Origin of the sequence: Pseudomonas sp. AU11447 (assembly GCF_001672555.2) — a bacterium.
Taxonomy (GTDB): domain Bacteria; phylum Pseudomonadota; class Gammaproteobacteria; order Pseudomonadales; family Pseudomonadaceae; genus Pseudomonas; species Pseudomonas nitroreducens.
The window spans coordinates 512,954-570,624 of the sequence record NZ_LZDG02000017.1 but is presented as its reverse complement, the minus strand read 5'-3'; the positions used below and the strand labels follow the sequence as shown (position 1 = coordinate 570,624).

The window sequence follows — 57,671 nt, the reverse complement described above, 5'->3', positions numbered from 1 at the left end:
GAGGATCATCGCCTCCAGCCGCTCGACGATGTCGTCCGACAAACGGCGCTGCTTGACCTGACCAAAACTCATCTTCGTGAACTCCCTCGCTCCATCACTCTGGGCCGCGCTCCAGGCCGCTATCTGCGCAGTGCGCGGCAGCCTACCCAGCGCGGACTTGCGCAACAAGAGCATCGCGCCTTTCCGAACGCCCTCGACAAAAGTCGCAGAGCAGCAAATTGACACGCCGCCAGCAGGGCTTTTACCCTGAGCGCTCAGCCTTGTAAATTGGTAATACCAATTTACCGCAAGCTGCATTACACGACAACATAAAGCCGCGATCAGTCGACCGTCTGCCCACGCGCCACAAGCGCACCGGAATCGCCCGACCGGCAACCAGGCCCTCCACCCAAAAACAATTAGGGAGCCAACACAGATGCAAACCTGGCAGCAGATCTATACCCCGCTCGGCAGCCTCGGCCTGTCCGCGCTGGTCGCCGTCATCCCGATCGTGTTCTTCTTCCTCGCCCTCGCCGTGTTCCGCCTCAAGGGCCACGTCGCCGGCAGCATCACCCTCGCCCTTTCCGTTATCATCGCCATTGCCGCCTTCGGCATGCCCGCCGACATGGCCATCGCCGCTGCCGGCTATGGCTTCGCCTACGGCCTGTGGCCGATCGCCTGGATCATCGTCGCGGCGGTGTTCCTCTACAAACTCACGGTCAAGAGCGGCCAGTTCGAAGTGATCCGCAGCTCGGTGCTGTCGATCACCGGCGACCAGCGCCTGCAGGTGCTGCTGATCGGCTTCTCCTTCGGCGCCTTCCTTGAAGGTGCGGCGGGCTTCGGCGCACCGGTGGCAATCACTGCCGCCTTGCTCGTCGGCCTGGGCTTCAACCCGCTGTACGCCGCCGGCCTGTGCCTGATCGCCAACACCGCGCCGGTGGCCTTTGGCGCCCTGGGCATCCCGATCATCGTGGCCGGCCAGGTCACCGGTATCGACGCCTTCAAGATCGGCGCCATGACCGGCCGCCAACTGCCATTCCTGTCGATCCTCGTACCGTTCTGGCTGGTGTTCATGATGGACGGCTTCAAGGGTGTGAAGGAAACCTGGCCGGCCGCACTGGTCGCCGGCGGCAGCTTCGCCATCACCCAGTACTTCACCTCCAACTTCATCGGCCCGGAGCTGCCGGACATCACCTCCGCACTGGTCAGCCTGATTTCCCTGACCCTGTTCCTCAAGGTCTGGCAGCCGGCCAGCGAGCGTGCAGTGGTCGCTACCGCAGGTGGCGCGGCGGTAATGGGTAGCGGCAACGGCGCTCGCAGTACCGAACCGTCGCCCTACAGCTTCGGCGAAATCCTCAAAGCCTGGTCGCCCTTCCTGGTACTGACCGTACTGGTCACCATCTGGACCCTGAAGCCGTTCAAGGCGTTGTTCGCGCCGGGCGGCGCGCTGTATAGCCTGGTGTTCAACTTCTCCATCCCGCACCTGGACCAGCTGGTGGTGAAAACCGCTCCCATCGTCGCTAACCCGACGCCGATTGCCGCCGTGTTCAAGCTGGACCCGATCTCCGCTACCGGTACCGCGATCTTCCTCTCCGCCGTGATCTCGATGCTTGTTCTGCGGATCACTGCGAAAACTGGTCTGACCACCTTCAAGGAAACCCTGCTTGAGCTGAAGTGGCCGATTCTCTCCATCGGCATGGTGCTGGCCTTCGCCTTCGTCACCAACTACTCGGGCATGTCCACCACCCTGGCGCTGGTCCTGGCCGGMACCGGCGCAGCSTTCCCGTTCTTCTCGCCTTTCCTCGGCTGGCTGGGCGTGTTCCTCACCGGTTCGGATACCTCCTCCAACGCGCTGTTCAGCTCGCTGCAAGCCACCACCGCGCACCAGATCGGCGTCAACGACACCCTCCTGGTCGCGGCCAATACCAGCGGTGGCGTGACCGGCAAGATGATCTCGCCGCAGTCCATCGCCGTGGCCTGCGCCGCCACCGGCATGGTCGGCAAGGAGTCCGACCTGTTCCGCTTCACCCTCAAGCACAGCCTGATGTTCGCCGCCATGGTGGGTCTGATCACCCTCGCGCAGGCCTACATCTTCACCGGCATGCTCGTGCATTAAGGGAGTCATCGCCGCACCGCCATTCACAGACAGAAGGGCGGTGCGGCCGGCCCAGGCGCCACGCGATAACTGCAACAAGCCCGGCAAAGCGTCTAGCTTGTTCAGGGTTCCTGCCGTCACCGTGACGCCTTAATCGACAGACCTTCACCGATGGGACGCCCATGATCATTTCTGCCTCTACCGACTACCGCGCCGCCGCCCAGCGCAAGCTGCCACCGTTCCTCTTCCACTACGCCGACGGTGGCGCCTACGCCGAGCGCACCCTGCGCAACAACGTCGACGACCTGGCCGGCATCGCCCTGCGCCAGCGCGTGCTGAAGAACATGTCCGAGCTGAGCCTGGAAACGACGCTGTTCGGCGAGAACCTGAGCATGCCCATGGCCCTGGCCCCCGTCGGACTGACCGGCATGTACGCCCGCCGCGGCGAAGTGCAGGCTGCCCGCGCGGCCGCCGCGAAAGGCATCCCCTTCACCCTGTCCACGGTGTCGGTCTGCCCCATCGAAGAAGTTGCGCCGGCCATCGACCGGCCGATGTGGTTCCAACTCTATGTGCTGAAAGACCGCGGCTTCATGCGCAACGCCCTGGAACGCGCCAAGGCGGCCGGCGTGAAGACCCTCGTATTCACCGTCGACATGCCCGTACCCGGCGCCCGCTACCGCGACGCCCACGCCGGCATGAGCGGCCCCAATGCGCCGCTGCGCCGCGTCTGGCAGGCCATGACCCACCCGCAGTGGGCGCTGGATGTCGGCCTGCTGGGCAAGCCCCACGACCTGGGCAACATCTCCAAGTACCGCGGCAACCCTACCGGCCTTGCCGACTACATCGGCTGGCTGGGCGCCAACTTCGACCCGTCCATTTCCTGGAAGGACCTGGAGTGGATCCGCGAATTCTGGGACGGCCCGATGATCATCAAAGGCATCCTCGACCCGGAAGACGCCAGGGACGCAGTGAAATTCGGCGCCGACGGCATCGTCGTCTCCAACCACGGCGGCCGCCAGCTCGACGGTGTACTCTCCAGCGCCCGCGCCCTGCCAGCCATCGCCGATGCGGTGAAGGGTGACCTGAAGATCCTCGCCGACTCCGGCATCCGCAACGGCCTGGACGTGGTGCGCATGATCGCCCTGGGCGCCGACACGGTGCTCATCGGCCGCGCCTTCGTGTACGCCCTGGCCACCCACGGCGAGGCCGGTGTGAAGAACCTGCTGGACCTGTTCGAGAAGGAGATGCGCGTCGCCATGGTGCTAACCGGCACCAAGTCCATCGGCGAAATCAGCCGCGATTCGCTGGTGCGCGAATTCGGGCAGTAAACGCTCTGCTTTTGTAGGAGCGAGCTTGCTCGCGAACCGGGGCCCGCATGGAGCTGCGCAGGTTCGCGAGCAAGAACTAGGCGTCCCCCTCGCGCCTACAGGAAGAACGCGCTCCGGCGCGTTCGATAGAAGAACACCGATGGGCCGTCCAGCGGCCCACGCTCACCGATGATGAATGGAGCTGCCATGAGCCTCCCCGCCGCCTTCCTCGATACGGTAGAACACCTGATTCCCCGCGAACGCCGTTTCGACGACCCGCTCTCGACCCTGGCCTTCGGCACCGACGCCAGCTTCTATCGGCTGATCCCCAAGCTGGTGATCCGCGTCGAGAGCGAGGATGAAGTCGCCACGCTGCTCAAATCCGCCCACGCCCACCAGGTCGCGGTGACCTTCCGCGCTGCCGGAACCAGCCTCTCAGGCCAGGCCGTGAGCGACTCGGTACTGCTGGTGCTGGGTGACAACTGGAATGGCCGCGACATTCGCGAAGGCGGTACGCAGATCCGCCTGCAGCCCGGCGTCATCGGTGCCCAGGCCAACGCCTGGCTGGCGCCTTTCGGCCGCAAGATCGGCCCGGACCCGGCCTCGATCAATGCCTGCAAGATCGGCGGTATCGTCGCCAACAATGCCAGCGGCATGTGCTGCGGCACCGCGCAGAATAGCTACCACACCCTGGCCGGCATGCGCCTGCTGCTGGCCGATGGCACCCTGCTGGACAGCGAGTTGCCCGGGAGCATCGCCGCCTTCCGCGAAAGCCACGGCACACTGCTCGAGCAGCTCGCCGAACTGGGCCGACAGACCCGCGCCAACACCGAGTTGGCCGCGAAAATCCGCCACAAGTACCGCCTGAAGAACACCACCGGGCTGTCACTCAATGCGCTGGTCGATTACGACGAGCCGCTGGATATCCTCACCCACCTGATGGTCGGCTCCGAGGGCACCCTGGGCTTCATCAGCGCGGTGACCTACGACACCGTGCCGGACCATCCGCACAAGGCCAGCGCGCTGATCGTCTTCCCCGACGTGGAAACCTGCTGCAAGGCCGTGACCGTGCTCAAGCAGCAACCGGTCTCCGCCGTGGAGCTGCTGGACCGCCGCAGCCTGCGCTCGGTGGAGAACATGCAGGGCATGCCGGTGTGGGTGAAGAGCCTCTCCGAAGGCGCCTGCGCGCTGCTCATCGAATCCCGCGCAGCGACCCAATCGCTGCTGCACGAACAACTTGCGCAGATCAGCGCCTCCATCGCCGATTACCCGGTGGAGAAGCAGGTCGATTTCAGCGAAGACCCGGTGGTCTACAACCAGCTCTGGCGCATCCGCAAGGACACCTTCCCGGCCGTCGGTGCGGTGCGCGAGACCGGCACCACGGTGATCATCGAGGACGTCACCTTCCCCGTCGAACAGCTCGCCGAGGGCGTGAACCGCCTGATCGCCCTGTTCGACAAACACGGCTACGACGAAGCCATCCTGTTCGGCCACGCGCTGGAGGGGAACCTGCACTTCGTCTTCACCCAGGGCTTCGAGTCCCCCGAACAGATCGCCCGCTATTCGGCCTTCATGGACGACGTCGCGCACCTGGTCGCCGTGGAGTACGGCGGTTCGCTCAAGGCCGAACACGGTACTGGGCGCAACATGGCGCCCTTCGTCGAGCTGGAATGGGGCCATGACGCCTACCAGTTGATGTGGCAACTCAAGCGCCTGCTCGACCCGACCGGCATCCTCAACCCTGGCGTCGTGCTGACCGACGACCCGCAGTTGCACCTGAAGAACCTCAAGCCGCTGCCCGCCGCCGACGAGATCGTCGACAAGTGCATCGAATGCGGCTTCTGCGAGCCGGTCTGCCCGTCCAAGGGGCTGACCCTGAGCCCGCGCCAGCGCATCGTCATGTGGCGTGATATCCAGGCCAAGCGTCGTGCCGGCATCGACACCACCGAACTGGAGCGCGACTACCAGTACCAGGGCATCGACACCTGCGCCGCCACCGGCCTGTGCGCCCAGCGCTGCCCGGTGAACATCAACACCGGCGAGCTGATCAGGAAGTTGCGCAGCGAGGAAGCACACCACGCCGGCACCGCCACCTGGCTGGCGCGCAACTTCTCAACCGCCATGAAGGGCGCGAAGTTCATGCTCCACGCGGCCAACGGTGCGCGCATGATTCTGGGCGCGCCACGCCTGGCTCGCCTCAGCGCCTCCCTCAGCCACGCCAGCAAGGGCCGTGTGCCGCAGTGGACGCCAGCAATGCCGCAGCCGGTGCGCCTCGCAGCAGCGCCGCGCACACTCGATGACAGCCGCCCACGCGTGGTCTACCTGACCGCCTGCGTGTCCCGCGCCATGGGCCCGGCAGCGGCGGACGAGGAGCAGATGCCACTGATCGACAAGACCTGCCAGTTGCTGGAGAAAGCCGGCTATCAGGTGGTCTTCCCGGACAACGCCGACAACCTCTGCTGCGGCCAGCCTTTCGCCTCCAAGGGCTACCAGCAGCAGGCTGATGCCAAGCGCGACGAACTGCTCGCCGAACTGCTGCGCGCCAGCCGTGGCGGCCTCGATCCGATCTACTGCGACACCAGCCCCTGCACCCTGCGCCTGGTGCAGGACCTGGCGGACGACCGACTGAAAATCTACGACCCGGTGAAGTTCATCCGCACGCACCTGGTGGAGCGCCTGGACTTCCAGCCGCAGGACAAGCCGGTGGCCGTGCATGTCACCTGCAGCACCCAGCACCTGGGCGAAAGCCAGGCGCTGATCGACCTGGTGAAACGCTGCACCCGCGAAGTGGTGATTCCCGAGGGCATCCACTGCTGCGGTTTCGCCGGCGACAAGGGCTTCACCACGCCCGAGCTCAACGCCCACTCGCTGCGCACGCTCAAGGACGCAGTGCAGTACTGCGAGGAAGGCGTCTCCACCAGCCGCACCTGCGAGATCGGCCTGTCCGCCCACGGCGGCATCGACTATCGCGGCGTGGTCTATCTGGTGGACCGCGTGACCCGCGCAAGAGCCTAGGCACTGACCATACCGGGAGCCTGGAGCTTTTCGTAGGAGCGAGCTTGCTCGCGAACCGCCTGACGCCGACGCGGCCGACGGCTTTTCGCGAGCAAGCTCGCTCCTGCAGGTTCGCCCCTTAACTTCACGTTAAGCGAGCGCTGCCACCCTTTGCCGCAAAACCGCCGCGGCGGCTATCCTGCTCGAGACGGCGGCGGAGCTGCACGAAAAAGGGGGCGACCATGAGAATCCTGTTGGCAGAAGACGACCAGTTGCTGGGCGATGGCATTCGCGCGGGGCTGGGACTGGAAGGCGACACCGTGGACTGGGTAAACGACGGTGTAGCCGCCGAGCAGGCGCTGGAAACCGACGAGTTCGACCTGCTGGTACTCGACCTCGGCCTGCCACGCAAGGACGGCCTGGAAGTGCTGCGCAGCCTGCGCCGGCGTGGCAATCTGACCCCCGTCCTGATCCTTACCGCCCGCGACAAGGTGGCTGATCGCGTCGCAGGCCTGGACGCTGGCGCCGACGACTACCTGACCAAACCCTTCGACCTCGACGAGCTGCTCGCCCGCGTCCGCGCCCTCACCCGCCGCCATACCGGGCGCGCCGCGCCGCTGCTGCAGCATGGAGAACTGGCTCTGGACCCGGCCACCCATCAGGTCAGCCTGGCGGGTGCACCGGTGGACCTGGCTCCGCGCGAATACGCACTGCTACGCCTGCTGCTGGAGCAACGCGGCAAGGTGCTGTCCCGTGCTCGTCTGGTGGAAGCCCTCTATGGCTGGGACGGCGATCTGGAGAGCAACGCCATCGAAGTTCACATCCACCACCTGCGGCGCAAGCTGGGCAACAGCCTGATCCGCACCGTGCGCGGCATCGGCTACGGCATCGATCGCCCCGAAAGCGCCACGCAACCTTGAGCGCTACCGTGCGCCGCGCCGGCTCCATCAGCCGCCGCCTGCTACTGATGCTGATCGGTGGCGTCTCGCTGCTCTGGCTGGTGGCCGGCCTGTTTACCTACCACCTGACGCGCGAGCAGGTGAACCGTCTCTACGATCAGGACATGATCGACTTCGGCCAGGCCGCCCTGAGCCTGGTAGACATAGCCGACGCCATCGACCCGCAATCCAGCGACGCCATGGAAATCCTCGCGCGCAGCCGCAAAGCCATCGAAGGGCTGCCGCTGATACGCCGCGAAGCCACGCTCGGTTATGCCATCTGGTACCGCGGCCAACCCCTGCTGGCCATCCACAAACCACCCAAGGGCATCGAGGCCCAGCCCCCAGGGTTCTCTGACCTGCCCAGCGGCGGGGTTAACTGGCGCGTGCTGCAGATGACCACCTCAGGTACCGATGAAGTTCGCATCTGGGTTTTCGAAGACCTGCACTACCGCCACAAGACCCTGCACCTGCTGCTATTCAGTGCCCTCTTCCCGCTACTGCTGGCTCTGCCTCTGTTTGCTGTCCTGGTGTGGTTCGGCGTACGCCAGGGCCTTGCGCCACTGCGCAGCCTGATCGAGCAGGTGCACCAGCGTAGCGCCCACAGCCTGCATCCGCTGGCCCTGAGCCGCGCACCGGTGGAAGTCCACAGCCTCGTCAACGAACTGAACCTGCTGCTGGAGCGCCTGAACTCGGCGATGGAGGCCGAACGCCGGCTGACCAGCGATGCCGCCCACGAAATCCGCACACCATTGGCAAGCCTGCGCACCCACGCCCAGGTAGCGCTGCGCTCTTCCGACCCGGCGGCCCACGCCCATGGCCTTCAGCAGGTCAGCCGCAGTGTCGAGCGGATCAGCGCGCTGATGGAACAGATTCTCCTGCTGGCGCGACTCGACGCCGAAGAGCTCCACGAAATATTCGCCCCGGTAGACCTGCGCCTACTGGCCGAAGACACCATCGCCGATCTCGCGCCGCAGGCCATCGACAAGCAGATCGAACTGACCCTCGATAGTCAGAGTGCAACCCTGAAAGGCGTCGCCGCATGGCTGGGGCTGATGCTCACCAACCTCGTCGGCAACGCCCTGCGCTACACCCCTGAAGGCGGCCACGTTGCCGTCACTCTGGAGACCAGCGATCACCAGGTGACCCTGTGGGTGCGCGACAACGGCCCCGGCGTCGCGCCAGCCGAACAGGCGGCGATCTTCACCCGCTTCTACCGCAGCCCGAACGTTGCCAGCAGCCACGGCAGCGGGCTGGGGCTGCCCATCGTCAAGCGCATCGTGGAAATCCACCACGGGCGTATTTCCCTGCACGAAGGCCTGGAAGGTGCGGGCTTGGGCGTCTGCGTCGAACTCCCGACCAACGTCGGCCAATAAACCTGAACGCAACGAAAAAAACGGCAGTCCACCCTGTACGGTCCGCTCGGACGGTCCGCTACCACCGGTCACATTTGACAGGAGTACTGCCATGAAACGTGCCGCCCTGCTCATTACCGCCGCCCTGCTGGCATCGCCGGCCTTTGCCGCCGATCTGTGCAGCGACAATATCCAGAAGCTCGATGACGCGGTGAAAACCACCACCAACAACACACAGGCCCAGGAACAGGCCATGCGCTTGCAGGAACAAGCTGCCAAGGCGCAAGCCGCCGGCAACACCAAGGAGTGCATCGCGCACACCGAAAAAGCGCTGCAGCTGCTGAAGAAAAACAGCGGCGATGGCGGAGCCAACGGGTGATGCCCGGCATGGCGACCGGCTATCCAGCCGGTCGCCGTTCATAAGGCTCGCGAAGCCTCTGGCATTCGCAGCCCCGCAGTTGATTCCGCGCCCCCCTCACACGCCTAAGATGTAGCGATTCCCGACCACAAGAATCACAACCGGAATCGCCATGCCTGTGTCCCGCCTGCTCATCGCCAACCGTGGCGAGATCGCCATTCGTATCGCCCGCGCCGCTGCAGAACTGGGCATCCACAGCCTGGCGATCTACGCCGAAGACGACGTCGCCTCACTGCACACGCGCCAGGCCGACGAAGCTGCGGCCTTGAAAGGGCGTGGCGCCAGTGCCTACCTCGATCAGCAGCAGGTCGTTGATATCGCCTTGGCGCACGGCTGCGACGCCGTGCACCCGGGCTACGGCTTCCTTTCCGAGAACGCCGAATTCGCCCGCCGCTGCAAAGCCGCCGGCCTGACCTTCGTCGGCCCCGCGGCCGAGGTACTGGATGTATTCGGTGACAAGGCCCGCGCCCGCGACCTGGCTCGTGACCATGGTGTTGCGCTGGCCGCCGGCAGCAATCGCGCCACCTCGCAGGAGGACGCCGAGCGCTTCTTCCGCGAGCTGCCCGCCGGCGCCGGAATGATGATCAAGGCCCTGGCCGGCGGCGGTGGACGCGGCATGCGCGCCGTAAGCCGCGCCGAGGACATCGCCGACGCCTACGCCCGCTGCCAGGCCGAGGCCCGCGCGGCGTTCGGCGATGATCGCCTCTACGTCGAGCGGCTGATCCAGCGCGCCCGGCATATCGAGGTGCAAGTCGTCGGCGATGGCCGCTCCGTCAGCCATCTCGGGGAACGCGACTGCACGCTGCAACGGCGCCACCAGAAGCTGCTGGAAATCGCCCCCAGCCCCAACCTCCACCCACGCCTGCGCGGCGCCATCCTCGCCGCCGCCGTGCGCCTGGCCGAGGCGGTGAACTACCGAGGCCTGGGCACCTTCGAGTTCCTGCTGGACGAGGACAGCGGCGACTTCGTGTTCATGGAAGCCAACCCGCGCCTTCAGGTGGAACATACCGTTACCGAGGCGGTGACCGGCATCGACCTGGTGCAGGCGCAACTGCGCATCGCCGCCGGAGCCAGCCTCGCTGACCTGAACCTGACCCAGACCGAAATACCCGCACCGCGCGGCTACGCCCTGCAACTGCGGATCAACCTGGAAAGCCTCGCCAGCGACGGCACACCGCATCTAGCCTGCGGCACCCTTAGCGCCTACGAGCCACCCAGCGGCCCCGGCCTGCGCGTGGACGGCTACGGCTACGCCGGTTACCGCAACAGCGCCGGCTACGACTCGCTGCTGGCCAAGCTGATCGTCCACGGCAACGGTGGTTATCCACACCTGGTACAGCGCGCCTACCGCGCACTCTGCGAGTTCCGCCTGGAAGGGGTGGCGAGCAACATCCCGCTGTTGCTCAACCTGCTGCGCCAGCCGGCGGTGGCGGACAACCAGGTCACCACGCGCTACATCGAAGAACACCTGCCGGCGCTGCTCGGTGCGCAGGACCACGCCCACCCGCACCGCTTCTTCAGCCACGCCAGCGCTGCGCCGCAAGCCCAGCGCACCGCCGAATCCCCCACCGGCTGCGTTCCGCTGGCGACGCCCAGTGCAGGTGTTCTCGTCAGCCTGAACGTGGCGCCCGGCGACGCCGTCGCCCAGGGCCAGACCATTGCAGTGGTCGAAGCGATGAAGATGGAGTTCGAGGTGAAGGCCAGCGCCAGCGGCATCGTCCACAGCCTGGCTGCCACCCCCGGCGACAGCCTCGGCGAAGGCGACGCGCTGCTGTTCGTCGAACCGGCCGACGTCCAAGCGCAGGACAACCAGAGCGAGGCCGCCATTGACCTGGACACCATCCGCACCGACCTCGCCGAAGTCCTCGAGCGCCACGCCATCGGCCTCGACGAACGTCGGCCGGACGCCGTCGCCAAGCGCCACCGGATCGGCAAGCGCACGACTCGCGAAAACCTCGCCGACCTGCTGGATGACGGCAGCTTCATCGAGTACGGCGCATTGGCCATCGCGGCACAGCGGCGGCGGCGCAGCGTCGAGGAACTGATCACCAGCAGCCCCGCCGACGGCCTGGTCAGCGGCCTGGGCAGCATCAACGCCACGCAGTTCGGCGACGAGAAAGCCCGCTGCCTGGTGCTGGCCTACGACTACACCGTGTTCGCCGGCACCCAGGGCGTAATGAACCACAAGAAGACCGACCGCATGCTGCACCTCGCCGAGCAGTGGCGCATCCCGCTGGTGCTCTACGCCGAAGGTGGCGGCGGGCGCCCGGGTGATACCGACTTCGTCGGCGTGGCCGGGCTGGACAACATGAGCTTCGTCGGCCTCGCGCGGCTCTCCGGGCTGGTGCCGCTGGTGGGCGTGGTCTCCGGCCGCTGCTTCGCCGGCAACGCCGCGCTGCTCGGTTGCTGCGACGTGATCATCGCCACCCGCGATACCAGCCTGGGCATGGCCGGCCCGGCGATGATCGAAGGTGGCGGCCTGGGCAGGTTCGCCCCCGAGGAAGTCGGCCCCAGCGACGTGCAGAGCGCCAACGGCGTGATCGACGTGCTGGTGGAAGACGAAGCCGAAGCCACCCGCATCGCCCGCCAGTACCTTGCCTACTTCCAGGGCGACACCGCCGACTGGCAGTGCGCCGACCAGCGCCTGCTGCGCCATGCGGTGCCGGAAAATCGTCTGCGCGTCTACGACATCCGCCAGGTCATCGAACAACTGGCGGACAGCGGTTCGGTGCTGGAGCTGCGCCGTGGCTTTGCCGCCGGCATGATCACCGCACTGGTGCGCATCGAAGGCAAGCCCTTCGGCCTGATCGCCAACAACCCCATGCACCTGGGTGGCGCCATCGATGCCGAAGCCGGCGACAAGGCCGCGCGCTTCATGCAGCTGTGCGACGCCTTCGACCTGCCGATCATCTCGCTGTGCGACACCCCCGGATTCATGGTCGGCCCGGAGGCGGAAAAGACCGGCACCGTGCGCCATGTCTCGCGCATGTTCGTTACCGCCGCCAGCCTTACGGTGCCCTTCTTCACCGTCGTGCTGCGCAAGGGCTACGGCCTCGGCGCGCAAGCCATGGCCGCCGGCAGCTTCCACGCGGCGCTGTTCACCGTGGCCTGGCCCAGCGGCGAATTCGGTGCCATGGGCCTGGAAGGCGCGATCCGCCTCGGCTACGCCAAGGAGCTGGCCGCCGTGGAAGATGCGCAGGAGCGCCAGGCGCTGTTCGATAAGCTGGTCGCCGCGGCCTACCGCAACGGCAAGGGCCTGAATATGGCGAGCTACCTGGAGATCGACGACGTCATCGACCCTGCCGACACTCGTCGCTGGCTGCTCCGCGGGCTGGCTTCGACGCCACGTCCGGCGCAGCGCCAGGGGAAAAAGCGTCCACTGATCGATACCTGGTAAACCATGGGTTGAGCTGCGCGGCCGATCCGCTAAAATGCGCGGCGTCATTGGGGAGTAGCCGACTGTTCCGCGAACGGGGGCGACGTCAACACACTTGGCCCGCAGGCCATGGCGTCGTCAGCAGCTTTGCCTGGCAAGACCTTTGACCACGTGATCTCCGCAACGGCCGGGGAGATGCGTGGTCATGGGTACTACACCGGCCGGGAGCTTCACCGTGATGCACCACCCCATTCCTCGCTCCACCTGTCTGGAGCTGCACGCATGCTGACCTTCATCCTTGAACTGCTCGGCATGCTGCTGGTGATCCTGGTCGCCGCCGAACTCTTCACCAACGCACTGGAACACTTTGGCGAACGCCTGGGTATCTCCGAAGGCGTCACCGGCTCGCTGTTCGCCGCCGTTGGCACGGCGCTGCCGGAAACCCTGATCCCGCTGCTCGCCCTGTTCGCCGGCACCAGCAACATCACGCTCAACGAGGAAGTCGGCGTCGGCGCCATCCTCGGCGCACCGCTGATGCTCTCTACCCTCTCCACCTGCCTGATGGCCTGCTTCGCCTGGCGCGCCCGCGGCCTGCTCGGGCGCATCCGCCCGGAACGCAGCGGCCTGCAGCGTGACCTGAACTTCTTCCTGGTCGCCTTCAGCTTCGCCACCATCGCCATGTTCGTACCGGCGGAATTGCGCTCCGTGCGCATCGCCCTCAGCGTGCTACTGGTACTCACCTACGTCGCCTACATCACCCTGACCCTGCGCGCCTCGCGGAGCCTGGTGGACGACGGCCACGGCACCGAAGCCGACCACCACATGTACCTGTCGCGCATCGGCCTGCCAACCAACCTCGCCACCATCCTGCTCCAGCTGTTGCTGGGTCTGGCGCTGCTGGTGCTGGGCGCGAAAGGCTTCATCCATGGGGTGGAAGGCCTGTCGCACCTGCTGGGCCTCTCCGCGCTGCTGCTGTCGCTGCTGATCATTCCCATCGCCACGGAGCTGCCGGAGAAGATCAACAGCATCCTCTGGGTCCGCCGCGGCCGCGACACCCTGGCCTTCGGCAACATCAGTGGCGCCATGGTCTTCCAGGGCACCCTGCTGCCTGCCATCGGCATCCTGCTCACGCCCTGGCAGCCGCGCATCGAGGTCCTCACCGGCGTGCTGATCACGCTGGGCGCCGCGTTCTGGCTGCGACTCAACGCCCAGCGCAGCAGTGGATTGCCGGTCTGGGTGCTGCTGCTCAATGGCGTGCTGTATGCCGCCTATCTGGGTGTCACCCTGTCGCGCTGACGCGCGCGGCTCATTGCCTACACTGACAGTCCGGGCTGCCGCTTCGGCGGCAGCCGCACGACTAGCGATACGCCGAAGGAGTGAGCATGAAAATCCTGGTAGTCCTGACCTCCCACGACCAGCTCGGCAACACCGGCAAGAAAACCGGGTTCTGGCTCGAGGAGTTCGCCGCGCCCTACTATGTCTTCAAGGATGCCGGCGCCAGCCTGACGCTGGCCTCGCCCAAGGGCGGCCAGCCACCGCTGGACCCCAAGAGCGACGAGGAAGACGCACAGACCCCGGCCACCCTGCGCTTCCGCCAGGACAGCCAAGCCCAGGCTGCGCTGGCCAGCACCGTGAAGCTCAGCGAGGTGAAGGCCGACGACTTCGATGCCGTCTTCTACCCCGGCGGCCACGGCCCCCTCTGGGACCTGGCCGAGGACCGCGCCTCGGTGGCCCTGATCGAAGCCTTCCACTCCAGCGGCAAGACCGTCTCCGCCGTCTGCCACGCCCCAGCCGTGTTCCGCCATCCACGTGGGCTGGACGGCCAACCACTGGTACAGGGCCGCCACGTCACGGGCTTTTCCAACAGCGAAGAGGAAGCCGTCGGCCTCACCGACGTCGTGCCCTTCCTCGTCCAGGACATGCTCAAGGCCAACGGCGCCCGCTACAGCAAGGGCCCGGACTGGCAGAGCCACGTCGAAGTCGACCGCGGCCTGATCACCGGTCAGAACCCTGCATCGTCCGAGGCCGTGGCCGAAGCCGTCCTGAAATTCCTGGCCTGACAAGCCTTTACACCGCCCCGGTGGCTATCGGGGCGGCTTTCCCGTAGAATGAATCCCGACCTTGACAGGTTTTGGGGCCGATTAGGATTCGACGCCGGTAACAAAACTCTAGGGGCATGCCGAGTAGGTGACAGTTCTCGTAAATCAGCTGCCACAACTTTATAGTTGCCAACGACGACAACTACGCCCTAGCAGCCTAAGTGCCGCTAGCAGACCCTAGGGGATGCCTGTAAACCCGAAGATTAGGTCTGTCATATAGAACAGGATCGCCGCCAAGTTCGCTGTAGACGTAACGGCTAAAACTCATACAGCTCGCTCCAAGCGCCCTGCCACTCGGGCCGCGAGGAGTTAACCTAGTAGAGATGGCTAAGCATGTAGAACCGACAGCGGAGAACTGGCGGACGGGGGTTCAAATCCCCCCGGCTCCACCAAATAACCATCTAAAGACGTCCTCGGACGTCTTTTTTTGTGCCTGAAATCCAGTAAATACGGGGCCTTCAGCGTCATCACGATCCGACAGCATCCAGCAGGATCTACGAAATTCGGTATTCCAAGTGGTATTCCAAGCCATCCACTGGTAATTTTTGGAATACCGAAACCGTTCCTGGAATACCCCATGTGCGCCCAAGCTACTCGCCTCTCGGACCTCAAGGTCAAAGCCGCCAAGCCCCAGGAGAAGGACTACGTCCTGAGCGATGGTGACGGCCTTCAAATGCGAGTGAGATGTAATGGCTCTAAGCTCTGGAACTTCAACTACCGGCATCCGGTGACGAAGAACCGGATCAACATGGGCTTCGGAACCTTCCCCGAAGTTTCATTGGCACAGGCACGCAAGCGCACCGTTGAGGCACGTGAACTTCTCGCCCATGGCATCGACCCCAAAGAGAAACGGGACGCCATGCAGCAGGCCAAGAAAGCGGCAACCGAGCACACATTCCAGAATGTAGCGACGTCCTGGTATGAGCTGAAAAAGGATGCGGTGACACAGGCCTACGCCGAGGACATCTGGCGCTCCCTCACACTGCACATCTTCCCGGACTTGGGCAGCACGCCGATTTCCGCCATCAACGCCCCCAAGGTCATCAACCTGCTCCGACCACTCGAAACCAAAGGCAGCCTTGAGACCGTTAAACGGCTGACGCAACGGCTCAACGAGATCATGACCTACGGGGTCAACTCGGGACTGATTCACGCTAACCCGCTCAGCGGTATTCGCTCTGTCTTCAAGAAACCGAAAAAGAAAAACATGGCGGCACTACCCCCTGATGAGCTGAAGGAGCTCATGGTGGCGATCGCCAATGCCAGCATCAAAAGGACGACCCGCTGCCTGATCGAATGGCAACTCCACACCATGACCCGGCCAGCAGAGGCAGCGACCACCCGCTGGGCGGACATCGACATCGAGAAGAAGATCTGGACGATTCCCGCTGAGCGCATGAAGAAACGCCGTACTCATATCGTCCCGCTCACAGAGCAGGCTCTCGCGCTACTGGAAGCAATCAAGCCCTACAGCGGACACAGGGAGTACGTATTCCCCGCAGACCGGAACCCTCGCACCCACTGCAACAGCCAGACCGCCAACATGGCGCTGAAGCGGATGGGTTTCGAAGGACGCTTAGTCAGCCATGGCATGCGTTCAATGGCCAGCACCATCCTCAACGAACACGGCTGGGATCCTGAACTGATTGAGGTAGCGCTTGCCCACGTCGACAAGGACGAGGTTCGCAGTGCCTACAACCGGGCGGACTACATCGAACGCAGGCGCCCGATGATGACCTGGTGGAGCGAACACATCCAGGAGGCTGCTACTGGCAATCTGTCTGTGTCGGCCATCAAAGAAAATCGGAGCCAAAAAGTCGTTTCAATCCGATAGGCAAAGATGCCATGACTAGCCAAGGACTCCTGACCTCCTGACGCAAGCAGCAAGCACCTATACAGGTCTCACCAGGTGCAGAGATGACCTCCGCGCCCATTAGATGCACAAACTGTGCACCCAATACACAAATCTGTGTTGGTATCCCCCACATCTGCGTATAAGATACATAGATGCGTCGAATTACAATCAGCGATCTATGCGAGTTAACTGGATATTCTCGCGACCAACTGCGCGGGCTGCTAGCCCAATTGCCCCGTTTCGCGGATAGGCATGGTGAGGCCCGAGTAGCACGGGTGTACTCAAGCACAGATGTAGTACTGGTGGTTTTGCTCTGCCGACTAGAGACGGCCTACGGCCTCAAGAGAAGCGTCGTCTCTGCTCTATGCGAACCGATTGCCATGGCCCTAACGATAGCTAGCAAGGAATGCAAGCACGCAAGCTTGGTCATGCATATCCAGGATGCAACATGCGAGTACGCCGACACGCCCCCCCTGATCGGGGATGGTCTAGTTGTCGCCTTACCCCCAATTTTTATGGCTATCGAATCTTATCTACTGCCCACGCCATTGCTATCACGAGACGTAGCATTAACAGCCCCAGACACACCCTGTAACTCCGTCAGCACAAAGACAACAGAATCATCTCTACGGGATTGCACGCATCACGAGCGCAAGCGGAGACGGTCGAATCATGCGTAACCGTATAGGCTGGTGGGATGCTTGGCTGCAATCAGAATCTTCTGCGCAGGTCAGCGGGCTAGTACGAGTGCATGGCTATCAAGCTGATGGACGACCGCCCGAGGAAGTCTCCGTAATGGAGAAGGCAGCCGAGTATGGTGCCGACGCAGTGTTCTTTGAGCTTGAGCAGTACGGCCGGAGAGCCTCGGCACAGGCATTTATTTATGGCTCCGACACACTCACAGATGATCAAGAGTTCGCCGAACGCCACCGCAAGCTCTGGAGCTGGGGAGGCGTGCCCTTGGTTTATCGACGCACGCCTGGACTGCTGCAGCTATTCCGTTGCGCGCATCGTCCTGACTTTCTCGCCAAAGACGGGAGCCTTAAGTGCAACCCCATAAAACAGCTAAACCTAGCAGCACAGATTGAGCTTGACCCCTGGTGGGATGAGGAGCGCATTCGCAATGGTACGCTTTGGACCGATCCACGCACCTGCGAGTTGCTGTTATCGAACCGAAAGGCGGCACACAAAAGCCTTTTCGATGCTTTTAAGCGCCTGAGCAATTACCTCGACGAAGAGAAAATATTACCTAAGCGTTTACGCCGCCGGTTGCTAATCCTGTCGCTGCTGATCGCCTACCTAGAACAGCGAGGCGTGTTCAGTGAGGGGTTTTTCTCGGCTTTCGTACCTGGGGCTCAACGATTTTTCGAGGTGCTGCGTAACGGCCCGGCATTGGTCCAGTTACTCGCAGCCCTAGAGGATCGCTTTAACGGTAACGTGTTTGCGCTGGAAGCATCGGAAGTCGACAAACTTCTGAACACCCAGCAATTGGAGCGCTTTGCTTGCATGATCGAAGCGCGTGAAAACCAATCGGGCCAGTTGTCATTGTGGGAACTGTATTCGTTCCGCGACCTTCCAGTCGAACTGATCAGCCAAATTTATCAGCTCTTTGTTGAGAATGCGGACAGCTCTGTTTACACCCCACCATTCCTCGTGCGCTTTTTGGTAGAAGAGGCGCTTAGCTGGGACACGCTGGATCACATTACCTCAAATCACCAAGTAATTCTGGACCCGTCCTGCGGATCGGGTGTTTTTCTTGTAGAGGCATACAAACGCCTAGTACTGCATTGGCGCCTACGCCACCAGTGGCAACGCCCGGACAAACAGGTTTTGCAAAGTTTATTGGCCTTTGTGCATGGGGTCGATCTAGAGGAGGATGCCGTCGAGCTAGCCGGCTTTAGTCTGTGCTTGGCCATGTGCGATGCCCTGCAACCGAAAGATATTCGCTGCAGCATCAAGCTCTTCCCGAACCTCCGCCAACAGACCCTGCACCATGGTTGCTTTTTTGAAGCCAAAGAGGCCGACTTACTACCCAAGAGAGTCGGTGCGATTCTAGGTAATCCGCCATTTGCGTCCACGCTACAAACAACGGCCACCCAGCGAGCCTATGCGCGGTATCAGAACGAACACGGAAAGAAGCTTCCAGATAAGCAGGTCGGCTATCTATTCCTGCATGAAGCCAGCGAAATCATGGAGGATGGCGCCACAATCTCCATGCTGCAGCAGTACAACTTTCTGTATAACCAGAATGCTCTCGCGTTTCGACACAGCTATTTAAAGCGATATTGGGTTCGCGAGATCCTTGATTTCGTTTCAGTTCGTGGCCTTTTTCAAAAAGGTGCCGCCGACACAAAGATCATCGTTGTCGTAGCACAAAAGAGGCCTCAACCCGCGAATGCCAAGCTACTGCACGCAACATTCCGCCGTACGGGCCGCATGGATGCTGAGCAAGGGCTAGACCTAGATTACTATGACCTGCACTTCGTACCGTATAGCGTCGCCCTGAAAGACGACCGCCTCTGGCGTGCCAACCTTCTGGGTGGCGGACGCGCTCTGTCGCTTGTTAACCGACTGGCACAATCACGCACACTGCGCGAATACGCTGAGCAAAACGACTGGGAAGTTGGCGAAGGCTTCATAGTGGGCCAAAGTGTCCAACGTAAGCATGCCCCTCATCTAACAGGGCATCCTTACCTTCCATCTAACGCATTGACCACAAGCGGCATCGACGAATCCCAGATCAAACCACTAGAAGATGAGCTCTTTCGGTCAGCGTACACTGAGCGACGATTCACCCCACCCATGCTCCTAATACGGGAGCAGATGCACCTCGCGCACGCCATATGGGACAAGCACTACCTGACGTATAGCCAGCGCATGGTTGGATTTTGCGCCCCGCACAAGGATCTCCCTAAGCTCAAGTCTATTGATCGCTGGTTGACCGCAGAAAAACGTACGCTGTGTGCCTATCTGGCATTGACCAGCCCCGGTCTATTTGCCCAGAAAGCAACCGCCTTACAAGCCGACGACATCTACTCGATTCCGTATCCAGTAGAGGAGACCTTCGACCTGAGCGAGAACGAACGCACCGTCGTCGACGATATCGTGGATTACCAATCGGACCTAATCCGGCTGGGAGAGTCATCAGCAGCGATGCACCAAGTTTGTGATGAAGACCTGCAAGCATATGCGGACGTGCTATCCAGACAAGTCAATGCATTGTACGGGTCTCAAAATTTCGGCTTGCGCGGTCAATACACTTGGTCAGGCGCAGTGTGCCAGGCGTATGCCTTTGGCGATACGCAAGTCGAATGGTCGGGAGCAGAGGAGTTGCGTGAGCGCATCGCAACATTACTGCACACAGAATCGCACCAGAACCTGACAATTACACGTATCTGTCGCCTATACGACCGCAGCTTCTTGTTCATTCTGAAGCCGGACCGGTTGCGCTACTGGATGCGCTCAGTCGGACTACGTGACGCCGATGATGTCTTGGCAGATCTTCGGGCTCAGGGCTATTAGAGAGGCGCGATGCTGGCGGACCGTCCCACTTCTACTGCATTAGGCGAACTAGGCTCAGGAGTTCTTTCCGAGGGCCGCTCTCGGGCTGCCATTTTGGATTTCATTTTGGACCAGCTTCCTCGCTGGCGAGATCGGCCTGACCGGCCGGCACGTACTGGCGAGACAGCGCTCACGTCGCAACTGTGCGCCCACCTTAATAGCGCAACACGCAAAACACCTGGCTGGGATTGTCTGCAATTTCGGGTGGAGGAGGCTGATGAGACGCTAGCCTCACGCAAGATCGACTTGGTGGCTGCCGCAGCTGGCGATGCATTGATCGTACAGGGCAGGAGCTATAGCGATTTCGAGACGATTCTACCGATTGAATGTAAGCGGCTGCCCATTCCTGCTGGAGGGGATCGTGATGAGCGCGAATACGTTGTAACGCGGGTTGGAGTAGGGGGCGGCATCCAGCGCTACAAAGAGGGCAAACACGGTGCAGCACATGTACGTGCAGCCATAATCGCCTACGTACAAGAACATGATTTCGATCACTGGTTTACCCTGATAGGAAACTGGATTCGAGACCTGCACATCGCAGGCAGTCCTGGCTGGTCACCAGCCGATACACTGCTCATTCAGAAACAAGACGATATAACCGGAATTGCAGTGCACGAGTCGGTCCACAACCGAACGAATCTGCCCGAGATCTACCTGCGCCATCTATGGGTGAAAATGACGCATTAGCAGGGGCACATGGACGACATACAGCGTCCCCAACCAAAGCATCTCATCGACAACCATGCCCCTCACTCAACTGCCCAGCAGGTTGTTCGCATGTAGCTGTGATGGGGTGTCTAGTATCGTGTTTGGTGCATCTTGACGCACGCAGCAATTGAACACCCGGCCAATCGATTCGAAATAATCGCAGCCCTACATAACAGCAGTGACATCCCCACCAATGAGGTTCGCCCCATGTCATTGCAGTGCCCTCGCTGTCATTCCCCCAAAGTCGCGTCCTTCCACCACGCCATGAAAGTCGGCGCCGCCATCGGCACCGTGGGCGGTGTTGCGCGTGGCGTCAGCGCTGCCCTGGCGGGTGGTCAGGCTGGCGCAGCTATCGGCGCGTTCGCCGGCCCTGTCGGCATCACCCTCGGCTCCGTGTCGGGCGCCATCCTTGGCGGCCTGGCCGGCGGCGTAGGTGGTTGCGCACTCGGTGCTCAGCTGGGTGAGTCGCTCGACCGCCACGTCCTGGCCCACAACCTCTGCCTGCTCTGCGGTCATCGCTTCAACCTGCCGGCCTGATCCGGCGCCCACGCTATCCTCATCTCAATCGTCCGGTAGGTGCTGCGCCGTGCGCGGCGCTTTATGCCGGCGCGCACCCAAAGGAATCGTTCACATGGCACATCTCGTCGAGACCATGGCCTACGCTGGCGCTACACCGTGGCACGGCCTGGGCAATCAACTCACTCAGAAACAACCCATCGAAGTCTGGCAACGCGAAGCCGGGATGGACTGGCAGATCCTGGAGAGCCCCGTGCACTTCAAATCGGATGCCGTCGGCCACCTGGGCGCGATCCATTCCTTCCCCGAACAGAAGGTGCTGTTCCGCTCGGACACCAAGGCACCGCTGTCGGTGGTCTCCCAGCGCTATCACACCGTGCAGCCGCGCGAAGTTCTGGAGTTCTACCGGGATCTGACCGAGGTCTCCGGCTACGAGCTGGAAACCGCCGGCGTACTCAAGGGCGGTCGCAAGTTCTGGGCGCTGGCACGTACCGGGCAAGGCGCTGCGCTCAAGGGCAACGACCAGGTCAACGGCTACCTGCTGCTGGCCACGTCCTGTGACGGTACCCTGGCCACCACAGCAACGCCGACCACTGTGCGGGTGGTGTGCAACAACACTCTGACCATCGCCCTGGACGGCACCAGCCGCGCGATCAAAGTGCCGCATAACACCCGCTTCGATCCCAAAGTGGTGAAGAAGCAACTCGGCATCGCCGTCTCCCAATGGGACGATTTTATGTACCGCATGCGCGCGCTGGCCGAGCGCAAGGTGCAGTGGCATGAGGCTTTGGGATTCTTCATGTCTGTGCTCTGCGAAACCAGCCCAACCGGTGCAATGCCGGAGGTATTACCGAACGAGCGCGCCCTGCGCAAAGTCCAGGAGCTATACGAAGGTCGTGGTCGCGGTAGCCTGCTGGACTCGGCACGCGGCACCGCCTGGGGCCTGCTCAACGCCGTGACCGAGTACGTCGACCACGAGCGTCGTGCGCGCAGCAACGAGTACCGCATGGACTCGGCCTGGTTCGGCCAGGGAGCGCAGATCAAACAACGCGCCCTGGATACCGCGCTGCAGCTCGTCGCTTAACCCTCACTCACACCAACCCTCGCGCCCGGTCAGCCTTGTGCTGGTCGGGCGTTTTTATGTCGGCAGGTGAACAGCATGAAAGCAACATCATTGAACGGCAGCACCAGCAAGAAACGCCCTGCCCTGCGTCTGATCAGCACCAAGGAGCTGCCGCGCGAGGACTGGCTGCAGATCCGCAAGCAAGGCATCGGCAGTTCGGATGCCGCCGCTGCGGTCGGCCTGAATCCCTACAAATCACAGCTGGAGCTGTGGCTGGAGAAGACCGGTCGCGATGCCGGCATGCCCAAGGCCGATCCCCAGGATGAGGAAAGCCCGATGTACTGGGGCAACGTTCTGGAACCCATCGTGGCCTGGCACTACAGCAAGCGCACCAAGAACAAGGTGCGGCGCATCAATGCCGTGCTGCAACACCCGGATCTCGAGCTGCCCTGGATGCTGGCCAACATCGACCGCGAGGTGATCGGAGCCGACGACGTGCAGATCCTCGAATGCAAGACCGCCGGCATAAACGGGGCACGTCTCTGGAAGGAAGGCATCCCCGAGTATGTCGAGCTTCAGGTGATGCACCAGCTCGCCGTCACTGGCAAGCAGGCTGCGGATGTCGCCGTGCTGCTCGGCGGCCAGACGTTGGAGATCCACCGCATCGAGCGTGACGAGCAGATGATCACGCGCCTGATCGAGCTGGAGCGCAAGTTCTGGCAGTACGTGGAAACTGACACGCCACCGCCGGCCGATGGTACGGCGTCCGCGGAGGCAGCTCTGCGTTGCCTCTACCCGGAGGACAACGGCCAAGTCGTCGACTTCAGTAACCACGCCGGACTGACCGCCGCCTATATCGAACTGAAGGCCCTGCGGCAGTCGATGGCCGACAAGGAAAAGCGCGAGGCCGAGCTCAAGCAGATGCTGCAGCAGGCCATGGGCGATGCCAGCCGGGCGGAGTTTTCCAGCGGCTACGTTTCCTGGCGCAAGGCCAAGGACAGCGTCGGTCTCGATGTCGTGCAACTGCTCCAGGACAAGCCGTACCTGCAGGCCAAGTACCCGCTGCTGAAGCCCGGTGCGCGGCGTTTCCTGGTCGGCTGATTTCCTCCTCCATCCCCCCTTCCCCCTTGGCCAGTCCATGCAGTTCGCGCTGCGTGGCTGGCTTTTTTTCATTTTCAGGAGAACCACCATGCTCAAAGGTCTCGCACTCACCCCGCCGGTGCTCGGACGCATCTCCATCGGCAAGGTCGTCGAGAAGAACGGCAAGCGCCTGCCGGAGAAGGATGACCAGTTCACCATTACCTCCCAAGTGCAAGGCAAGGACGGCTGGCTGCTGCATCCGCTCAATGACGAGCTGCGTCAGGGCAAGGACGACAAGCTGCGCAGCATCCCGGTACGTCTGCTGTTCAACGAACCGGAGCTGAACTTCCGCGCCGACTACACCCTGTTCGACCGGCAGTCCGGGCGGCCGCTGTGCGTGGGTAATGGCGAGACCTGCAAGCGCGTCACGCAGGACGGTATGCAATCACTACCCTGTCCTTCACCGGATGCATGTCCGCTGGCCAAGGGTGGTGCCTGCAAACCTTACGGTCGGCTGAACGTGGTCATTGGCGATGACGATCCGTTGGGGAGTTTCGTGTTCCGCACCACCGGTTTCAACAGCATCCGCACCCTGGCAGCTCGCCTGCATTACTTCCAGGCCATCTCGGGCAACCGCCTGGCGTGTCTGCCGCTGGAACTGCGCCTGCGCGGGAAGTCCACCCGGCAAAGCCATGGGACGCCGATCTTCTACGTCGACCTCACGGTACGCGGCGGTATGGACATGACGGAGGCACTGCAGGCCACCAATGAGCTCGATGCGCAGAGGCAAGCAGCAGGCTTCGATCAGACCACCTTGGATGAAGCGGCGCGACGCGGCTTCGGCAATGGCGCCTTCGAGGACAGCGAGGAAGACGCTGGCGCCATCGCCGAGGAGTTCTACCCCGTCGAGGAAAGCCCCTCTTCAGCCAGCAGCACACCCCAACGCTCTGCGAAAGCCAGCCTGGCCGAGAAGCTGGCAGCACGAGCCCAGCGTGGCATCCCACCGACAGATAACCCTCAAGGAGCCCAGCATGCGCTTGCACAAGCTGAAGGCCAGTGACGCCACAGGCACCTACCTAGTGGAGTCACCAGTCACCGAAACCGACATCCTGCTGATGGCCCGGCAGTTGGCGAATCTGCGTCTGCGCCGGGGGCGAGCACTGACCTCACCGAAGGCGGTATTCAGTCACCTGCAGGCGCTGCTGGGCGATTACGAGCATGAGGTTTTTGCACTACTCCACCTCGATAGCCGTCACCGGGTAATCGCCTTCCAGGAAATGTTCAGGGGCACGCTCGACGGTGCCAGCGTTTATCCACGCGAGGTCGTCAAGGCAGCCCTGGAGCACAACGCCGCAGCAATGGTTCTGGTGCACAACCATCCCTCTGGGGATCCAGAACCCAGCCAGGCAGACCGCAACCTAACCCACAAGCTGAAGGAGGCACTGAGTCTGATCGGGGTGCGAACGCTGGATCACATCATCGTGGGTCGTGAAGGCAGCGTGTCGCTGGCGGAACAGGGCTACCTGTGAGGAGAACACGACGATGAAGCTACTACGGATCTTTGCCGCCGTGTTCATGTTCGCCGGCATCCTCGCGGGCTGCCTGGCCCTTCTGCTGCTGGTGCTTCTGATGGTGCGCTTTCCGCCCCTGCTGATCGCCGTGCTGCTGGCGTGCTGGATTTTCTGCCGCCTCGTGAACGCATTGGCACCCGGAACAGCCGCGGCAGATTCCGCCACTGCACCACCGAAATAATCACTACCCCTGAGCCGCCAGGCATGCACTGGCCGCCTCAACTCAATAGGGAGCATGACGATGAACAGACAGTGTTTGATCTGCGACTCAAGCGCCGTGCTGACACGGGACGCAGCCAAAGGGCTGACCCTGCTGGCCGGGTTGCTCAATGGCGCAATCAAGGGCGCTCAGCGCCCACATGAGGGGAGCGGCCAGGCCGCTCTTCTCAACGGTCTGGCAGCAGTCGTACCCGCTTGCCCGGAGGCACGAAAGGCGGCAGAGGATGTCGCGCGGTTTCACTTCGCCGGCTTCGACTGCCTGTGCCTGCGCTGCGGCGCCTTGTTCGACGAGACGGCAGAAAGTCAGGAGGGCCTTAGTCCCGGCTGAGGCGCGCCACCAGACGCTCCACAAACTCCAGCACCAGCGCACGATCGTCCGAGTTCAGCATGGACAGCAGCCCCTGCAGTCGACGCGCCTGATCCTCTGGGCGCGAGCTTCCCTCGGTCAGCAGGTCGGCGGTCTCACAGCCGAAGACAGCCGCCAGTTCAATCAGACGTTCGACATTGGGCATGACGACCCCACGCTCGATGCGTGAAACGGCCTCACTACCAATCCCCAAGCGCTCCGCGACCTGTTCCTGACTCAGCTTGCAACGCACTCGCTGACGAGCAATCGCTTGGCCCACGACTTCCGCCAACTGCTTTGAATCGCTTTTCGACATGCCACCCCTCCAGATCAACTCGGATGGTTGGGCATCAACCTGTTGACATGAAGGACTTCACAAACCGAGACTCAACCCAAAAGGTCGATATTCAACTTTTCCTCCAACTCCAAGCAGGGAGCACAGAACAGATGCACGTCATCACCGGACTGAACGAAGCGCAGATCGAAAGTCTCGTGCGCAGCAAAGCGTCCTTCGAGATCAACGGCCTCAGAGGCAATTTCACGGAAGGCATCAAATTAGTCGAAACCAAGATCGAAAGCGCGGGAATGAAATGCCGTGTCATCAGCGATTTGAAAGGTGCAGCTATGCGCGGTGGAGCACTTGGGGCGGCGGCCACTGTGATGTCAGCACCAGCGACACTCACCCTGGCTGCACTGACCATTGCAGCAGGTGTCGGCCACGCTCTCGCCACCTACAACCCCGATTACGAAATCATCAAGGACTACGTGAACAAGCGGCTCAAGGTCCTCTACAAGAAATAGCCCTTCAATCCAGAGCTACCAACAGCGAAGAGTTTCGTTTCACAGCAGGCGAGCCCTGCTGCGCCAATGGTCGTTCAACAGCCGGATCCTTTCGCTCTCGCAAGAAATCACAGACTGGAGTTACCTCATGAAACGGATACTCAGCATCCTGCTACTAGCCTTCTGCGTCAACGTCAGCGCCGCTGTCGACTACACGTGGACGAGTCTCGCCATTCCCGACGAGACATCCACTAGCGGTCTCCCAGAAGCAATTCCATGCATTACCCAGAAAGCCCCTGACGGAAAGCCGCTGCTACGGTGCACGTGGCTAGAAATGTCCCGCGACGTGCTCATCTGGGATGCTCAGCGCCAGCAGGATGTGCGTTATCGCAACCAAGTGAGCGGTACGTGCCTGCGCGGTAAGTGCCGGACTAGCAATGCCATCGTGGGCGAGTGGAACCAGGATGGGTTCTTCCTACTCTCCATCTGGTATCGCATCGGTATCAGTTCCGACGGTAAGGCGGTCGCCTATCGCATCGATACCTCGCGCCAGGTGTCCTACGCCGAGGCAGGTACGCTCCTGTACCAGTTCTATCTGGATATTGGCGTCCCTGATGATCATCTGGTGCCGACGTTCGATGGGCGCTATGAAGGCGGCTATGTAGCGTGGCAGGCACAGAGAGGAGGAGTTCAAGCTGGGGCCTCGCCATCGTCTGGCCCCTCAGATCAATCTGAATGGCCGGAAGTTACATCCGCCTGGTGCAATCCGCGCATGGATGACGAGTGCTACATCAATAACCAGAGGGTACCCGTGGCAGACCTTGGTAAGTGGTTGCCTGCCGTTGCTGAATCGAACATCGATCAGATCGGCGGGTACTGCGAGACCATCCTCTGTTTTGATAAGGACAATCAGCCTGCCGGTTACCTACTGCAGTAACGGACCTGAGTTCCACTGGATCAATCAACACCACTGAACCACCGCTGCTATCTCACTCACCGGCATTGGCCGCACTACCAACAGAGGGAGCCCCAAGCCCCCTCTTTTTTTGCCCTCAAATGGCGCAATGGCGTGGTGTTCTGAAGGCGATGCCGGCTAGGACACTCAACAGCCGATTACAGACTCTGCATCACTCGACACTTGGGAAACGCCGAACAGCCCCAGAATTGTTGCCCTGCTTTCGGGCCGGACTTCACAGTGCGGATCAGCAGGACGCTGCCACATTTCGGGCATTTCCGCTCTGCTGTTGGATCACTCCGACGCTTGAGGTTGTGCACGTGCTCGCGGTGGGTGGCGAGAGTGGGGGCGCGGCGGCCAGTTTGCAGGGCCTGCACCATGGTTTCGACTTCAGTCTGGCTGAATATCGGCTGCTGAAACGACTTGATGTAGCGGATAAAACCAATTCCCTGGGTCACGTTGGCCGGCACCTCGGTTTTGAACGTGCTGCCGCCGACAAAGGTAATCACCGAGTGCAGGTACTCAGGGCTGACGCCCAGAGTGGCTTCAAGCGCTTTGAGATGCTTGTAGTTCTGCCGCAGCGGATTCTGGAATTTGAAAGTGCGTTTGTAGAGCTTCTGCGTCCACTGCGCCTGCTTCTCGCTGCCGAAGATCCAGCCGCTCATGTTCTTCGTTTCTAGCACGAAGATGCCGTAGGGCGAGAGGAATACGTGGTCGATTTGGGTGGTGCCGTCTGGAGTGTTCAGGGTGACGTTGTGCAGGCCACGGTAGATTTGCTTGTCCAGTTGCCAGTGAGCGAACAGGCGTACCAGGAGCTCGCCAATATGGCCCTTGGCCCAGGGCGACTTGAGTAGGCCAATCAGCAGCATCAGCGGGATTAGCCAACTGACGGTACTCCAGACCTGGGCGATGATGGGGGTGAAGTCCATTTCTTAACCTTCGGCGATCCTGAATCTGCCGGATCTTACCCAAACAAACCTCAACAGAGGATAAGGCGCGCGGTTTATTGGCCTCGCGCCCTGTAGCACAGCTATCCCTGCGTGATGAGTCGAGCTGATTGCGGGTCGTACGCCACGCCAGTGATTGAGCCATCACGAATACGCTCCACTGCTTCGTCAATCACGTGCAGCGGCACCAGGAACCACTCCCTGGGCTTGACCGGGTTGCCAAAGCGGTCGGGGATGGTCAGCTCTATTTGGGCAGGGCTGAACAGCCGGTGGAATAAGTTTTCCATCCGTGCGCGATTGATGTTGTGCAGCTTGTAGGTCGCCACAACCTCAACTTCCGCCAGTAGGTAGGTGGCGTCCTTGTCAGCACCGGCGATGCGCGTTTCCACCTTGCCGCCCGTGACGCCGATTTTGTGGATCAGATCGCGATGCTCGGCCACGAAGGGATGCGTTGAGTGGCTGCGAAGCACGTAAATGGTGCCACTCTCGATGTCGTCGGGATCCAGCGTTTCGCCAAACAATGGGCCTGCATCCGCATCGGTAATACGACGGCCGGCATCATCCTTGTACAGTGCACGCTGCAAGGATCTTCGCAGTAGATTGCTCTCTGTGCCGTTGGAGTAGATCACCCTCAGCCGAGCATCGCTCTCACCATTCGGAGCCTTAATGGGCTCACCGACTTCAGCCACATAAACCGTCTGTCCGCCAAGGATAAAGAACTGTCCTTCCTCGATGCTGGCATCCCGGATGAAGGTGCGAGTCACACGGCTGCCTGACTGCAGCTCACGCTGTACCAGCTCAAAAAGCGGCTGGAAGCGCTCGAAGTCCTCGCAACGATCGCGCTGGGCAATCTCCTCTGCCTCACGCTTCTCAGCATTGCTGCGAACGTGGCGAAGATTCTGGATGTCAGCACCATCATCGTCCCCAGCCAACTCCGCCAACAGCTCATCGTCCGTCATGGAGTAGTCACCTTGCGGCTCCCGTACCTCGATGGCATTCAGCAGGCCCTGATGGTCCATTGGTTGCAGCAGCACGCGGCATTCTTCCTGTTCGCGCAGGCGATCCAGACGCACGGCATACAGGCGCTCGAAGATATCCTTATCGTCGCCGTGGCGCGGCGCGCGGCCGTGCAGCTCAACGAAGCGTTGGATATCCTCGAAGCCGGCGATGATGCGCTCCTCGCGAGGAGTGCGACCGACCTTCTTGTCTGAAGTGGCGAAATCGGAAAGCTCCGCTTCCAGCTCATCCAGATCGAATTCGTTAGCCATATCGGCCCTCTTTCTTGAAACGCATAAAGGCTGCAGCGCCTTCCGCCATGCTCCGCTCCCAAGGGTCTTGAGCGGTCAGGGAAGGCACCCGGCCATGATCCTTCTTGAATTTTACTGCCCGCACGGCAAGATCTTTGGCTTCTTCAGGCGTCAGTCGAGTGCGCTTGGCACCAATCACCGCCGCAACCTGCTTGAGGCTTTCCTCGCTCATGGTCTTGGCCAGGATCGCGTATGCCTCGCTGAACGGATTGATCCGGTCGATCAAGTCGATATCCAGCTCCCGCACATCCATTGCAAACTTGCGCACGCCATCAATCAGAGCCGTGCTGGGGGTGCCATTCCCCCCATTAAGCGTACTTTGCGGATCATCACCTAATACCAGCTGCTTGGCTTGCTGGGTCAGGTTCAGGGCAGCAATGGCGTGTTGGCGAACGGCCTCCTGATCCTCGGCATCCAGTTCGGGATACTTGTCGCGGATGATCTTGCCCATACGCAGCTGGGTCAGCTCCTCGGGCACCAACTCATCATCGAACAGGCCGCGCTCGATGTTGGTTTTGTCCTGTACGAAGCTGGCAATGACCTCGTTCAGGTCTTCCTGGCAGATGCGATTGGCTTCAGGGCTCTTGGGTTCAGCCAGGCCCTTGATTTCGATCTGTAGATGGCCGGTTTCGTGGTTGAAGCCAACATTGCACTTGTCCGGCTGATAGCCTGCGTCTCCGTAGTCAAAGCCTTCCTGAGGCCCACTGGTGGGGGTCTTCGGCTTGAACTCGAAGCGCGGTGCCAGAACCTGTTCCATCAAGAGGCTGGCGGCAATTGCCTTGAGTGTGTCGTTCACGGCCTCGGCCACCACCTTCTCGCTGGCATCTGGCTCGGCGATCAGGTTGGTGAAGCGCGCCCGTGCCTTACCGGGAGCATCGCGGGTTGCTCGGCCGATGATCTGCACAATCTCTGTCAGGCTGGAGCGGTAGCCCACTGTGAGTGCATGCTCACACCAGATCCAGTCGAAGCCCTCTTTGGCCATGCCCAGAGCGATGATGATGTCGACATGGTCGCGGTTGTTCTTCTGGGTCGGGTCTTTCAAGGCTGCCGCGACTTTGTCGCGCTTGGCCGGGTCATCATCCACCAGGTCGGCAATACGGAGTAAGCGTCCATTGGCGGTCTTCACAAGTTGGAAGCCTGTCACCGGGTCGGTGCCTTGCCACTCACCGAGCTCTTCGATGATGTGCTCGACCTCCCGGATCTTGTCTTTGGTGCTCTCGCGGGAGTTCACGTTCGGGATGTGGAGGATGGTTTTTTCGCTATGGTCGAGCACCTTCAGGATGTCGTCGGAGTATGCGCCCGAGTAGAAGTAGTAACCAATGTCTAGCTTCTTCAGGTGCTCGTAGCCGTTGAGCTGTTCGTAGTAGGTGTAAGTCACGGTATCGAAGCGAGCTTCATCGGTCGGCGCCAGTACGGCCTCGGCATCACCTCGGAAATAGGAGCCGGTCATGGCGACGATGTGCACCTTGTCGCGAGCGATGAATTGGCCCAGGTGAGTGCCCAGTTTATTGTCCGGATTGGCGGAAACGTGGTGGAACTCATCCACGGCGATCAGCCGGTCATCGAAGGCCGCCACACCAAATTTATCCACTGCGAAACGGAACGTGGCATGGGTACAGACCAGTACCTGGTCGCTGCTTTCCAGGAATGCGCCCACCGCATTGACCTTGCCGCCATCGTCAGTGCCTGGTGCATCACACAGATTCCAGCGAGGCTCTACATGCCAGTCGGCCCAGAAGCCATAGCGGCTAAGGGGTTCGTCGTGGAAGCTCGATCCAATGGACTTTTCCGGCACCACGATAATGGCTTGCTTGATGCCCTGATGGGCCAGTTTGTCCAGGGCGATAAACATCAAGGCTCGGCTTTTACCGGACGCGGGGGGCGATTTAATCAGCAGGTACTGTTCGCCGCGTCGCTCATAGGCACGCTCCTGCATAGGGCGCATGCCCAGCTCATTGGCCTTGGTGGATCGTCCGCTCTGGGCATAGGAAACGGAAACGGAGGGAACGGTTTGAGTCATGTCTACGCTACCAGTCAGGGCTTCATGCCCATGTGTTTGATAAGGATAAGGTCACTCATTACTTGGCCTTCCGTGGTTTCTGGCTGGCCGTCATCTTGGTATACAGCTCGAACAGCTTCTCCAGGCGTTCGGTATCGTTCTTGAAGCAACGACCTATATAGATGCGCTCCAGCATTTCGTCGTTGCGCTCGTGTGCTGCACGCAGATTGTCCGGCATGGTCTCCGGGTCGTAGAGATCTGCAATCGTGGCCGGGAAGTGAGCTTCGCGTGCCAGAAGAATGTCTTCGGCGCAGCGGGTGAGGTCGGCTTTGTTTTTCTCGGTCAGAGGCGGCACGGGGAATGTGTTCCAGCCTAGGGTATTAGAATAGGAAAAGCGCATCTCAAGACGGACACAAACGCTGGCTATCCAAACCCAATGTAAGCGCGAAGCGATAAGCGACATATTCCACAAAGGTGCATCATAAAGGGCAAAGTTTCGGTCACCTACGACGTAATTTGACGTGAGGTAGTCGACTGGCAAGTAAGGTCTATTTTCTGACGATACCCTCGGCACCACGATGGCTGTTTTTTTCGTTCTGCCAGCAATTTGGACAAAGCGATGTGGCTGTTTTGAAAACTGTCTAGTTGATTCGGCGTTCGACTGATTTCGGTTCTCCGCGACCAATCGCAGCCTCTGCGCTATAAATTCGCTTTTAACTGCCGCTTCAACTTCAGCATCTTCAATCCACAGGCAATAGCGCTGCCGCCCATTAATCAGTTCATCCGAACCAACGAAGTGCTTAATAAAATGCTGAGCAATCGAGTCTTCCTTGGCGATCTTTTCTGCTAAATCACTATCCAAGAACAAGTGCCCGCCATCGCGTGGCATATTTCCGAAGAGCATAATCGATTGCTCGCCGATTGGTAGGTTGGCTTTCTGCACATACGCCAAACTGTCCGGTACTAGATAGGGGCCGATTGCGGAGCACTGTTTGACTAAGTCGTCTTGGTAAATCGTCTTTGAAGCAGGCGATTTTTTGCTCAGACCGACGATAACAACCGTGACACCAGCATTGTTGCTGGCCAAGTTAGCCCACTTGAATGAGGTGTGAGCAAAGCGAATCTCACAACCACGCTCAAATGCTACCGGCCACACCTCTGTCGCTTGCTGTCCTTGGCAAACGCTGTTGGTCGCTACAAAGGCAGCTACAGCGGATGGTTCTTGATCGGCATAGTCCAGGAAGCGGGCGAACCAACCCGTTACATAATCGGTGGTCTTGGCTAACTTGGGATGCTTACGCCAGGCTTTTGCTAAGTCAGCCTTTTGTTCCTCGCTTTGCCATTTGCTCCCACGATAAGGCGGATTACCACAGAGATACGTTTCTCCACCTTCATTCTCGAAATCAATCTGGGCTTGATCCAATGGGCTGCCAAATAGGTCGTCAGCATGTAGCTTGACGCTGGTTCCGGTGGGAGGGCACACACTGAGCCAGTCCAGTTGTAGAGCATTCCCGCAGGTGATCCAGTTCTGATTGCTCAATGGCAAGAACTCTAGAAGAGCTTCCTTCTGCCCTCGGTACAGCACATCGCACTGATACTCAGCAATGATCAAGGCCAGGCGTGCGATTTCTGCCGAGAAGTCCCGCAGTTCGATACCTCGAAAATTAGTCAGAGGAATGTCGCTTTTTCGTCCCGGCTCGCCACGGCGCTCATTGAGTGCGTTTTCAATCTCACGCAGTTGTTTGTAGGCGATGACCAGGAAGTTGCCTGAACCGCAGGCCGGGTCGAATACACGAATGCGCGCCAAGCGCTTACGTAGGTTGAGCAGCGTGCGCGGGTTGTCGCCAGCCTCTTTCAGCTTGGCGCGTAGCTCATCGAGAAACAGCGGGTTCAATACCTTGAGGATATTAGGCACGCTGGTGTAGTGCATACCCAGGGCACCGCGTTCTTCATCGTCGGCCACGGCCTGGATCATGGAGCCGAAAATGTCGGGATTGATCTGCTTCCAATCCAACGCGCCAATATGCAGCAGGTAGCTGCGGGCAATCCTGGAAAAGCGCGGCACGTCTGGCTCACCAGAGAACAGTCCGCCGTTGACGTAGGGGAAAGTGTCAGCCCAGCGCGGCAGGTTTGCCGAAGCCCGTTGAGCAATCGGGGTATTCATGGCGCGGAATATCTCGCCCATCACCTCATGCAGGTTGGCAGCATCCCGGCCACTCATTTGCGCGAGAGTGTCGGTAAACAAGCCAGTTCCGTTGAAGATGTCGGTGTCTTCTGCGAAGAAGCAGAAGATCAGCCGTGCCATGAAGTGGTTCATTTCATGGCGGCGCTCGGCGGTGCCCCAGGTCGGGTTGTCCTTGAGCAGCTCCACATAGAGCCGGTTCAGACGGCTGGTGGCGCGGATATCGAAGGAGTTCTCGCGGATCTGCTTGACCGTGGAAATGCCCGCCAACTGCAGGAAGAAGCCAAAGTGATCAGGGAAGTCCGGATAGGCGCAGGCGACGGTTTCGCCGCTTTCTAGCTCCTCGGCCTCCAGTGTCTCGCCATCAGTAGCGAGCACGTACTTGACCTTGGCCCGAGCTGTGGCCGGGCTAGCTTTGAGGGCAGCCAGCGTCTCAGTGACCTTGCCGGCCCCACACACCGCCAGGTGGATATTGCTGGTTTGCAGCACGCCACCCAGATCGGACTTGTTGGTTACCCCCGAGCGCAGGCGCTTGAGAGTGGTTTCCTTGTTGCCGAAGGCCTGCAGGAAGGCATAGGGAAACTCAACCTGATCAAACGGCTGACTTGCCAGGTCGGTGATGGCTTGTTCGATTTCTACGGCGTTCATGAGATGAGGCTATCCGGGTCGCTACTGCGAAAAAGCGGCAAAGGCAGGCGCAGAGGCCTGCCGTCCATGCAAATTGAAGGGATGATAAATGAAGGAGCAGAGCGCAGGTGAAAGAGATCCACGCGCTCGTCGGACACGAGCATTGCCGCTAATCAAACAGCAGCCGACTACCCCTTGCTGGTGTCGAATCCGCGCAGGCGACTCCCGTAGGACTTCGTAGCAGCCTTGCACAGGTAGCTTGCACGGCGGAACAACTCCGGCAGTTCATCCAGCTTGCCGTCGGGGACGTTCTGGTAGATTCGATACGTGGCATTGTCCGTGATATGTACCAGCCCATCGACCTGATCGACCGAAAGCTGCAAGGCACTGGCCCAAGCTTCCTGCAGACGCGCAACGAGATTTCGCCTCGTAGATTGCACCCTACCCGGCCTGTGATAGGCATCGCGATTGAGCAGGAATACCAGATGGTAGTGCGGCCTTCCCCCCATCCCAACCTCCCTTGCCCAGGCATAGCGCACCCTGCAATCCCGAGCATCCTTCTTTTCTTCACGTAGCTGACTGCGGTGGTATTCGATCTTGGCGCTGAATGACGCAATAAACCTGCTGATGACCTTGTTGGCGTCAGCGTATTCAGAGGGATCGATATCCCTCGGCAGGTTTAGGTCCACCCTGAATGCCATGACCCTCGGATACTGAGTGAGCGCCCGCTGGATAACCCGCAGGAGACGAGATAGATACTCCTCAACGAATGGCCCCTTGTCGATCATCAGGGGTAGGCCACGGTACGTCGGCTGGCGATACAGATGGAGGTTGGTGTTGCCGGGATGACGAAGCAGGTGGTGACTGGCTGTATCGAGCTGGTGAAGCATGGTTATGACTCCTGGTTGAGGTTCATACACATGTTTCATCTGTGGATTTTTCTACCGATACCCCGTACTGGTACCTGTCCCCTCTCGGCTGGGCAACCTGGGGTCAGTGCTTGCAGCTCATGCCTCAGCAACCCTGCGAACCCTACTCGATAGCTCAGACAGTGCTCACACGGTGTCAGATAGCCAGAACCCTACGGGTAGGAAGAGCAAGTAAAAGCATAATACCCGTGCCGCAATTGACGCTCTCGGCTACGCCGTGATCGCGGGATGTTTTCTCACGGCCACACCGCGAATTTCTCCAGGGTGCCTACTCCGGTAATAAACCATCGAGCAACGGCCCTGACACACGCCATCAATCCAACCTCCGACTCCCAACGAACCGAGCAATGAGGAGCAGGTATTGCTCAGTTCGCTAGAGGCTCCCCACAGAGGACATACCGCCCCACACGGCATAAGCGCCATGACCAGCCGTAGCCAGCCATGGCGCAGATGGTCAGTTCTAGCTGGCGACACTCAGGTGACCGGTTGAGCGCACCGCAGCCCCCTGCTCCGCAAGGTCACGCTCTTCGATCCTTGCCAGGATCCAGTCATGCACCTCGCTATCTACCCAGCCGACGCAGCGGTCGCCCAGTGATACCGGCTTCGGGAAGGTGCCTTCCTTGATGTATTTGTAGATGGTCGACCGGGCCAAGCCGGTCGAGTCGATAACTTCTTTCAATCGAATGATCCTCATGAACGGGCTCCTCGTATTCGTTCAGAGGATCTGCAGGGGCGGTAAGAAATAACTCGAAGGGTCGGGCACCTACTCGGTTAGCAAGCCAAACTCATAGCGGTTCCACACATCCAGGTCAGCCTCGCTGTCGAACTCACGAAGAAATCCGCCAGGGACATCTTTGTACACAATGCAGCCTTTCTGATTCTCGGGAGCCGGGTAGACGATCAGGGAAACGATCATCAAGCTATCATTCCCCTCTTCTGACTCCGGCGCTGGTATCAGTCTAACCAACTGGGGCTGGTACCCCGGCCACGCCTTGCCATTGAGCTTCTGCTTCAAGCGCTCGGACCAGTCGAACGCAACCTCAAAAAAGTGATCGAGCACTTTGGGCCAGTAATAGCCAGCCTCGTTCTGCTCCGGCTTCCCGACCTTCAGTTGCGCTAACTCTCGACCGATCATGCCCGCCAGCGATGCAGGAACTTCGCCGTACCTTTCGCCCGGCCCTCCCCAGGTCAGGGAAAGCAGATGCGACGTGTACCTGGCCAGCTTGTGATAAAGGACATCCAGCGCAGCAGGCCCCAGAGAGAGAAGAGCCCCTGCTACATCAAACGGCAGCCTGTTGGTCAACCTTTCGTTGCGGGATAGTCCATCTTCTGCATAAACCAACAAGGCGCGGCGGAGGCTCTGCTCACCTAGCTGCGGGTGGTCGAGGCTCAGGTAGTAGGTACTGGGAACTCTGGCCCCAACGAAGAAGCCATTGGATACGCCCGGTACATGACCACGTATGAAGCCCAGGCTGACTAGTCGCCTCACCTGATGTTTGAGCGCAATCGGACTCAGGCCCGTCATAGCACGAAGCTTCGCCTCCCCCACCCCGGCCACAACCCCGCACTGATCGGCAAAGGTTAAAAGGGCAGCCAAAAGCACTCTCGTGGCTGCCCCCAGGCGTCCACTGGCCCCAGGTGCTGCCGGCCGCCCGTCCTTGCGTACCTGTTTGCGCGCAACCTTTTCGCTCCCGGTATCTGTTTCAGGCCGAGGTCCCTCGGCATAAATCTCCGGCTCACTAAAGAGACGCAGGACCAGGTCCCGATGAGTAAGCGAACTACCTCTTGGCTGGGCAAGCAGATCGAGGAGGTATTGCGACGCCTCATATTCCTGCCCCGGGCGACCCACCTTGTCAGCCTGTTTTTTGGCCACCAACAGCCCAGCTTCGGCTAACTCCCGCACTGCGTCTCTGACCAACCTATCCGTCAAGCAGAGGAGTCTCGCAACCGGTTTGACCTTGAACGAGGCGGTCAAGAGTGCCTGCTCTCGGCATATCAGGGCTTGCAGGAAAAACCTAGACTCTGCACCAACCTCTAGGTCTTCATAAAAAACTAGAAGACTAGCCATTTTATCCACCTAAAACTTAACATTTAGATCACGTTTTATACCCTATAAAATCAGTTTATCAATTTCATGTAACGTATCTGTTAACGAATCTTGTAATAGCGCTGATAACATGACTGCTAACACTTACAAAATTCTGATCAACAGACCTACCATCAGGCCCTGTAACACCCGCCAGTGGTGGGGCGAGTGATCGCACTCTGAATAAGGCGACAGAGAAGGAAACTCGAAAATGAGCGAGGCCGAAGCAGCACCAGGCTGGCTGAACGAGAAGGACAGAGGAGAGTGGCAATGGGCTGCAAGTTACCTATCGAGCCGGTGCTCTCCGTCGCTTCAAGGCAAGATCAGCTTCCTTGCCGACAGTGGATTCAGCCATCTGATCAGATCGATCCATGCCCTCGAATCCGAGGCTGAAGGTGTAAAGCTCATCGAGCGATTGAGAAATGCCGTCAGACAAAGGCGGTATCGATTAGCCAAAGGCGGCAGAAAGACCTGCTCCTTCACGCTCCCGCTCGAAACCAAGACCACACTCAAGAGCCTCGCCAAAGGGCACAAAACAACTGAAACAGCGCTGATTCAGCGCTTGATCGAAGTCGCCGCCCAGGCAGCCGCAGAACAGAAAGAGGGGATGCGTCGCGACGCTCAAATGGCCAAAGTCACACGCAATGCGCGCAAGCTTACGCAGGAGCTGGACAAAGTTCGGATTGATGAGACCAGAAAGCAGCTGCACCACTGCATGAAGCAGCTCGCGCGGTGGGAAACCTTTCTAAAAGAAGAACTGCCAGAGCTATCCCACGAAGACGAAGCAGCCGCAACAACTCTTGCAGAACGCCGAATGCGTGTAGCCCAAGAGGCCATCGATGCCTCCGTAGCCAAGCATGAGATGCTGAGCCCGAGGTCAGTCTGAGCGATTTTCGAGCCTGACACCTAAATGCCAAGCCATGGATCTTCTCAGCGCCCCGACATCCTGAGTTCAAATCCAGCCGCCCGGTATTCCAAATGGTATTCCAGACAAATATCAAACCGAGTTTTTCTCATATTTTTCATAAAGATAGACTATCGTTTCAGATTACCCCGGCCCACCAATCAAATCGTTAAGTCTTTGATTTTTAAGGCTTAACTGATCAAGGGGTTCAAACCGAGTCTGGAAATTTCTCGCAAATTTCCAATTACGACGAGGTTGAACCCCATGATCCATCTCTCTCATTACCTGTACCGCGACCACTCAGATCGCCTGACCTTCCGGCTGATCCTGCCCAGCCTCCTGCAACAACGCTTTCCTTCCGTGGGCCGCGAAATTCGCTGGTCGCTCGACGGCGTCCCACTGGACGACGCTCGGGAGCTGGCCCTGAATCTCGCGCGGCGCATTCGCGATTTGCGCTTCCGTCTGGGCGACATCAAGACCGCCGAAGGCCTGCAGCAGGAGCTCCAGCGGATTCAAGGCTCGATTCCGCCACTGAGTCGCCAGAGTGCCCCCAGTCCGTCGGCGCGCCCCCAGAGTTCGCAGGTCGCCTGCCCGGTCCAGGACCTGAGCCTCAGTGTCGGCCGTCAACGCCTCGAACAACTGCGCCTGACGCCGACCTTTCTGTTGCGTGACGAGCACCAGCTCACAGTGCAGGCCCCCTTGCCGGAGCTGCTCGGAGCCGCCTACCCGCTGATGCTGAAAACCCAGGTGTTCGACCTGCACACCCTGAATCCCCAGGAAGGCGAGCAGCGTGCCGCTTTCATCCTGCAAGGCCTGACGGAGCTGAACGAGCGGCTTCAACATTGCCTGGATCGCGGTGAATGGCTTCCCCTCTACCAGGCCAGCTTCCATCTTGAGGCCCTGCGTCGCTACCTGCTTCCGGAACACGGCCTGCACTTTCACCATGACCCGCGCTGGCTGCCACTGCGCCCACAGGATTTGCGCGAGCGCGACCACGAGCACCTACGCCGTCTAGACACCCAGGCCGGTTCCGACACACCGAGCCATCGGTTGCATCCAGCGACCGGCGGCGCACATCGGCTGGACATCAGCACGCCTCAACTGCTGCGCGAGCACTACCCCCAACTGCCGGATCAGTTGACCCTCGACCTGCACACACAGGATCTGCACGAGGCTGTGCTGAAGGCGGGCTTTGTGCTGGAGCGCTTCGACTGGCTGACCGATCTGGTGCGGCAGGGCCAGCACTTTGGCGGAGGCATTCCAAGCCTGCACGAATTGCGTCTGCACGTGGAGGCAATTCGGGGCCGCTTGCGCCCCGATGACGACCATCCCCAGCCTCCGCGCCCCACGCAACCCGACGCTGCCGCCTCAACGCGAGATACTCGTTGGACCTTGCCCAGCGCGCACGCCGATACGGTGCCAGCCAATCCCCTCGGCGCATTGTTCTCCAACGGCTTCCAGCCACGCAGCGACCAGCGCACTGAGGGCCAGATGAGTGTCCATCAACTGATGGAGCGCTACCGGCGCGAGCAGGAGCTGACCGGCCAGTGGTCCCATCAAGGCACGCGCTTTCTCAACTGCGCACGCCTGGAAGTAGTCTGCGAGCTGTTGGGGCCTACGCGCCCCATTGCGTCGATCACCACCGAAGACTTTCGCAATCTGCGCACTGTGCTGCTGATGTACCCCCGCAACCGCCGACAGATCAGCGAGCTGAACGACACACCGATCCACGTCCTGATCGCACAAGGGGGCTATGAAGCCATTCACGCCAAAACGGCGAAGAAGTACTTCGACCTGGCCAAGGGCATGTTTCGCTTCGCCTACGACAATGAGTGGATCGCCCGCGACATCGCGGGCCCGGTTCGGCTCAAGGAAATCGCCCGCAAGAAGAGCAGCCGCGTTCGTCGCGCCTATACGCAGCAGGAGCTGCAGATGCTGTTCAATGGCCCGGTATACACTGTCCGCGACGTTCCCCGTTGGCGGATGGACAGCTATAAATTCTGGCTCCCCCTACTCGGGTTGTTCACCGGTTCCCGGCTCAACGAACTCTGTCAGCTCACCCTGGAGGATATTTGCCAGAGCCCCGGAGGAATCTGGGTCATGCGCCACAACCTCAACCATCCACACAAGCTGCTGAAAAACGCCAGCAGTGAACGGGACATTCCGCTGCACTCGGTGCTCATCGAGAAAGGTTTTCTGGAGTTCCTCGCGCAACGCGGTGCCGAAGCCTCATCGCGCAAGGAGCTGCTGTTTCCCGAAATGCGCGCGGACATTCGCCGTGCTCACAGTCACCTCGCCTCGCGCTGGTTCTGTGGCGACCCGCAACGGGTCGGCTACTTACAGCAATGTGGTTTCCCACGTCGCAATGGCCTCAGTTTCCATTCGCTGCGCCATACCTTCGTCAACCAGTTGCGCCAGACCGGCGTGGATCAGCCACGTATTCAAGCGCTGACGGGGCATATCAATGACTCGACGACCGGGGAGTATGGCAATGGCTATAGCATGGAGCTCAAGCAGGAAACCGTGGAGATGTTGCGCTTCAACCTCGACCTCAGCCATATCAGCTATGAGCGCTACCTGGCGCTGCAGAAGCGCAGCTTTCGCCCTGGTCGCCCCACCTCGGCACGACACCCCTCGAGCGCTATTCGGAACACTCTGTCGACCGAGAAGCCCGATAACCAGGCACTGGTGGATTGGCTGAAGCAACAACACGACTCACAGTAACCCGTCGGAATGCCAGGCGCCGGCCAGAGTGCCGGCGTCACCATCAACCGCATCCACGGTCTCAGCCGCCCCTTACTTTCCCCTTCACGCAAATAATTTTCTACTTATTGATTTTTCTACAACCTCCGCCAGCCGGAGGTTTAAAAATAATCAAGCCCCGTTTTAAAGCATATCGACATGCAGCAAAGCTCATACTCGCTTGACAGAGCTAAAACCGTTTCTATATTGGGGTCACAAGCTTGGTAGCCCCAGGCTTGGTCATAGAAAGAGTCTCCTTATGGCCTCACTTTGGAGCCAAGGAGTTGCAATGTCATGCACTAACACCCTGACCTTTACTGTCCCGCAACATAATACGCTCGACCCGCTCACGCTGGCCGCCACAATTCAAGCGCTGCTCAATAACCCTCAGCACTTGAACGCCCTCCCCGGTCAGTCTCTACGAGATACTGCAGCCCTCCCCAGCTCACCTGCTCCATCACGGCAGGTCACGCTGCAGTATGCCGCCAACGCCATGGTCCATGAGTACGCCGCACTTGGGCACTGGGAGTATGGCTCCACCTACAAATACCGCTCACAACTGCAGCAGATCATTAATCTGCTGGGGCCTGATCGTCTGACGAGCTCCTTGTGTACGAGCGACCTCACTACGCTGAAAGACTCCCTGAAGTTCAAGAGCAAGAACTCCTTGCGTCTACCTGCGATCGACTCCTCGCGGATTCACGATGCAAACATCGAAGGCAATATCGGCGGCGAAACCATCCACCGCTACTTCAACCTGCTGAAGCGCTTCATCGTTTTCTGCCAGGAATCCAAGTATTCGCTCGGCCAGATAGATATGAGCGTAAAACTTGCCGGGCAATCCCCCAGTACGGACCACTACGCAACGTTCGACTCGACCGAGCTCAATGCGATTTTCAGCAGTCGTGTCTACGCCACTGAACCGACTGATCGCTTCCGCTGGACGCCCTACAGTTATTGCTTCTGGCTCCCGTTGCTTGGCGTGTTCACCGGTGCACGTCCTGGCGAACTGTGCCAACTGAATGCCGGTGATATATTCGAGGAGTCCGGCCTCCCCGTCGTACGCATCACCGACAGAGGCCCCCTGCAGCGCCTGAAGACCGACGCCAGCGCCCGGGACATACCACTTCATCCTCAACTGATCGCTGCTGGTTTCCTCGACTTCGTCGCCATGCGACGCCAGCAGGGTGGCCGATTCCAACCGCTGTTCCCCGAGTTGCCCTATGACCGGAGGCATGGGCATGCGCGCGCGGCCTCCCGCTGGTTCAGTGGCCAAGGCAGCACTGACCTGGGTTACCTCAGCGCCTGCGGCCTCAGTAAGGGGATGGGCTACTGCCTCTACAGCTTTCGCCACACCTTTATTGATCTACTGCGTAAAGCCGGGGTGCAGGAGATGATGATCAAGACGCTTGTCGGCCATGCACTGGACGACGACACGACCATCAACTATGGCCAGAATTTCTCTCTGACCCAACGACACGAGAAACTCGCTCAACTTCGTCTGGATATCGATCTCTCGCACATCGCCTGGGCGAATTACCAACGCCTGCAGCGGCTCAAACCGCATTGCCAGAAAAACAGGCGAGCGGCATCTTAGTGCTGCTGACTTGAGGGCAGCCCATCGCGAGACCATTTCCAGGAGATGGTCAACCTCCTGGCTGTCGATGGGTTGGCTGCTTTAACGAGCGAGGCACAATGTCCCCTGCAAAGTCGCCCACGACTCACGGAGCAGGCGACTCCGGCTGGGGACGAGGTCGCCCATTCAGCAGCCCTTCATCGTGCTCATCCATGACCTGTGAACGTTGTATGGGCACAGCCCCCAGCATCCTGGGTGGGCCCACCTCGCCCTTCAACTGCCGCAGTTGACTCGAAAACTGCATTCCCATCGTTTTTGGGGTGAGCCTGAAAGCACTACAGAGCTGCAGCTGCTCATCATGCCAGCAATCAAACCCAGGCAATGGGAATGACACGCTGCCAGTGTGTGCCCGAACGCTCGCCTGAAGCCCAACCTGCACCTGCTCTGCCAAGCTATCCATAACGTCACGGCGCTCACATCCATAGTTCACATGCACGAAGATCTCGGTCACACCGTTCCGGGTGAACTGGATGGTCGGCTCGACTCCCCGTGCGCTCAGCACCAAGAGATCCGCCTCAGTTACATTGACCAGATGCAGCCAGCTGTCAGCCGATGAGAGCGACAACTGCACATTGCAGCCCTGGCTGTTCAGCACCTGTAAGTTGGACCAAGCAGAGTGAACCTGCTCACTCGCAGTCAAATTGCAGAGTGGCTCGTTGCCGGGACTAGCGCACGCGATACTCCACCGCGTAAACCTGCGATCCAGCTCCCATACCATGTCCATAATGGTCTGCAAGTCCTCGGTTTCGAGCGCAGAATGCACACCCTGGCGCAGCAATGCCGCCGTCCCCAGGCGAGAGGCTCGGCGCATATAGAGCGTGAAGTGAGGCTCGGGACTCAGTCCTGCACCTGCGGATACGAGGACCTCAACACGGTTTTGAGCTCCATCAACATCGCTCGAAGCTCGCTCATTTCCGCCCTCATTTCCTGAACCTCGTTGCGCATCAACACACGCATTTCCTTGAGCAGCACCTGGTTCTCCAGTGCCAGTGATGTCATGCCCTGAAGCAACGGGTACATCGCCTCCGCCAGTTCCTCGCTGGTCGACACTTTTGCCCTCCGCATGGCATCCAACTTTACGGACAGGGCCAGAGACATCTCCTCCGTCCGGAGTTGGACCGCCTGCCGAGCCATCTCCTCGGCCATTTTCAGCTTGCTCATTCATCCACCATTCCAATCGAAATCTATCTGCTTCTGTTGGTTCATACCCCACAACCGAAATGCCACGCAGCGCCAGCTCGAACCACATCCGCCTGCGGAATACCTCACCTCCGGTAACACCTACTCGCTTCACCCCACGCAGCCGAGAACGCTCGGCCATTGCCTCGTAAACAGATTGATGGGCGGATCTGGCAACGCACACCTTGGGCGACTCGATGAATGCGGTCCGCGTCGGCTTGTTCCTCCATACCCAATCGATGCGTTGATCACTGACAGACTTGGCAATAAATCGCTTGAGCGTTGGAGGCTTCCCTTGTGGCAAAGCCGGTACGGAAGGATCGGCCTCCATGTGTATCGACCCCGGATCGACGGGATCAACCGCGAAAGGCCGTAGCAGGTGAAGATGCTGCGATGGCGCAAAGTTGAGCTGTTTGGCGAGCGCCGACCATGAGTAGCCCTTCCCCAGGTCACTTCCTTTCATAGGAAACCCATCCCCATACTGAAACGAGACTCCAGAAACTCGACCAGTACTCGCTATACGGGGGATTGGCGTGACACCGGCATCGAGCAGGCGCTGCCAGAAAACAGGAAATGGGGGATTTCCAGCCAACGCCACATCGACTATTTGCTGAAGCAACATTCGGTTTGAGGGCTGCCCGGTGCGAATGGCCATATTCAGCTCATTGCCCGTTGGCGACCTTTTCCGAGTCGGCTCCCCACCAGGCCGTCCAACGGTCACCTGATACAAGCCATGTTTCACTTCCAGCCGAGCTGCGGCAGCTTCCCAGAGTCGAAAATCCATGCGCGGATTCCAGATCCGTCCACCACGCTCGACGACAGAAAATACGATGTGGACATGCAGGTGAGCCTTATCGCCATGCACGACATACATCGCCTGCCGATCTCCAGGAGCGACTTCAACCATCGCCTCTTTAGCCAATTCAATCGCCTGCTCGGCTGTCAGTTGATCAGCCTTGTGCTCGGTATCCCCGGGGAAAAAACTCAGCACGGAATGTACAAAATAATGCTCCGGTGGCTTTTTCCCACAGCGCTCCCGAGCTGTGAATTCCCACAGCGCAGCAGCCCACTGTTTCGCGTAGCTGAACGGTGTCTCGCCGGGCAACATCGGCAACGCGTTGATCGACTCATGCCGCAGCACGCCCTCATTTGACTTGCCCTTACGAGACAGCAGATACCGAACCAGGATGCGCAAATGTCGCTTCGAGCGATGTTTGCGGACCTTAAAAATCATCCAGCAGCCCCCGCAGGGCACGCAGTTCGGCTGCGATTTCACGCAGTGCTGCGTCATCCACAAGCAGTCCAGCATTGGCCGAGTGAGCCAACTGATTGAGATTGTTGCCGATGCGAGACAAGTGATTGATCGACTCAGCGTCCCAGACTGGGATCGGCGCAATGATTTCGCGATCCAGCGCGGCCCGGACCAGCCAATCGGCAACGCTGAGATGGAGACCACGTGCTTTGGCGGTGATGATTTTCTTGTCGTGAGGAGTTATTCGGAGGCATAGCCTCGCTGTTTTTCTATCCATGATAAGCACCTTGTTATTATTTTTATGTCAATGCTATTGACGTATTAAGTACGCCTTTCTTTTTCAAGCGAAGCGCCGAAAAAGCGAGCCGCGTTGGTAGGAACGAAGTGACGTACAACGCCTTTGCTCGCAATCGCGCGGCCTCAAATAAAGTATCTCACAGCTAAACCTGCGAAAAACGCCGACAGGGAAACTTGGTCGTTTTCCAGGGAAATTCGGTAAGTTACCCCCAGGTTAGCCACCTTTTATGAGCGCACAGTCGTCGAGTGTCTTTCCCACTCAGGCCTTTCTTTTCCAAATTTGGACACCTAACGTTCGAATTCGGCCGTGCCATTCCGATTTCGGCCGCGCGTGGCCATACGCGGTGGTCGTCTGCCGTATTTGGCTCATTGCCACCGAAATCGCCGAAGAAAAACCGAATTGGGAAAGGAGGTGCCAATGGCTCAGCTACGTATGATCAACGAACCTGGACTGGTCGAGCAGGTGCAATCCAGCCTTTACGAGGCCGGAGTGATCTCCCTGACCGAGGTCAGGGACTGCATCTCGAACCCCAGGATCCGGGATTTCTACGTGCGGGATCTCGACACCTCGGGTCTTCCGCTCGCCGGTATCAGTGCCCTGAGTGAAATCAGCATGCTGGCGGACAACAGGCAGAAAACCTATGCCATCAGCCTTGACGGCTGGCGAGACAGGCAGGGGTCGCTTCAGCTTGTCGATGGCTTCCACTTCCAGGACCCGAGCATCTCGATCGTACAGGTCTGGTACTGCGATCCACTGGAGATTCGCTCGCACGAGTTGGCCTGGCTGCTCGCCCTGGCAGTGTCCTTCACCGATTGCGAATTGCGCCGGTGCGAACGTACCTGTGGGGCGATCAACGAAGTCCTCGAACGCCATGGTTTTGCACTAGAAGACTCATGGTTCTGACAGCAAAGCGCATCATGCAGCTCTTGAGTGAGGGCACCCCCCATGGACAAAACCCTGGAAACCATCCTGTGCTCACGGTACCCCAAGCTTCTCCCTGCGCAGGGGCACGGATGCCTTCAGTTATTCGGCTTCGAATGCCAGGACGGCTGGTTCGGCCTGATCTACGCGGCATGCGATTTGATACAACAGCACATCGATCACACAGGTTCGGAACAGGCCATTGCCTCACAGATAAAGGAAAAATTTGGCGGACTTCGCTTTTACCACCACGGAGGTGATGACTACGTCGCGGCCGTAGTGGACCTTGTGGAGCAACTGTCAGAGTCAGTGTGCGAGCTATGTGGGGCCCCGGGCTGCATCCACGAACGCAATGGCTGGCTCAGCGCTCGTTGTCAACACCACGAGAAATGCAGTGAAACATCACCGCCAGACTCGAGCGCCCGGCTCAGGCAGGGGGAGTCGCTGACTCAGGTACTGGAAGCAGCACTCGCGCTCTTCGCCCTCAACTCAACCCAAACATCGCGCTGGTTGGTATCGCCAGCCAGAGCCTTTGGTATGAAATCTCCTGTAGAACAACTGCAAGAGCACAACGGCTTTCATGATGTGATGACCCTGATCGGGCGGATTGAATATGGAGTGCTCCGGTAATCGAATCCGCTTGGCCAACCATCAGATCAATACCAGCCAGTCTGTATCGATTGGTGATGCATAGCAGTCACGAAGCAATGCCGACGCCAAGGGATGACTACCCCAAAGGTGTCTGCTGCAACATGGACTTCTGACCTAAGCGTCGCTTTATTAGCTCTATTGCATTGATTAGCTGTACAGCTAATCAATCTGGATTACAAAATCTGCGATGGCACACTCCGTGGTTAGACACCAGCAGTCCCACTTCGAACGAGAGATGCTTGAGCTAGTCAGGCAGGCCCTGACAAAGGCTTTCGGCAGAAGCGTTCAAGCAGAATCCAGATCCACGATCATTACCTCTGCTCACTCCGTTAGCCTGCTCAAGATCGACTGGGATGGGGAACCCGCATTTGTTGCGATTGAGGTCATCCGAACTGCCTATCCCCGAGATATCCATGGTGTGCTGTGGCGCCTTGATGCACTGGAGTTGGCAAAGCCAGGGACTCTCATAAAGCTGATCGCCGCGGCGCATCTCAGCCCCGGAGCGAAGTCAACACTCAAAGACAAGGGCTACGCCTTCTTCGAACGCAGCGGAAGTCTTTTTCTGCATACGGAAAAAATGCTCGTAAGCGAACGGGCATCACACCTTGCCGGCGGATACCCAGTTGTGCGGCAGCAGCTCGGCCAGGGCGCTGGCCTTCTGCGTCGGCAGGCGCATGAGCACATCCTTCAGRTAGGCGTACGGATCGTGTCCGTTCAGGCGGGCTGACTGGATCAGCGTCATCAAGGCTGCGCCACGCTGGCCACTGCGTAGCGAGCCGGCAAACAGCCAGTTGGCGCGCCCCAGGGCCCAGGGGCGGATCTGATTCTCGATCCAGTTGTTGTCGATGGGTAGGTTGCCGTCATCCAGGTAGCGCACCAACGCTGCCCAGCGCTTGAGGCTGTAGTCGAGTGCCTTGGCGATCGCGCTGCCTTCCGGCACATTCTGCCGCTGTCCAAGCATCCAGCTATGCAGGTCATCGATGATCGGCCTGGCTTTGTCCTGGCGCAGTTGCCGTCGCTGTGCGGCGAGCAGCTCTCGCCCTTCGCGCTCCACCTCGTACARCTGACCGATGTACTGGAGGGCCTGYTCGGCCAGTTGACTCTGGTTGGCGGCATGCAGGTCGAAGAACTTGCGCCGTGCATGGGCCATGCAACCGATCTCGGTCACKCCTTGCTCGAAGCTGGCCTTGTAGCCGGCGAAGTCGTCGCAGACCAGTTTGCCTTGCCAGTCACCCAGGAAGCTGCGCGCGTGCTCGCCGGCCTGGTGACTACCTCTATCACCTGTATTGCCAGGGTGAAGAGGTCGAAGGCGCAGCACGGTTTCTGGCGCATCAGACTCCCAAACGCCAGGAGCTGACCATGGGCCACTTCGAAATAGCCCTGGCCGCTGCAACGAATGCCGAGGCCAGGCAAATGATGCACTGCATGCTGAAACACTGCGGCCCAGGCCAGCGCGAATGTCGTCGGCATCGATTCACCGCTCTTGGCCTGGACCAGAATGGGCCCAGGCGGCGATTCGATGAAGTCCACTGGCTGAACACTTCGGTATCCGCCACAACGCCTTGGGAGTATCTCTTCGTGTTGGCAGACACCGTTCACATCCATCACTTCGCACCACCCGGCCCCGCCCTCCAGACCTCCGCCCGCCATTACCAGTGGCGAAACCGGCAGGAACTGGTCTCGTTCTGGGTAAGCCTGTACCTCGCCAGAGAAGGCCCGTGCATTCCCGGACTCGATTGGAGCAGCTATGCCACCTGGTCGCCTGGCCCCTGCCTTGGCCATGCGTCCGCAGGCCGGGGCGCCACACCCGCCGCCGCGGTTGCCGCACTGCTGGCACAGACGGAGCCTGCGATTCAGGGCAATGCCGTTCACGCCTTGCTGGTGATCGAAGCCAATCACAGCCTCACCCTGGGTGACTACGCCAGCATCGTGGAACTGCTCGAAACGGCCATCGGATGCGAAGTCATCGCCACCGGCTGCCTGTCTGCCAACTACGCAGACTACGCGCTCAGGCTCCTGGCATTTGGCCCGGTATGAATGGCCTTTCCCGCCTCACACCCACCACGACGCATACTGGCACTACACATCTGCCAGCCGAGCACTCTCACCACCCAGCCAAGGAGGTCGCCATGTCAGCCAGATAATCCGTCAGGAGTCATGACATGGCCCGCACTTACCGTCGCCGAGTCTGCCAGTACGACTATGTGTATGCCCTCTGGGACATCGAAGAGGTCAACTGGGACCCGAAGTCCGTTGCCGTTCGCCAACGCCTGGCACGCTTTCACAGCGACAGTTTCTCCAGTTGGCGCAAAGGTCCGCCGCGGAACTTTCGGAAGGCTGACGACCGCAAGCTCCGCCGGAGCAACCAGGCAAAGTTGAAACACTGGCTGCACCGGCCCTATAGCGAACCCCTGTTCATGGATACTCGTAGCTGTCCCGACTGGTGGCCTATGTAGACCGGCCGTGCTGCAATGTTGTCAGGTGCCGGTCGCTGAGCATTGGTCGGGCAATGTGTGTGAAACCTCCTGTCAGTTCACTGGTTCAAATCCCACTAACGGATTTGAACTGAAGAAAATGCCCCACTCCACCGCCACAAGGTATCCCTGAAATCGGCGATTAATTTTGTTGCCCCTTGACGCTCGCAAAAACCTCCCTAAGTTTGAGCAGTGAGAAAGCCAGACAGTGCAAGGCCTACGCCACACATCGGCTTGATCCCCAAGGCGCTGAAGATCCGATCCCGAAACCGAGGTCGGATCCCCCCGGCTCCACCAAACAACCCTTACAAAAAGGCACTTGCGCTAAAAGCGAAGTGCCTTTTTTGTATCTGATCGAATGCAGCAACTCGGCTTCAGCTCTGCCGGCACGACCAGGGCCTGGCAGATTCGCGCTTTCGCTGCGACCGCGGATAAGAGAAGGAGCTCCAATCGATGACCTATATGCCTCCAAAAATGGACCTGTCCAAACTAGACGGGCTGAGAGGCATCGCCGCTGTTATCGTCGTTTTCTCTCACGTCCTGTTCTGGTTCTATCCGGCGATGCATCTTGGAGAGCGCACCAAGGGACGTCCTCTCGATGGCATTGAATGGTTCCAGAGCCCATTCACTTTCTTTTATCGGGGCGGATTTTCCGTTTCGATGTTCTTCATCCTCAGCGGACTCGTGCTGACTTACAGCATTTCCAGAAACCCTGATGTTCTGCTTGCCGTCCGCAAGGCGGCGCTGAAACGCTACATCAGACTTGGTGTTCCAGTGGGCGCATCGGTCATCATTGGCTGCCCTGCTCATGAAGTTGGGCGCCTTCAAAGCGCCTGACATCGCGCCCGTACCGGTGCTATCCACTCCGTACCTGTTCGAAGCAACCTGGCCGACGGCCCTGCGGGATGCTCTGTTCGGAGCACTTGCTCTGGGAGACAGCCGATACAACTACGTTTTATGGACTATCCAGATCGAATTGATAGGCTCATTTGGGATTTTTGTCGGCTACGCGCTCTTTGGCAGCAACGCCATGATCTACCGAACCTTTTGCGTTCTGGGCTTTCTGCTCCTATCCCTCTGTGCCCAGAAGACAGCGATGTACTGCTCGTTGTTCTTCCTCGGCTCAATGCTGGTCACATTCCACGTCAATGAGGAGCGTGGTCCAAATCTGGTCCAGGCTATCCTGGCCATATTGGGGCTCTGCAGCGGGCTCTACTTGGCGGGCTACCACCCGGCCAGCCATGCCTACACATGGATTACCGAGTTTTCTCGCAATCTGTCTGACAGCACAGGCTATCGACCCGCCTGGTTCGTGATTATTCCAGCGCTTGGCGGGCTATTCATTCTGCTCAGCGTCTTGTCCTGCCAACGATTGTTCAGGCTGCTGGAAAGCGCCCCCATCCGGCTGCTCGGCAAACTGTCTTTCTCGATCTACCTGCTCCACACCTTCATACTGGTGATAGCCGGCCAGTTCTTCACCCAGCATCTTGGCCTGGGCTTGAGCGCGATGTTGATGACATTGATTGCCACACTCACCGTCACCTTGCTCGCCAGCTATTTCTTCCATCTGAAGGTCGATGTGCCGGCGATTTCGCTCTCCAACCGATTCGCCAGCTGGGTGCTTGGAACGTCAACCAGCGCCAGCAAGCAGAAGAAACAGGCCGCTCAGGCCACGGCCTGAGAGCATCACAGGATTTCGACTGCGCGCCCCGGCACCCTGTAATGCGAGGCCTGGGACAGTTGAATCGCCGCGTGTCATCCAACCAGGCAAGCGCCGCACCTTCCGGCCCTGCCAGCCTGACACCTGCGGCCGTCTCGTTGCGGCCTAGTCTGACGAGGGAGTGCCAAGCACATCACTCGCCATCAGCTTCTTGATAGAGGCCCGCGAGTAGGAGTCGATAAACTCGGCACGCGACACCGGAGCCAGCTCAAGGCTGCGAAACGCAGCGATAGCCCCTTCCACATCACACGGCTCGAACAAGGCCGCATTGACAATCTTTCGCCGCGTGAAGCTGGCAGGGAAACCGGAAAGCCCTGCCCAGATTGGCTTTCCCGTTGCCGCATATTCGAACAGCTTCGAGGGCAGAACCCGCCGGAAGGCTCGGAAGCGATTCAGATGCAGGAACAGGACGTCGGATCGCGCATACAGCTCGAGCAAGTCGCTGCGCTTCATGGGTGGAAGGAGCTCCACGTTATGGACGCCGCTCTCGGCAAGCGCCTTTACCAGGCTGTCATGCGCTCCGCCGGCACCCACCACGCGGAAGTGCACTTCCCCTTCCAGTCGCTTCGCCAGATGGGGGAGGACATGATGAAGCCCCTGCCCCGTCCCGACGTTACCGGCATAGAGCACCTGAACCGGTCCTGAAGGAACCCATGCGGAGCTCTCTGGCGACACGGAATGAAACATCTCGTCGACGCCGTTGGTATGGAGCGAAAAGGAGCGCTTGGGGTAACGCAGCTTGAAGTAGGGCTTGAAGCCAGGCGAGATCAGGTTGATTCGGGAGGCCTGGGCCACCGTCCAGCGCTCCACCAGGGAGAAGAGCATGGTGGCCGGACGGGCATAACGAGGAGGCAGCAGCTCCGGCAAGGTATCGACGAGGATGTCACGAAAGTCGATGTACAGTACCGCCCTGGCGCGTCTGGCGATCACCGCCCCCAGAGTTGCCGTCATCAAGCGCGAGGATGTAGCAAGGACCAGATCGTAATGATCGTCACGGGTCAACCGCAAGGCACAGCGGGCATAAGTCAGAAAGCTGAGGGCCTGATCAACGAGACCGCTGCGATGTGCAGGCACGGCAATCCTGCGAACACGCAGCGCACCACGTTCCTCGCAAGCAGGACTCGACACGTTGAAACTGTGGTAGCGATTGGGGATCGTCGTGACGACATCGACCTCGACCTTCCCCTCCCCCTCCGCCATCAGAGCATTAGCCAGCGCCTCGGCGCGAAACGATCCTGCGGAGAGGTCCGGCTCGAAATAATAGCTCAGAAGCAGGATGCGCTTTTTCATCGAGCAGGGCGTCGAGCTGACAGGGCGTACTCGTACAAGGAGACCAATGAGGCTTCCTGGCTTTCCCAGTTGAGCGAAGTCGCCGTGGACAAGGCGTTGCGGCTCAGGCGAGCACGCAAGGGCGCGTCGGCGACCAAGCGGTTCAACGCGTGGATCAGTTGGCCGTCATCGCCAGGGCGGACCAGTTCACCGATGTCATGTTCGCGAACTATCCGACGAATTTCCGGAAGGTCCGAGGCCACCACCGGCAGTCCGGCAATCAGGTACTCGAAGAGCTTGTTGGAGTCCGTAGTGAAGTGATTCATGCAGGTGTTCTCGATCGGCTGCACGCCAATGTCCGCAGACGCCGTGTAGCTAGGCAGATCTGCCAGAGCAACGGTGGGTATGAAGCGCACCCGCTCGCTCAACCCCAGCTGACCCGCCAACTGCATCAGCTCTCCAGCTAGGCGGCCTCCTCCGATAAGCACGAAGTAGGCCTGCTCCACATGGGCCGCTGCCCGCACCAGGCGCTCCAGACCGCGCCCCTGCTGAAGCCCTCCTTGATACAGAATGATTGGCCAGCTTTCGCCAAGGCCAAGCTCCGTGCGGATACGCGAAGACCGCAGAGCAGGAGTGAAACGCGGGCGATTCTGCAGCACCAGCGGACGACCAATTCCGTAGGCGCGAGCGAAGAACTTCGCTCGCGCATCGGTCGTGGTGATGGAGCCATCGACTCTCGGCATGAGTATTCGCTCGACCCGGCCGACCAGTGTGCGGAAACTGGCGTAACCTTCGCGGCTGGTGCTGATCTCGTGCGCATCGTAGATGATCCGTGCTCCGGATAAGCGCGCCGCGAGCCATGCCGTTGGTAGGGTATTGACGTCATGGGCATGCACCACATCCGCGCGGTGTGCAGTCAGGCGCCACAGCAGTCCCAGATGAGTCCACAGCCGAGCCACGATACGGAATACCTGGCGTTTGAGGCTCAGGCGGCCAATGGCGCTATTGCTGGTTGCAGTCGCTCCGGCGGCTGCCACGGCATGAGGACGCTTTCGAAGTTTCCAGAGAGGGCTGCGCGCGACTCGGACGACATCGATTCCGCTCGCCAGTCGTTCGCGCTCAGCGGTTACGCCGGGCGTGTGCAATGCATAGACAGTCACCTCCTTGCCGGAAGCACGCAATGTCTGCGCCTCTTTCAGCACACGGGCGTCGTTGCGGAACTCGTTCCAGACAATCATGGCGACACGTGTCACTTCAGGCACTTTCATATCCCCGCGTAACTCCTTGCTCATCCAGCAGGGGAAGCATCTCGACCACTAAGCCGAGCGCTGCCTGATAATTGCGTTGATTGCAGAAGCGCTCGAAGGCGTACATCAGCGCTGCCAGCATGATCGGCGCCGGGGCCGCCTGAAGCAGCTCCGGGCGCATTGCAGCGGCCCTTTGCACGAACTCTCCCAACTTGTCGCGCTCTCCGACCGGCCAGCCTGCTCCCAACGGTTCCACCCGCCAGTTCGACCAGTGGCTCAGCAGGTACTTGTCGTCGGGCGAAAGCAGAAGGGTGTCGTCCGTAAAGTCCAGTGAGGTCAGCTGTCTCGGTAGCGCGGCCAATTGCTCGCGCACCCGAGCGAACTGGGCGACGAAGCTATCGAGTTGCCTTGCCTGCTCCGATGTTGTCACCGCGATCCTGACGCGTTCGAGCATCTCGCCACTGATGCGCTGCTCCAGGAACTGGCGTGAGCGCATGAAGCGCATCAGCAACTCGTTCGGAATCTCGATAGCCATCAGCCTGCTGGCCAGGTCCAGCACTGCCGGACCGATCTGGCGCCGGATAAGCTTGCGTTCGCCACTCCAGACAAAAAGGTGGCAATGCAGTCCTTCCACCTGCGAGGCGCCGATAAAGCGCAACGTTGGCAACGAAGCTACGGCCGTCAGGAGCGTCCTCTCGTGCGCGGCAAGGGACGAAGCGTCCTCGGCGAACAGCTTGATCAAATAGCGCACTCCAAGCCCTTCGGAGCCGGCAGCAAGAGTGACCTCGAACGCATACACACCCACCGAGCCGATTTGATGCCAGGTAATGGCCGGGTCTTCAGCCTGCACACCGGTCATGTCGCGCAATAGCTTGCCGATCCAGACCTGTCGCTGTGCAATGCTGATAAGCGCCTGTTCCCGCGATCCCTGGAACCGGTCCTCGCTGATAAGGGGCTGCGAATGGAAGAACAACGCTCCAATCTGGCGCCGCTGGGCATGCAGGGCGGCAATATCTGAAATCAGTCCGATTGCGCGCTGAAATCCTTGCCGAATAAGCAGCAAGGAAATGACTGCTGCGAAGACCCCCGGATGACTGCCCAACAGGAAGTTGGCGACCATGCAGAAGAACGTCACCATGAACCCCACAGCAGCCAGCGAGTTCAGCGCAACACCCAGGTTCTCAGCAAGATAGCCGCGAACTCGGGCTGACTTCTCGCAGAAGTGCATGAGCGCCAGAAAAACAAAAGCAGCGTAGAGCCCGGCAATGAAAAACAACAAAGAGTAGATATAAAGCAGAATGGCAAAGGCGATGAACATGAAAGCGGCGCTGGCCATCGCCCTGACATACCGAGAATAGGCCCCCGCAGCGATCTTCTCCTGATTCTCGAACAATCTTATCTTTCTGCTTCGATCCAGCAACTTTCTTGTGCCATATCTGGAGAGCATTGCGATTGCCACTTCGAAGAGCACATACAATACATAGCATGACAACGCAGCAACACTGACCAACACAATCAGCTTATCGCGCTCGAACAGACGCAGGTAACTGGGAAAATATCCGGGTACCGAAGCACTGCCCAGCAGAATGACTACTTTCAATGGAAGAAAGAACGCCAGAAGCAACAGCACCTGAGCAGCTAAAGCAATTGTTTGAATGGCCAGGCTGGTCAGAGGCACGACTCGAAAGAACTTACCGCCCAAGGATGAAAACCAACCGAGGCTCGTTCTTGCGTTGCGCAAAACCGTTGTCATGTCAAATACCGTCAAGACGACCCAAGCGCCAGCTGTTCGAAGCGCTGGCGCTCTCTATTGCTCCGACACTCGTCACTTCACTGAAGAAGTAACTCAGGTCTCCTGCCAATACAGGCTCAGATGCGACTGCCCGGCGGACGAGGTGCTGTCCTGGAACACGCCACCGATGACCGGTGTCTTGTCCTTGTAGTAATGGACTTTACTGAAGCCATCACGTGTCTCAATGACCTTTCGCGAATAACCGGCCTTGGAGAGCACATCATAGAGGCTGCTTTCCACTGCCTGAGCGGAGTTGTCAAAGGCAACCTCATGCCTCCTGAACTTTCCCTTGTCGGCCACCTTGACCATCTTCCCGCTGAGCATGAGCCCAGTCCCGTCAGGAAGATAAACAGCCCTGGAGCCACCGACCTGCTGCTCCGCCAGGCTGGTGGCAGGCTGAATGGCGACTTGTGTTTTATTCACGTTATCTGCATCTTCGCCGCAAGCGGAAAGCAGGATGGAAAATGCAACGATGGTGAGTATTTTATTCAAAGCAGTTACCCCTCGGAATAATCTTGCAAAACCAATCTTCAGTAAATGACCCGAGCACGCAGTTGGCGCGCCAGGGTTTTGTAATATGAGCTGTCGTAGTGATATGGACTGAAGGACCAGCGATAGTTACCTCCGGCCACCAGTCCCGCTTCCGCTCCACCGATGAGCTCGACCGGCGCGAATGTATTTTCCAACTGTTCGTACATGCCATCGAGAACATCGTTGTTGAGTTCAATCAGTTTTTCGAACTCGCTTCCCGCGAAGCTTTGCAGGTCGCCCTCTACACTTTTGAAGTGCGTTGCCCAGGTCGCCTTATGTACGATGATGTTCTGGCAGATGGAGTAAACCCGGTCGAGAAACTTCGGCAATGCCCACTGACGCAATGCCTGTATTTCGCGACTCCACGGGCGTCTGATGTCGAACCCGGTGGACGAGCGTTCGAAAGCCTTTATCACGGGACCACTGGCTGAGAACACGGAGCCCTGGTGCTGGATCAGGCCGATCCGCTCGTCGATGAAATCCAGCAGGATGATGTCTGGACGCGATTGCTCCAGAAGGTCCCAGTGCTGCTTGCTCAGGTCCCATTGCGCGCGCCGATCCTCGAACCCTCCGTCGGGCACTTTAATTCGGGCATCGACACACGGCTGTCCCATATAGGAGATCACCGAGGACCTCGCCATGTAGTAGCACAGCTCAAACGGTTCCAACTGCTGTCGCTGTACCTCGAAGAGATCGCGGGTGACGCAGGAGCCCAGAACGGCAACCCGGATTTTCCCGCCCTCGCGCCGCGAGGGGTTCGAGCGCACGGCATGGCGCTCGAACCGGTTCTTGCGAGCGAGCAGTACGTCCATTTCGGAATCGGAGCCTCGGTTGTCGCGGGCAGACTCAGCGCGAATCTCGGCACGGACGACGCTGAGCTTCTCTAGGTACTTGTGCGGCATGCCCAACGGCGCATGCCTGGTCAGTTCGGTCAGGTAGGCAAGCGTTTGCGACGACAGCCCGTATTGCGAGAAGAACGTCTCGTCAAATCCATCTCGCCGCTTGGGGTCCGCAATGATCCGGGCGCGGGAGCCGAAGAAATACGAGTCGCTCAGCGGATGCTTGGTGTACAGGTAAAGCGGAACGTCCAGCTCCAGCGCGGTATGGGAAAAGCGGACGCCTTGCTTGGCCAGCGTATCCACCACCAGATGGTGGGCATACTGGTTGATGCTTCTTTTCTTGCCGCCCTGCGTCCTGTCCACCAAGGTCAGAGCAAGGGCCAGGGTCTGGTGGGAAACCTCTCGGTAGCAACTGTCCGACGGCAGAAACTCGAAGCCCTTCTTCAGGGAAATGACCTGAATATCTTCGGTGCTAGAAGACCCGAGTGCTTCACGCTGGATCAGCTCGACAACGCGATGATGGATACAGTCGTCATCGTCGATTCGCGAAGTGAGCAGCGTGTCGGATTGCACGTCCGCCAGCAGTTTTTCGATCTCGCCGGGAACCGCTATGTATTCATCGACAGGCAACAGTCGGGCGTTCAGACCCTGTGTCTGAATGGCACTCTGCAGGCGGCGCACATGAATGACCGGGAGAGCCTTGTCGATGAAGATGACCCACTCGAAATCCCGGCTGCTCTGATTCGCCAGCGATGGAAACACCGTATTAACGAATATCTCCAGCCGATAGCTCAGCCAGATTTCATCCTTGATGCCGATACCGAAATTCGTGAAGAAGAAGTGCTGAAACGAATTGTTCACTACGGGTTCACTCAAGCAGTGCTATTCCAGGCGCCGATCCATGACCGGCGGGATTCACGGAGA

The 57,671-nt window shown here is 59.7% G+C and carries 46 protein-coding genes, 1 other RNA gene, 1 pseudogene and 1 riboswitch (1 of these 49 cut by a window edge); of the genes and pseudogenes, 31 read left to right on the top strand and 17 right to left on the bottom strand.

Annotation, left to right across the window (positions count from 1 at the left end):
* A protein-coding gene (locus A6723_RS03245) for an FCD domain-containing protein (RefSeq protein ID WP_054910599.1) crosses the window boundary here: on the bottom strand, positions 1 to 72 show its beginning. It extends 705 nt beyond the left edge of the window; 72 of the gene's 777 nt are visible here — the first part of the coding sequence; it begins with the start codon at positions 70 to 72; the stop codon falls past the left edge of the window.
* Positions 73 to 415: 343 nt separating this feature from the next.
* Between A6723_RS03245 and A6723_RS03240 the strand changes: the two genes are divergently transcribed.
* The 20 genes from A6723_RS03240 (at position 416) to A6723_RS03145 (ending at position 25,462) form a co-directional block, all read left to right on the top strand.
* A complete protein-coding gene (locus A6723_RS03240) occupies positions 416 to 2,095 on the top strand; it encodes a lactate permease LctP family transporter (RefSeq protein ID WP_064979555.1) in 1,680 nt (559 codons plus the stop codon).
* Positions 2,096 to 2,256: 161 nt separating this feature from the next.
* Positions 2,257 to 3,402, top strand: a complete 1,146-nt coding sequence (lldD, locus tag A6723_RS03235; protein ID WP_054911207.1) for an FMN-dependent L-lactate dehydrogenase LldD — start codon at positions 2,257 to 2,259, stop codon at positions 3,400 to 3,402.
* 186 nt (positions 3,403 to 3,588) lie between these two features.
* Complete coding sequence (locus A6723_RS03230) at positions 3,589 to 6,396, top strand: FAD-binding and (Fe-S)-binding domain-containing protein (protein ID WP_054911206.1); 2,808 nt, start codon at positions 3,589 to 3,591, stop codon at positions 6,394 to 6,396.
* A gap of 221 nt (positions 6,397 to 6,617) precedes the next feature.
* Complete coding sequence (locus A6723_RS03225) at positions 6,618 to 7,295, top strand: response regulator (RefSeq protein WP_054911205.1); 678 nt, start codon at positions 6,618 to 6,620, stop codon at positions 7,293 to 7,295.
* A gap of 47 nt (positions 7,296 to 7,342) precedes the next feature.
* Entirely contained in the window at positions 7,343 to 8,689 is a 1,347-nt protein-coding gene (locus A6723_RS03220; protein ID WP_054911209.1) for a HAMP domain-containing sensor histidine kinase, read from the top strand.
* 91 nt (positions 8,690 to 8,780) lie between these two features.
* Positions 8,781 to 9,047 carry a hypothetical protein gene (locus A6723_RS03215; RefSeq protein ID WP_054911204.1) on the top strand — a complete coding sequence of 89 codons (267 nt, stop codon included), beginning with the start codon at positions 8,781 to 8,783 and terminating at the stop codon, positions 9,045 to 9,047.
* A 151-nt stretch (positions 9,048 to 9,198) separates the two neighbouring features.
* A complete protein-coding gene (locus A6723_RS03210; RefSeq protein ID WP_054911203.1) occupies positions 9,199 to 12,483 on the top strand; it encodes a carboxyl transferase domain-containing protein in 3,285 nt (1,094 codons plus the stop codon).
* 37 nt (positions 12,484 to 12,520) lie between these two features.
* Positions 12,521 to 12,692, top strand: a riboswitch (yybP-ykoY riboswitch).
* 52 nt (positions 12,693 to 12,744) lie between these two features.
* A complete protein-coding gene (locus tag A6723_RS03205; RefSeq protein WP_054911202.1) occupies positions 12,745 to 13,758 on the top strand; it encodes a sodium:calcium antiporter in 1,014 nt (337 codons plus the stop codon).
* An 86-nt stretch (positions 13,759 to 13,844) separates the two neighbouring features.
* Entirely contained in the window at positions 13,845 to 14,522 is a 678-nt protein-coding gene (locus A6723_RS03200) for a type 1 glutamine amidotransferase domain-containing protein (protein WP_054911201.1), read from the top strand.
* A gap of 73 nt (positions 14,523 to 14,595) precedes the next feature.
* Positions 14,596 to 14,953, top strand: a transfer-messenger RNA (tmRNA) gene (gene ssrA, locus A6723_RS03195).
* A 185-nt stretch (positions 14,954 to 15,138) separates the two neighbouring features.
* Positions 15,139 to 16,395, top strand: a complete 1,257-nt coding sequence (locus A6723_RS03190; RefSeq protein WP_043318597.1) for an integrase domain-containing protein — start codon at positions 15,139 to 15,141, stop codon at positions 16,393 to 16,395.
* A gap of 816 nt (positions 16,396 to 17,211) precedes the next feature.
* Complete coding sequence (locus A6723_RS03185; protein ID WP_043318599.1) at positions 17,212 to 19,938, top strand: N-6 DNA methylase; 2,727 nt, start codon at positions 17,212 to 17,214, stop codon at positions 19,936 to 19,938.
* 9 nt (positions 19,939 to 19,947) lie between these two features.
* Entirely contained in the window at positions 19,948 to 20,664 is a 717-nt protein-coding gene (locus A6723_RS31605) for a hypothetical protein (protein WP_139092879.1), read from the top strand.
* Between the two features lie 228 nt (positions 20,665 to 20,892).
* Positions 20,893 to 21,222, top strand: a complete 330-nt coding sequence (locus A6723_RS03175; protein ID WP_023094888.1) for a hypothetical protein — start codon at positions 20,893 to 20,895, stop codon at positions 21,220 to 21,222.
* 94 nt (positions 21,223 to 21,316) lie between these two features.
* Positions 21,317 to 22,285: a DUF932 domain-containing protein gene (locus A6723_RS03170; protein WP_042929544.1), complete on the top strand. Its 969-nt coding sequence runs from the start codon at positions 21,317 to 21,319 to the stop codon at positions 22,283 to 22,285.
* Positions 22,286 to 22,360: 75 nt separating this feature from the next.
* Entirely contained in the window at positions 22,361 to 23,365 is a 1,005-nt protein-coding gene (locus A6723_RS03165) for a YqaJ viral recombinase family protein (RefSeq protein ID WP_043318604.1), read from the top strand.
* 88 nt (positions 23,366 to 23,453) lie between these two features.
* Complete coding sequence (locus tag A6723_RS03160) at positions 23,454 to 24,404, top strand: hypothetical protein (RefSeq protein ID WP_042929546.1); 951 nt, start codon at positions 23,454 to 23,456, stop codon at positions 24,402 to 24,404.
* The gene (gene radC / locus A6723_RS03155; RefSeq protein WP_042929547.1) at positions 24,376 to 24,873 is read left to right on the top strand and encodes a DNA repair protein RadC; all 498 of its coding nucleotides are present in this window, start codon (positions 24,376 to 24,378) and stop codon (positions 24,871 to 24,873) included. Before A6723_RS03160 ends, radC begins: the two co-directional genes overlap by 29 nt.
* 13 nt (positions 24,874 to 24,886) lie before the next feature.
* Entirely contained in the window at positions 24,887 to 25,096 is a 210-nt protein-coding gene (locus tag A6723_RS03150; RefSeq protein ID WP_042929548.1) for a hypothetical protein, read from the top strand.
* A 60-nt stretch (positions 25,097 to 25,156) separates the two neighbouring features.
* The gene (locus tag A6723_RS03145) at positions 25,157 to 25,462 is read left to right on the top strand and encodes a hypothetical protein (RefSeq protein ID WP_042929550.1); all 306 of its coding nucleotides are present in this window, start codon (positions 25,157 to 25,159) and stop codon (positions 25,460 to 25,462) included.
* Here the strand turns inward: A6723_RS03145 and A6723_RS03140 are convergent.
* Complete coding sequence (locus tag A6723_RS03140) at positions 25,449 to 25,796, bottom strand: helix-turn-helix domain-containing protein (protein WP_043318606.1); 348 nt, start codon at positions 25,794 to 25,796, stop codon at positions 25,449 to 25,451. The genes A6723_RS03145 and A6723_RS03140 overlap by 14 nt on opposite strands.
* Before the next feature lie 131 nt (positions 25,797 to 25,927).
* Here A6723_RS03140 and A6723_RS03135 point away from each other — a divergent pair, with 131 nt between their 5' ends.
* Both A6723_RS03135 and A6723_RS03130 read left to right on the top strand, forming a co-directional pair.
* Entirely contained in the window at positions 25,928 to 26,281 is a 354-nt protein-coding gene (locus tag A6723_RS03135; RefSeq protein ID WP_042929653.1) for a hypothetical protein, read from the top strand.
* Positions 26,282 to 26,408: 127 nt separating this feature from the next.
* Complete coding sequence (locus tag A6723_RS03130) at positions 26,409 to 27,197, top strand: hypothetical protein (protein ID WP_043318608.1); 789 nt, start codon at positions 26,409 to 26,411, stop codon at positions 27,195 to 27,197.
* A gap of 176 nt (positions 27,198 to 27,373) precedes the next feature.
* Here the strand turns inward: A6723_RS03130 and A6723_RS03125 are convergent, their stop codons facing one another.
* The 7 genes from A6723_RS03125 to A6723_RS03095 form a co-directional block, all read right to left on the bottom strand.
* Positions 27,374 to 28,144, bottom strand: coding sequence for a nuclease-related domain-containing protein (locus tag A6723_RS03125; RefSeq protein ID WP_043318609.1), 771 nt, complete (start codon positions 28,142 to 28,144; stop codon positions 27,374 to 27,376).
* Positions 28,145 to 28,245: 101 nt separating this feature from the next.
* Entirely contained in the window at positions 28,246 to 29,430 is a 1,185-nt protein-coding gene (locus tag A6723_RS03120; protein WP_043318611.1) for a GIY-YIG nuclease family protein, read from the bottom strand.
* Positions 29,423 to 31,489: a DEAD/DEAH box helicase gene (locus tag A6723_RS03115; RefSeq protein ID WP_043318615.1), complete on the bottom strand. Its 2,067-nt coding sequence runs from the start codon at positions 31,487 to 31,489 to the stop codon at positions 29,423 to 29,425. The genes A6723_RS03120 and A6723_RS03115 overlap by 8 nt, the downstream gene beginning before the upstream one ends.
* A gap of 58 nt (positions 31,490 to 31,547) precedes the next feature.
* On the bottom strand, positions 31,548 to 34,298 hold the full coding sequence (locus A6723_RS03110; RefSeq protein ID WP_054909037.1) for a DNA methyltransferase: 2,751 nt from the start codon (positions 34,296 to 34,298) through the stop codon (positions 31,548 to 31,550).
* A 167-nt stretch (positions 34,299 to 34,465) separates the two neighbouring features.
* The gene (locus A6723_RS03105; protein ID WP_043318619.1) at positions 34,466 to 35,167 is read right to left on the bottom strand and encodes an inovirus Gp2 family protein; all 702 of its coding nucleotides are present in this window, start codon (positions 35,165 to 35,167) and stop codon (positions 34,466 to 34,468) included.
* A 499-nt stretch (positions 35,168 to 35,666) separates the two neighbouring features.
* Positions 35,667 to 35,900, bottom strand: coding sequence for an AlpA family transcriptional regulator (locus A6723_RS03100; RefSeq protein WP_043318621.1), 234 nt, complete (start codon positions 35,898 to 35,900; stop codon positions 35,667 to 35,669).
* Positions 35,901 to 35,969: 69 nt separating this feature from the next.
* The gene (locus A6723_RS03095) at positions 35,970 to 37,181 is read right to left on the bottom strand and encodes a hypothetical protein (protein WP_175405520.1); all 1,212 of its coding nucleotides are present in this window, start codon (positions 37,179 to 37,181) and stop codon (positions 35,970 to 35,972) included.
* 322 nt (positions 37,182 to 37,503) lie between these two features.
* Between A6723_RS03095 and A6723_RS03090 the strand changes: the two genes are divergently transcribed.
* The 3 genes from A6723_RS03090 to A6723_RS03080 all read left to right on the top strand — a co-directional run bounded on the left by A6723_RS03090 (position 37,504) and on the right by A6723_RS03080 (position 42,535).
* Positions 37,504 to 38,178: a hypothetical protein gene (locus tag A6723_RS03090; protein WP_054909038.1), complete on the top strand. Its 675-nt coding sequence runs from the start codon at positions 37,504 to 37,506 to the stop codon at positions 38,176 to 38,178.
* A 282-nt stretch (positions 38,179 to 38,460) separates the two neighbouring features.
* Positions 38,461 to 40,920, top strand: coding sequence for a site-specific integrase (locus A6723_RS03085; RefSeq protein ID WP_054909039.1), 2,460 nt, complete (start codon positions 38,461 to 38,463; stop codon positions 40,918 to 40,920).
* 307 nt (positions 40,921 to 41,227) lie between these two features.
* Positions 41,228 to 42,535 (top strand): site-specific integrase, encoded by a 1,308-nt coding sequence (locus A6723_RS03080; protein WP_054909040.1) that lies wholly within the window; start codon positions 41,228 to 41,230, stop codon positions 42,533 to 42,535.
* A 124-nt stretch (positions 42,536 to 42,659) separates the two neighbouring features.
* Here A6723_RS03080 and A6723_RS31075 read toward each other — a convergent pair whose 3' ends face one another.
* Complete coding sequence (locus tag A6723_RS31075) at positions 42,660 to 44,987, bottom strand: relaxase/mobilization nuclease domain-containing protein (RefSeq protein ID WP_175405519.1); 2,328 nt, start codon at positions 44,985 to 44,987, stop codon at positions 42,660 to 42,662.
* A complete protein-coding gene (locus A6723_RS31070) occupies positions 44,977 to 45,282 on the bottom strand; it encodes a MobC family plasmid mobilization relaxosome protein (RefSeq protein WP_071557623.1) in 306 nt (101 codons plus the stop codon). The genes A6723_RS31075 and A6723_RS31070 overlap by 11 nt, the downstream gene beginning before the upstream one ends.
* A 438-nt stretch (positions 45,283 to 45,720) precedes the next feature.
* On the opposite strand from A6723_RS31070, the gene A6723_RS03055 reads away from it, so the two are divergent.
* Positions 45,721 to 46,206 (top strand): hypothetical protein, encoded by a 486-nt coding sequence (locus A6723_RS03055; RefSeq protein WP_054909044.1) that lies wholly within the window; start codon positions 45,721 to 45,723, stop codon positions 46,204 to 46,206.
* A 42-nt stretch (positions 46,207 to 46,248) separates the two neighbouring features.
* A complete protein-coding gene (locus tag A6723_RS03050; RefSeq protein ID WP_054909045.1) occupies positions 46,249 to 46,854 on the top strand; it encodes an MbcA/ParS/Xre antitoxin family protein in 606 nt (201 codons plus the stop codon).
* 619 nt (positions 46,855 to 47,473) lie between these two features.
* Here the strand turns inward: A6723_RS03050 and A6723_RS03045 are convergent.
* A pseudogene (locus A6723_RS03045) lies at positions 47,474 to 48,139 on the bottom strand (IS66 family transposase); the annotation flags it as partial.
* Between the two features lie 95 nt (positions 48,140 to 48,234).
* Between A6723_RS03045 and A6723_RS03040 the strand changes: the two are divergent.
* The 4 genes from A6723_RS03040 (at position 48,235) to A6723_RS03030 (ending at position 51,030) form a co-directional block, all read left to right on the top strand.
* Positions 48,235 to 48,912: a hypothetical protein gene (locus A6723_RS03040; protein WP_064979553.1), complete on the top strand. Its 678-nt coding sequence runs from the start codon at positions 48,235 to 48,237 to the stop codon at positions 48,910 to 48,912.
* Between the two features lie 125 nt (positions 48,913 to 49,037).
* The gene (locus A6723_RS03035) at positions 49,038 to 49,331 is read left to right on the top strand and encodes a hypothetical protein (RefSeq protein WP_054909058.1); all 294 of its coding nucleotides are present in this window, start codon (positions 49,038 to 49,040) and stop codon (positions 49,329 to 49,331) included.
* 471 nt (positions 49,332 to 49,802) lie between these two features.
* Complete coding sequence (locus A6723_RS32045; RefSeq protein WP_175405518.1) at positions 49,803 to 50,186, top strand: acyltransferase family protein; 384 nt, start codon at positions 49,803 to 49,805, stop codon at positions 50,184 to 50,186.
* On the top strand, positions 50,158 to 51,030 hold the full coding sequence (locus A6723_RS03030) for an acyltransferase (protein ID WP_175405517.1): 873 nt from the start codon (positions 50,158 to 50,160) through the stop codon (positions 51,028 to 51,030). The genes A6723_RS32045 and A6723_RS03030 overlap by 29 nt, the downstream gene beginning before the upstream one ends.
* A 144-nt stretch (positions 51,031 to 51,174) precedes the next feature.
* Here A6723_RS03030 and A6723_RS03025 read toward each other — a convergent pair whose 3' ends face one another.
* The 5 genes from A6723_RS03025 to A6723_RS03005 form a co-directional block, all read right to left on the bottom strand.
* The gene (locus tag A6723_RS03025) at positions 51,175 to 52,359 is read right to left on the bottom strand and encodes a glycosyltransferase family 4 protein (RefSeq protein WP_054909059.1); all 1,185 of its coding nucleotides are present in this window, start codon (positions 52,357 to 52,359) and stop codon (positions 51,175 to 51,177) included.
* Positions 52,356 to 53,606, bottom strand: coding sequence for a glycosyltransferase family 4 protein (locus tag A6723_RS03020; protein ID WP_256233816.1), 1,251 nt, complete (start codon positions 53,604 to 53,606; stop codon positions 52,356 to 52,358). The genes A6723_RS03025 and A6723_RS03020 overlap by 4 nt, the downstream gene beginning before the upstream one ends.
* Positions 53,593 to 55,338 carry a hypothetical protein gene (locus tag A6723_RS03015; RefSeq protein ID WP_064979552.1) on the bottom strand — a complete coding sequence of 582 codons (1,746 nt, stop codon included), beginning with the start codon at positions 55,336 to 55,338 and terminating at the stop codon, positions 53,593 to 53,595. The genes A6723_RS03020 and A6723_RS03015 overlap by 14 nt, the downstream gene beginning before the upstream one ends.
* A 93-nt stretch (positions 55,339 to 55,431) precedes the next feature.
* Positions 55,432 to 55,869, bottom strand: coding sequence for a hypothetical protein (locus tag A6723_RS03010; RefSeq protein ID WP_054909061.1), 438 nt, complete (start codon positions 55,867 to 55,869; stop codon positions 55,432 to 55,434).
* A gap of 38 nt (positions 55,870 to 55,907) precedes the next feature.
* Positions 55,908 to 57,623, bottom strand: coding sequence for a DUF6270 domain-containing protein (locus A6723_RS03005; RefSeq protein WP_256233817.1), 1,716 nt, complete (start codon positions 57,621 to 57,623; stop codon positions 55,908 to 55,910).
* Between the last annotated feature and the right edge of the window lie 48 nt (positions 57,624 to 57,671).

Coding starts and splice junctions, on each gene's coding strand:
- A6723_RS03170 (WP_042929544.1), top strand. CDS start 21,317: ATGGCACATCTCGTCGAGACCATGGCCTACGCTGGCGCTACACCGTGG.
- A6723_RS03020 (WP_256233816.1), bottom strand. CDS start 53,606: ATGAAAGTGCCTGAAGTGACACGTGTCGCCATGATTGTCTGGAACGAG.
- A6723_RS03190 (WP_043318597.1), top strand. CDS start 15,139: ATGTGCGCCCAAGCTACTCGCCTCTCGGACCTCAAGGTCAAAGCCGCC.
- A6723_RS03105 (WP_043318619.1), bottom strand. CDS start 35,167: ATGCTTCACCAGCTCGATACAGCCAGTCACCACCTGCTTCGTCATCCC.
- A6723_RS03030 (WP_175405517.1), top strand. CDS start 50,158: ATGAAGTTGGGCGCCTTCAAAGCGCCTGACATCGCGCCCGTACCGGTG.
- radC (WP_042929547.1), top strand. CDS start 24,376: ATGCGCTTGCACAAGCTGAAGGCCAGTGACGCCACAGGCACCTACCTA.
- A6723_RS03015 (WP_064979552.1), bottom strand. CDS start 55,338: ATGACAACGGTTTTGCGCAACGCAAGAACGAGCCTCGGTTGGTTTTCA.
- lldD (WP_054911207.1), top strand. CDS start 2,257: ATGATCATTTCTGCCTCTACCGACTACCGCGCCGCCGCCCAGCGCAAG.
- A6723_RS03035 (WP_054909058.1), top strand. CDS start 49,038: ATGGCCCGCACTTACCGTCGCCGAGTCTGCCAGTACGACTATGTGTAT.
- A6723_RS03200 (WP_054911201.1), top strand. CDS start 13,845: ATGAAAATCCTGGTAGTCCTGACCTCCCACGACCAGCTCGGCAACACC.
- A6723_RS32045 (WP_175405518.1), top strand. CDS start 49,803: ATGACCTATATGCCTCCAAAAATGGACCTGTCCAAACTAGACGGGCTG.
- A6723_RS31605 (WP_139092879.1), top strand. CDS start 19,948: ATGCTGGCGGACCGTCCCACTTCTACTGCATTAGGCGAACTAGGCTCA.
- A6723_RS03090 (WP_054909038.1), top strand. CDS start 37,504: ATGAGCGAGGCCGAAGCAGCACCAGGCTGGCTGAACGAGAAGGACAGA.
- A6723_RS03220 (WP_054911209.1), top strand. CDS start 7,343: ATGCTGATCGGTGGCGTCTCGCTGCTCTGGCTGGTGGCCGGCCTGTTT.
- A6723_RS03025 (WP_054909059.1), bottom strand. CDS start 52,359: ATGAAAAAGCGCATCCTGCTTCTGAGCTATTATTTCGAGCCGGACCTC.
- A6723_RS03085 (WP_054909039.1), top strand. CDS start 38,461: ATGATCCATCTCTCTCATTACCTGTACCGCGACCACTCAGATCGCCTG.
- A6723_RS03115 (WP_043318615.1), bottom strand. CDS start 31,489: ATGACTCAAACCGTTCCCTCCGTTTCCGTTTCCTATGCCCAGAGCGGA.
- A6723_RS03160 (WP_042929546.1), top strand. CDS start 23,454: ATGCTCAAAGGTCTCGCACTCACCCCGCCGGTGCTCGGACGCATCTCC.
- A6723_RS03040 (WP_064979553.1), top strand. CDS start 48,235: ATGGGCCACTTCGAAATAGCCCTGGCCGCTGCAACGAATGCCGAGGCC.
- A6723_RS03110 (WP_054909037.1), bottom strand. CDS start 34,298: ATGAACGCCGTAGAAATCGAACAAGCCATCACCGACCTGGCAAGTCAG.
- A6723_RS03120 (WP_043318611.1), bottom strand. CDS start 29,430: ATGGCTAACGAATTCGATCTGGATGAGCTGGAAGCGGAGCTTTCCGAT.
- A6723_RS03080 (WP_054909040.1), top strand. CDS start 41,228: ATGTCATGCACTAACACCCTGACCTTTACTGTCCCGCAACATAATACG.
- A6723_RS03175 (WP_023094888.1), top strand. CDS start 20,893: ATGTCATTGCAGTGCCCTCGCTGTCATTCCCCCAAAGTCGCGTCCTTC.
- A6723_RS03100 (WP_043318621.1), bottom strand. CDS start 35,900: ATGAGGATCATTCGATTGAAAGAAGTTATCGACTCGACCGGCTTGGCC.
- A6723_RS03165 (WP_043318604.1), top strand. CDS start 22,361: ATGAAAGCAACATCATTGAACGGCAGCACCAGCAAGAAACGCCCTGCC.
- A6723_RS31070 (WP_071557623.1), bottom strand. CDS start 45,282: ATGGATAGAAAAACAGCGAGGCTATGCCTCCGAATAACTCCTCACGAC.
- A6723_RS03130 (WP_043318608.1), top strand. CDS start 26,409: ATGAAACGGATACTCAGCATCCTGCTACTAGCCTTCTGCGTCAACGTC.
- A6723_RS03225 (WP_054911205.1), top strand. CDS start 6,618: ATGAGAATCCTGTTGGCAGAAGACGACCAGTTGCTGGGCGATGGCATT.
- A6723_RS03230 (WP_054911206.1), top strand. CDS start 3,589: ATGAGCCTCCCCGCCGCCTTCCTCGATACGGTAGAACACCTGATTCCC.
- A6723_RS31075 (WP_175405519.1), bottom strand. CDS start 44,987: ATGATTTTTAAGGTCCGCAAACATCGCTCGAAGCGACATTTGCGCATC.
- A6723_RS03125 (WP_043318609.1), bottom strand. CDS start 28,144: ATGGACTTCACCCCCATCATCGCCCAGGTCTGGAGTACCGTCAGTTGG.
- A6723_RS03150 (WP_042929548.1), top strand. CDS start 24,887: ATGAAGCTACTACGGATCTTTGCCGCCGTGTTCATGTTCGCCGGCATC.
- A6723_RS03055 (WP_054909044.1), top strand. CDS start 45,721: ATGGCTCAGCTACGTATGATCAACGAACCTGGACTGGTCGAGCAGGTG.
- A6723_RS03140 (WP_043318606.1), bottom strand. CDS start 25,796: ATGTCGAAAAGCGATTCAAAGCAGTTGGCGGAAGTCGTGGGCCAAGCG.
- A6723_RS03185 (WP_043318599.1), top strand. CDS start 17,212: ATGGAGAAGGCAGCCGAGTATGGTGCCGACGCAGTGTTCTTTGAGCTT.
- A6723_RS03145 (WP_042929550.1), top strand. CDS start 25,157: ATGAACAGACAGTGTTTGATCTGCGACTCAAGCGCCGTGCTGACACGG.
- A6723_RS03135 (WP_042929653.1), top strand. CDS start 25,928: ATGCACGTCATCACCGGACTGAACGAAGCGCAGATCGAAAGTCTCGTG.
- A6723_RS03050 (WP_054909045.1), top strand. CDS start 46,249: ATGGACAAAACCCTGGAAACCATCCTGTGCTCACGGTACCCCAAGCTT.
- A6723_RS03215 (WP_054911204.1), top strand. CDS start 8,781: ATGAAACGTGCCGCCCTGCTCATTACCGCCGCCCTGCTGGCATCGCCG.
- A6723_RS03210 (WP_054911203.1), top strand. CDS start 9,199: ATGCCTGTGTCCCGCCTGCTCATCGCCAACCGTGGCGAGATCGCCATT.
- A6723_RS03205 (WP_054911202.1), top strand. CDS start 12,745: ATGCTGACCTTCATCCTTGAACTGCTCGGCATGCTGCTGGTGATCCTG.